Origin of the sequence: Alteribacillus sp. JSM 102045, assembly GCF_041949975.1 — a bacterium.
Classification (GTDB): domain Bacteria; phylum Bacillota; class Bacilli; order Bacillales; family Marinococcaceae; genus Alteribacillus.
The window spans coordinates 1-54,480 of the sequence record NZ_JBHFQG010000025.1; the positions used below are offsets into that span (position 1 = coordinate 1).

At 39.5% G+C, this 54,480-nt stretch carries 54 protein-coding genes, 12 tRNA genes, 2 pseudogenes and 3 riboswitches; of the genes and pseudogenes, 49 read left to right on the forward strand and 19 right to left on the reverse strand.

What is annotated here, in order from left to right:
* Positions 1–367: 367 nt before the first annotated feature.
* On the reverse strand, positions 368–937 hold the full coding sequence (thiT, locus tag ACE1TI_RS15230; RefSeq protein WP_375008428.1) for an energy-coupled thiamine transporter ThiT: 570 nt from the start codon (positions 935–937) through the stop codon (positions 368–370).
* An 87-nt stretch (positions 938–1,024) separates the two neighbouring features.
* Positions 1,025–1,125: riboswitch (TPP riboswitch) on the reverse strand.
* Positions 1,126–1,355: 230 nt separating this feature from the next.
* On the opposite strand from thiT, the gene ACE1TI_RS15235 reads away from it, so the two are divergent.
* The 4 genes from ACE1TI_RS15235 (at position 1,356) to ACE1TI_RS15250 (ending at position 5,078) form a co-directional block, all read left to right on the forward strand.
* Positions 1,356–3,101, forward strand: coding sequence for a carbon starvation CstA family protein (locus ACE1TI_RS15235; protein ID WP_375008429.1), 1,746 nt, complete (start codon positions 1,356–1,358; stop codon positions 3,099–3,101).
* A 106-nt stretch (positions 3,102–3,207) separates the two neighbouring features.
* Positions 3,208–3,474, forward strand: a complete 267-nt coding sequence (locus tag ACE1TI_RS15240) for a cory-CC-star protein (RefSeq protein WP_375008430.1) — start codon at positions 3,208–3,210, stop codon at positions 3,472–3,474.
* Between the two features lie 68 nt (positions 3,475–3,542).
* The gene (locus ACE1TI_RS15245; protein ID WP_375008431.1) at positions 3,543–4,496 is read left to right on the forward strand and encodes an ArsA family ATPase; all 954 of its coding nucleotides are present in this window, start codon (positions 3,543–3,545) and stop codon (positions 4,494–4,496) included.
* A gap of 24 nt (positions 4,497–4,520) precedes the next feature.
* Positions 4,521–5,078 carry a GNAT family N-acetyltransferase gene (locus ACE1TI_RS15250; RefSeq protein WP_375008432.1) on the forward strand — a complete coding sequence of 186 codons (558 nt, stop codon included), beginning with the start codon at positions 4,521–4,523 and terminating at the stop codon, positions 5,076–5,078.
* Here the strand turns inward: ACE1TI_RS15250 and ACE1TI_RS15255 are convergent.
* On the reverse strand, positions 5,073–6,386 hold the full coding sequence (locus ACE1TI_RS15255; protein ID WP_375008433.1) for a hemolysin family protein: 1,314 nt from the start codon (positions 6,384–6,386) through the stop codon (positions 5,073–5,075). The genes ACE1TI_RS15250 and ACE1TI_RS15255 overlap by 6 nt on opposite strands.
* A 215-nt stretch (positions 6,387–6,601) precedes the next feature.
* On the opposite strand from ACE1TI_RS15255, the gene ACE1TI_RS15260 reads away from it, so the two are divergent.
* The gene (locus tag ACE1TI_RS15260; protein WP_375008434.1) at positions 6,602–7,327 is read left to right on the forward strand and encodes a hypothetical protein; all 726 of its coding nucleotides are present in this window, start codon (positions 6,602–6,604) and stop codon (positions 7,325–7,327) included.
* A 255-nt stretch (positions 7,328–7,582) separates the two neighbouring features.
* On the opposite strand, the gene ACE1TI_RS15265 is transcribed toward ACE1TI_RS15260, so the two are convergent.
* Entirely contained in the window at positions 7,583–10,834 is a 3,252-nt protein-coding gene (locus ACE1TI_RS15265) for a DEAD/DEAH box helicase (protein ID WP_375008435.1), read from the reverse strand.
* Positions 10,835–11,030: 196 nt separating this feature from the next.
* Here ACE1TI_RS15265 and ACE1TI_RS15270 point away from each other — a divergent pair, with 196 nt between their 5' ends.
* Entirely contained in the window at positions 11,031–11,654 is a 624-nt protein-coding gene (locus ACE1TI_RS15270; RefSeq protein WP_375008436.1) for an HD domain-containing protein, read from the forward strand.
* Positions 11,655–11,853: 199 nt separating this feature from the next.
* Here the strand turns inward: ACE1TI_RS15270 and ACE1TI_RS15275 are convergent, their stop codons facing one another.
* Both ACE1TI_RS15275 and ACE1TI_RS15280 read right to left on the reverse strand, forming a co-directional pair.
* Entirely contained in the window at positions 11,854–12,273 is a 420-nt protein-coding gene (locus ACE1TI_RS15275; RefSeq protein WP_375008437.1) for an HAD family hydrolase, read from the reverse strand.
* Between the two features lie 76 nt (positions 12,274–12,349).
* Positions 12,350–12,472, reverse strand: a complete 123-nt coding sequence (locus ACE1TI_RS15280; protein ID WP_375008438.1) for an HAD hydrolase-like protein — start codon at positions 12,470–12,472, stop codon at positions 12,350–12,352.
* A gap of 387 nt (positions 12,473–12,859) precedes the next feature.
* On the opposite strand from ACE1TI_RS15280, the pseudogene ACE1TI_RS15285 reads away from it, so the two are divergent.
* Positions 12,860–13,585 (forward strand): annotated as a pseudogene (locus ACE1TI_RS15285) (SulP family inorganic anion transporter); the annotation flags it as partial.
* Positions 13,586–13,887: 302 nt separating this feature from the next.
* Entirely contained in the window at positions 13,888–14,307 is a 420-nt protein-coding gene (locus ACE1TI_RS15295) for a universal stress protein (protein ID WP_375008439.1), read from the forward strand.
* 57 nt (positions 14,308–14,364) lie between these two features.
* Here ACE1TI_RS15295 and ACE1TI_RS15300 read toward each other — a convergent pair whose 3' ends face one another.
* Complete coding sequence (locus tag ACE1TI_RS15300; protein WP_375008440.1) at positions 14,365–15,996, reverse strand: high affinity choline transporter 1; 1,632 nt, start codon at positions 15,994–15,996, stop codon at positions 14,365–14,367.
* A 126-nt stretch (positions 15,997–16,122) separates the two neighbouring features.
* The gene (cudC, locus tag ACE1TI_RS15305; protein ID WP_375008441.1) at positions 16,123–16,701 is read right to left on the reverse strand and encodes a choline uptake/conversion transcriptional regulator CudC; all 579 of its coding nucleotides are present in this window, start codon (positions 16,699–16,701) and stop codon (positions 16,123–16,125) included.
* Between the two features lie 284 nt (positions 16,702–16,985).
* Between cudC and betB the strand changes: the two genes are divergently transcribed.
* Together betB and gbsB are read left to right on the forward strand one after the other, a co-directional pair.
* Complete coding sequence (gene betB / locus ACE1TI_RS15310; RefSeq protein WP_375008480.1) at positions 16,986–18,443, forward strand: betaine-aldehyde dehydrogenase; 1,458 nt, start codon at positions 16,986–16,988, stop codon at positions 18,441–18,443.
* Between the two features lie 69 nt (positions 18,444–18,512).
* On the forward strand, positions 18,513–19,721 hold the full coding sequence (gene gbsB, locus ACE1TI_RS15315; protein ID WP_375008442.1) for a choline dehydrogenase: 1,209 nt from the start codon (positions 18,513–18,515) through the stop codon (positions 19,719–19,721).
* A 68-nt stretch (positions 19,722–19,789) separates the two neighbouring features.
* Here the strand turns inward: gbsB and ACE1TI_RS15320 are convergent.
* From ACE1TI_RS15320 to ACE1TI_RS15345, 6 genes and pseudogenes are all read right to left on the reverse strand, one after another.
* Positions 19,790–21,040 (reverse strand): annotated as a pseudogene (locus ACE1TI_RS15320) (transposase).
* Positions 21,041–21,232: 192 nt separating this feature from the next.
* Positions 21,233–21,493 carry a hypothetical protein gene (locus ACE1TI_RS15325; RefSeq protein ID WP_375008443.1) on the reverse strand — a complete coding sequence of 87 codons (261 nt, stop codon included), beginning with the start codon at positions 21,491–21,493 and terminating at the stop codon, positions 21,233–21,235.
* 148 nt (positions 21,494–21,641) lie between these two features.
* Complete coding sequence (locus ACE1TI_RS15330; RefSeq protein ID WP_375008444.1) at positions 21,642–23,201, reverse strand: Na+/H+ antiporter NhaC family protein; 1,560 nt, start codon at positions 23,199–23,201, stop codon at positions 21,642–21,644.
* Between the two features lie 96 nt (positions 23,202–23,297).
* A riboswitch (Lysine riboswitch) is annotated at positions 23,298–23,473 on the reverse strand.
* 114 nt (positions 23,474–23,587) lie between these two features.
* Positions 23,588–24,466, reverse strand: a complete 879-nt coding sequence (locus ACE1TI_RS15335) for a Cof-type HAD-IIB family hydrolase (protein WP_375008445.1) — start codon at positions 24,464–24,466, stop codon at positions 23,588–23,590.
* A 205-nt stretch (positions 24,467–24,671) separates the two neighbouring features.
* Positions 24,672–24,770, forward strand: a riboswitch (purine riboswitch).
* A gap of 366 nt (positions 24,771–25,136) precedes the next feature.
* Positions 25,137–26,720 (reverse strand): peptide chain release factor 3, encoded by a 1,584-nt coding sequence (locus tag ACE1TI_RS15340; RefSeq protein ID WP_375008446.1) that lies wholly within the window; start codon positions 26,718–26,720, stop codon positions 25,137–25,139.
* A 115-nt stretch (positions 26,721–26,835) separates the two neighbouring features.
* Positions 26,836–27,681, reverse strand: coding sequence for an STAS domain-containing protein (locus tag ACE1TI_RS15345; RefSeq protein ID WP_375008447.1), 846 nt, complete (start codon positions 27,679–27,681; stop codon positions 26,836–26,838).
* A gap of 264 nt (positions 27,682–27,945) precedes the next feature.
* Here ACE1TI_RS15345 and ACE1TI_RS15350 point away from each other — a divergent pair, with 264 nt between their 5' ends.
* From ACE1TI_RS15350 to ACE1TI_RS15360, 3 genes are all read left to right on the forward strand, one after another.
* Positions 27,946–28,086 (forward strand): hypothetical protein, encoded by a 141-nt coding sequence (locus tag ACE1TI_RS15350; RefSeq protein ID WP_375008448.1) that lies wholly within the window; start codon positions 27,946–27,948, stop codon positions 28,084–28,086.
* Between the two features lie 327 nt (positions 28,087–28,413).
* A complete protein-coding gene (locus ACE1TI_RS15355; protein ID WP_375008449.1) occupies positions 28,414–29,259 on the forward strand; it encodes a CAP domain-containing protein in 846 nt (281 codons plus the stop codon).
* Between the two features lie 153 nt (positions 29,260–29,412).
* The gene (locus tag ACE1TI_RS15360; protein ID WP_375008450.1) at positions 29,413–30,021 is read left to right on the forward strand and encodes a nitroreductase family protein; all 609 of its coding nucleotides are present in this window, start codon (positions 29,413–29,415) and stop codon (positions 30,019–30,021) included.
* 47 nt (positions 30,022–30,068) lie between these two features.
* On the opposite strand, the gene trhA is transcribed toward ACE1TI_RS15360, so the two are convergent.
* Positions 30,069–30,713 (reverse strand): PAQR family membrane homeostasis protein TrhA, encoded by a 645-nt coding sequence (gene trhA, locus ACE1TI_RS15365; protein ID WP_375008451.1) that lies wholly within the window; start codon positions 30,711–30,713, stop codon positions 30,069–30,071.
* Positions 30,714–30,901: 188 nt separating this feature from the next.
* Positions 30,902–31,210 carry a winged helix-turn-helix transcriptional regulator gene (locus ACE1TI_RS15370; protein ID WP_375008452.1) on the reverse strand — a complete coding sequence of 103 codons (309 nt, stop codon included), beginning with the start codon at positions 31,208–31,210 and terminating at the stop codon, positions 30,902–30,904.
* A gap of 157 nt (positions 31,211–31,367) precedes the next feature.
* Here ACE1TI_RS15370 and wrbA point away from each other — a divergent pair, with 157 nt between their 5' ends.
* Complete coding sequence (wrbA, locus tag ACE1TI_RS15375; RefSeq protein ID WP_375008453.1) at positions 31,368–31,982, forward strand: NAD(P)H:quinone oxidoreductase; 615 nt, start codon at positions 31,368–31,370, stop codon at positions 31,980–31,982.
* Positions 31,983–32,084: 102 nt separating this feature from the next.
* On the opposite strand, the gene ACE1TI_RS15380 is transcribed toward wrbA, so the two are convergent.
* Entirely contained in the window at positions 32,085–32,672 is a 588-nt protein-coding gene (locus ACE1TI_RS15380; protein WP_375008454.1) for a cell wall hydrolase, read from the reverse strand.
* 319 nt (positions 32,673–32,991) lie between these two features.
* Between ACE1TI_RS15380 and ACE1TI_RS15385 the strand changes: the two genes are divergently transcribed.
* Positions 32,992–33,408: an ATP-binding protein gene (locus tag ACE1TI_RS15385; RefSeq protein WP_375008455.1), complete on the forward strand. Its 417-nt coding sequence runs from the start codon at positions 32,992–32,994 to the stop codon at positions 33,406–33,408.
* Between the two features lie 217 nt (positions 33,409–33,625).
* Here ACE1TI_RS15385 and ACE1TI_RS15390 read toward each other — a convergent pair whose 3' ends face one another.
* On the reverse strand, positions 33,626–34,318 hold the full coding sequence (locus tag ACE1TI_RS15390; protein WP_375008456.1) for a GerMN domain-containing protein: 693 nt from the start codon (positions 34,316–34,318) through the stop codon (positions 33,626–33,628).
* A gap of 246 nt (positions 34,319–34,564) precedes the next feature.
* Between ACE1TI_RS15390 and ACE1TI_RS15395 the strand changes: the two genes are divergently transcribed.
* The 7 genes from ACE1TI_RS15395 (at position 34,565) to ACE1TI_RS15425 (ending at position 38,425) form a co-directional block, all read left to right on the forward strand.
* Positions 34,565–34,708, forward strand: a complete 144-nt coding sequence (locus ACE1TI_RS15395; RefSeq protein ID WP_375008457.1) for a BH0509 family protein — start codon at positions 34,565–34,567, stop codon at positions 34,706–34,708.
* 215 nt (positions 34,709–34,923) lie between these two features.
* A complete protein-coding gene (locus ACE1TI_RS15400) occupies positions 34,924–35,358 on the forward strand; it encodes a hypothetical protein (protein WP_375008458.1) in 435 nt (144 codons plus the stop codon).
* 307 nt (positions 35,359–35,665) lie between these two features.
* Positions 35,666–36,205, forward strand: a complete 540-nt coding sequence (locus tag ACE1TI_RS15405) for an RNA polymerase sigma factor SigX (protein WP_375008459.1) — start codon at positions 35,666–35,668, stop codon at positions 36,203–36,205.
* Positions 36,202–37,512, forward strand: a complete 1,311-nt coding sequence (locus ACE1TI_RS15410; RefSeq protein ID WP_375008460.1) for a hypothetical protein — start codon at positions 36,202–36,204, stop codon at positions 37,510–37,512. The genes ACE1TI_RS15405 and ACE1TI_RS15410 overlap by 4 nt, the downstream gene beginning before the upstream one ends.
* Positions 37,513–37,624: 112 nt before the next feature.
* The gene (locus tag ACE1TI_RS15415) at positions 37,625–37,885 is read left to right on the forward strand and encodes a metal-sensitive transcriptional regulator (RefSeq protein ID WP_375008461.1); all 261 of its coding nucleotides are present in this window, start codon (positions 37,625–37,627) and stop codon (positions 37,883–37,885) included.
* Positions 37,886–37,906: 21 nt separating this feature from the next.
* Positions 37,907–38,095: a hypothetical protein gene (locus tag ACE1TI_RS15420; RefSeq protein WP_375008462.1), complete on the forward strand. Its 189-nt coding sequence runs from the start codon at positions 37,907–37,909 to the stop codon at positions 38,093–38,095.
* 24 nt (positions 38,096–38,119) lie between these two features.
* Entirely contained in the window at positions 38,120–38,425 is a 306-nt protein-coding gene (locus ACE1TI_RS15425) for a hypothetical protein (RefSeq protein ID WP_375008463.1), read from the forward strand.
* Between the two features lie 24 nt (positions 38,426–38,449).
* On the opposite strand, the gene ACE1TI_RS15430 is transcribed toward ACE1TI_RS15425, so the two are convergent.
* Positions 38,450–39,220, reverse strand: coding sequence for a rhomboid family intramembrane serine protease (locus ACE1TI_RS15430; protein ID WP_375008464.1), 771 nt, complete (start codon positions 39,218–39,220; stop codon positions 38,450–38,452).
* A gap of 131 nt (positions 39,221–39,351) precedes the next feature.
* Here ACE1TI_RS15430 and acpS point away from each other — a divergent pair, with 131 nt between their 5' ends.
* From acpS to ACE1TI_RS15500, 14 genes are all read left to right on the forward strand, one after another.
* Positions 39,352–39,711 carry a holo-ACP synthase gene (acpS, locus tag ACE1TI_RS15435; RefSeq protein WP_375008481.1) on the forward strand — a complete coding sequence of 120 codons (360 nt, stop codon included), beginning with the start codon at positions 39,352–39,354 and terminating at the stop codon, positions 39,709–39,711.
* A gap of 65 nt (positions 39,712–39,776) precedes the next feature.
* Entirely contained in the window at positions 39,777–41,315 is a 1,539-nt protein-coding gene (locus tag ACE1TI_RS15440) for an NAD(P)H-hydrate dehydratase (RefSeq protein WP_375008465.1), read from the forward strand.
* 48 nt (positions 41,316–41,363) lie between these two features.
* Complete coding sequence (locus ACE1TI_RS15445) at positions 41,364–42,431, forward strand: LolA family protein (RefSeq protein ID WP_375008466.1); 1,068 nt, start codon at positions 41,364–41,366, stop codon at positions 42,429–42,431.
* A gap of 106 nt (positions 42,432–42,537) precedes the next feature.
* Entirely contained in the window at positions 42,538–43,677 is a 1,140-nt protein-coding gene (gene alr, locus ACE1TI_RS15450; protein WP_375008467.1) for an alanine racemase, read from the forward strand.
* 158 nt (positions 43,678–43,835) lie between these two features.
* Positions 43,836–44,117, forward strand: coding sequence for a CopG family ribbon-helix-helix protein (locus ACE1TI_RS15455; protein ID WP_375008468.1), 282 nt, complete (start codon positions 43,836–43,838; stop codon positions 44,115–44,117).
* Between the two features lie 330 nt (positions 44,118–44,447).
* Positions 44,448–45,269: an RsbT co-antagonist protein RsbRA gene (locus ACE1TI_RS15460; RefSeq protein ID WP_375008469.1), complete on the forward strand. Its 822-nt coding sequence runs from the start codon at positions 44,448–44,450 to the stop codon at positions 45,267–45,269.
* Positions 45,270–45,305: 36 nt separating this feature from the next.
* Positions 45,306–45,662, forward strand: coding sequence for an STAS domain-containing protein (locus ACE1TI_RS15465; RefSeq protein ID WP_375008470.1), 357 nt, complete (start codon positions 45,306–45,308; stop codon positions 45,660–45,662).
* A gap of 2 nt (positions 45,663–45,664) precedes the next feature.
* Positions 45,665–46,078 (forward strand): anti-sigma regulatory factor, encoded by a 414-nt coding sequence (locus tag ACE1TI_RS15470; RefSeq protein ID WP_375008471.1) that lies wholly within the window; start codon positions 45,665–45,667, stop codon positions 46,076–46,078.
* A 34-nt stretch (positions 46,079–46,112) separates the two neighbouring features.
* The gene (locus ACE1TI_RS15475) at positions 46,113–47,105 is read left to right on the forward strand and encodes a PP2C family protein-serine/threonine phosphatase (RefSeq protein ID WP_375008482.1); all 993 of its coding nucleotides are present in this window, start codon (positions 46,113–46,115) and stop codon (positions 47,103–47,105) included.
* Positions 47,106–47,271: 166 nt separating this feature from the next.
* Entirely contained in the window at positions 47,272–47,601 is a 330-nt protein-coding gene (locus ACE1TI_RS15480) for an STAS domain-containing protein (protein WP_375008472.1), read from the forward strand.
* The gene (rsbW, locus tag ACE1TI_RS15485) at positions 47,601–48,092 is read left to right on the forward strand and encodes an anti-sigma B factor RsbW (protein WP_375008473.1); all 492 of its coding nucleotides are present in this window, start codon (positions 47,601–47,603) and stop codon (positions 48,090–48,092) included. The genes ACE1TI_RS15480 and rsbW overlap by 1 nt, the downstream gene beginning before the upstream one ends.
* Positions 48,049–48,849: an RNA polymerase sigma factor SigB gene (sigB, locus tag ACE1TI_RS15490; protein WP_375008474.1), complete on the forward strand. Its 801-nt coding sequence runs from the start codon at positions 48,049–48,051 to the stop codon at positions 48,847–48,849. The genes rsbW and sigB overlap by 44 nt, the downstream gene beginning before the upstream one ends.
* Position 48,850: 1 nt before the next feature.
* Positions 48,851–49,453 carry a PP2C family serine/threonine-protein phosphatase gene (locus ACE1TI_RS15495; protein WP_375008475.1) on the forward strand — a complete coding sequence of 201 codons (603 nt, stop codon included), beginning with the start codon at positions 48,851–48,853 and terminating at the stop codon, positions 49,451–49,453.
* A 247-nt stretch (positions 49,454–49,700) separates the two neighbouring features.
* The gene (locus ACE1TI_RS15500; protein ID WP_375008476.1) at positions 49,701–51,887 is read left to right on the forward strand and encodes a Tex family protein; all 2,187 of its coding nucleotides are present in this window, start codon (positions 49,701–49,703) and stop codon (positions 51,885–51,887) included.
* A gap of 191 nt (positions 51,888–52,078) precedes the next feature.
* On the opposite strand, the gene cmpA is transcribed toward ACE1TI_RS15500, so the two are convergent.
* Complete coding sequence (gene cmpA / locus ACE1TI_RS15505; protein WP_375008477.1) at positions 52,079–52,201, reverse strand: cortex morphogenetic protein CmpA; 123 nt, start codon at positions 52,199–52,201, stop codon at positions 52,079–52,081.
* Positions 52,202–52,318: 117 nt separating this feature from the next.
* On the opposite strand from cmpA, the gene ACE1TI_RS15510 reads away from it, so the two are divergent.
* The 13 genes from ACE1TI_RS15510 to ACE1TI_RS15570 all read left to right on the forward strand — a co-directional run bounded on the left by ACE1TI_RS15510 (position 52,319) and on the right by ACE1TI_RS15570 (position 54,283).
* Positions 52,319–52,765 (forward strand): SprT family protein, encoded by a 447-nt coding sequence (locus ACE1TI_RS15510; RefSeq protein WP_375008478.1) that lies wholly within the window; start codon positions 52,319–52,321, stop codon positions 52,763–52,765.
* 177 nt (positions 52,766–52,942) lie between these two features.
* Positions 52,943–53,017, forward strand: a tRNA-Asn gene (locus ACE1TI_RS15515).
* A gap of 3 nt (positions 53,018–53,020) precedes the next feature.
* Positions 53,021–53,111, forward strand: a tRNA-Ser gene (locus ACE1TI_RS15520).
* 10 nt (positions 53,112–53,121) lie between these two features.
* Positions 53,122–53,196, forward strand: a tRNA-Glu gene (locus tag ACE1TI_RS15525).
* 4 nt (positions 53,197–53,200) lie between these two features.
* Positions 53,201–53,276, forward strand: a tRNA-Val gene (locus ACE1TI_RS15530).
* A gap of 106 nt (positions 53,277–53,382) precedes the next feature.
* Positions 53,383–53,458 (forward strand) — tRNA-Asp (locus ACE1TI_RS15535).
* Between the two features lie 32 nt (positions 53,459–53,490).
* Positions 53,491–53,565, forward strand: a tRNA-Gln gene (locus ACE1TI_RS15540).
* Positions 53,566–53,572: 7 nt separating this feature from the next.
* A tRNA-Leu gene (locus ACE1TI_RS15545) sits at positions 53,573–53,656 on the forward strand.
* 26 nt (positions 53,657–53,682) lie between these two features.
* Positions 53,683–53,769 (forward strand) — tRNA-Leu (locus ACE1TI_RS15550).
* Between the two features lie 7 nt (positions 53,770–53,776).
* Positions 53,777–53,853: transfer RNA gene (locus ACE1TI_RS15555), tRNA-Arg, on the forward strand.
* A gap of 121 nt (positions 53,854–53,974) precedes the next feature.
* Positions 53,975–54,051: transfer RNA gene (locus tag ACE1TI_RS15560), tRNA-Pro, on the forward strand.
* Between the two features lie 6 nt (positions 54,052–54,057).
* Positions 54,058–54,131 (forward strand) — tRNA-Gly (locus ACE1TI_RS15565).
* Positions 54,132–54,206: 75 nt separating this feature from the next.
* Positions 54,207–54,283, forward strand: a tRNA-Ile gene (locus ACE1TI_RS15570).
* The last annotated feature ends 197 nt before the right edge of the window (positions 54,284–54,480 follow it).

Genomic DNA, 54,480 nt, shown 5'->3' on the forward strand with positions numbered 1-54,480 from the left:
ACCCTTATTACCACTTCCTGCATTCAACGGAAGGATTTGGTGGTCTTTGATAACAAAAAATTTTTTAAAGAAACTTTATTACCTTTTAACCACTGGTATATCAACCTTTCCGGAGGGAGTCTACGTGATTTCAACTGTTAACTTGCGGTTTTTTCCTCTAGTTCATCCCAATTGATTACTGATCTAGTTTTTAAGGTCATTTTTCATAACAAAGAATTTTTGACTGCTTCAATTTTCCTCAAATCTTTTGTTACCATATCACCGCAGGTCTGTTTACAATTTTGATAGCGCTTCCATATTAGTATATAAAAAAACCCCCGTCCCATGCACGGTAACGCGCTGAAGGAACGGAGGAACGATAAATATATTAAGCTGCTATTTGAGCTTTACGGCCCTCATAGAAAAATTGAGGACGGTATTTAGAAATAAGGATAACAACAAAGATAGTTATCAGCATTTCAGGTACAAGATAGGAAGCATTATACAATGCTGAATACGTTACAACAGGCATACCATCTGGAGCATATTCACTAAACCATATTAATCCAGCGTTGAAATGGTCCAGAAATCGAAGTAGTGTGCCAAAACCAACACCAATAATTATCATCGCTGCCGGTACTTGATTTTTAAATTGTTCTCTGTTCACAAATAATCCTGCAAAACCAAGGACCGCATATGCTATCGGATACTCCAGTACAAATTGAATAGGATGCACGATAACAGCGCCGAATAAAATCTGAAGAATTCCTGTAATGAATCCAGTCACGACACCGGCTTTCCATCCTCGGCGGAAAGAAATAATAAAAATCGGGACCATAACGAGCGAAATGGAACCGCCCATAGCCCACAGAGCACTAAATTCGATATAGCTTAATATAATAGCAAGTCCCGACATTAATGCAATTTCTAACAGAACTATCAGACGAGTGTTTTGCATAATAAAAAAATCCCCTTTCATTTCCACTGGGGAAGAGGGGATGGTGGTTGTAGTAAACAGCATAAAATTCCTGTCTGTGAGACAAGGTTGCTTGTCACACCACTTCCCTACGCTGGTCTTAGCCAGATCAGGTTCTAAGAGTTGAGACTTATGCCTCTCTCAGTCATTTGACACCCCTAGTGGAACTATTGTAATTTCTTTTAACTGTAGCACAGATTTCATTACTTGCAAACAATTAAAACGTATCCTATATGTTCCAATTTACTAATAAAATAAATTATTCGCAAAATTGCTCCTTTTCTTTTATAATCGAAGTGATACAGCATAAAATAGTACTAAGAAAGGAGGCGGAACGATCTTTTTTTGTAAGCGGTAACAGAAAAGCTTTTTAAAGACGGATGAAAGGGAGTGAACTGTTATGCCAGCTATTGTTTTAGCAATTATTGGATTAATTATATTTGCTCTTGGCTACCGTTATTATTCTAAATTTATAGCAGAGCGTATATATAGGCTTGATCCTAATTATCAAACACCAGCCCATCAATTCCGCGATGGAGTGGATTTCGTACCGACGAATAAATGGGTGCTCTGGGGGCACCATTTTACTTCGGTTGCGGGTGCAGCTCCTATTGTAGGTCCTGCAATAGCCGTTTATTGGGGTTGGCTACCTGCCTTTTTGTGGGTTGTATTAGGCACAGTATTTGCAGCCGGGGTTCATGATTTCGGGACACTTGTTCTATCTATCCGCAATAAAGGACAATCGATTGGAACGCTAGCAGAAAGAATTATCGGAAGACGTGCAAAGCTGTTATTTTTATTTATTATTCTAATATTAGTTCTTATGGTTAACGCAGTCTTTGCCTGGGTTATTTCTAATTTATTCATAACATTTCCTTCAAGCGTTTTAGCGGTGTTTATACAAATTCCGCTTGCCATTTGGATTGGTTACACGGTCAATAAAAAAGGTAAAAGCATGCTGTTACCTTCATTGACAGCACTGGCTGTAATGTATGCTGCAGCTGTTATAGCAAGCAGTATTCCAGCATTGCAAATCGATTTGGTAACATACTTTGGTGGAGAAGAAGCAACAGGTTTATTCGGGTTAGATGCGGTTTCATCTGCCTTTTTAATCTGGATCGCCATACTCATGGTTTATGTGTACATTGCTTCTATACTTCCGGTTTGGAAGCTACTCCAGCCTCGTGATTATATTAATTCTCATCAGCTGGTTGTAGGGCTCGCTATTCTGTATCTGGGCCTCTTTTTTACATGGCCGACACCTGAGGTTACTGCTCCAGCTACAAGAGAAGTGACTGACGTTTCTTGGTTCCCGCTTCTGTTTATAACTATTGCATGCGGTGCTATTTCAGGATTTCATGGTTTAGTTTCTTCAGGGACCTCATCCAAACAATTAAATAAAGAGACAGATGCGCGTTTTGTTGGGTATTTGGGAGCAGTTGGGGAAGGAACGCTTGCTCTTGTTACCATTCTTGCGGTGACCACATTCTTTGCTTCGTCAAGCGATTTTTTGTCCAGCTATGAAAGCTTTGATACAGCAAATGCTGATGGTTTGACTCACTTTGTTGGAGGTGCAGGTCAGCTTGCAACCGGACTTGGGCTGCCGGCAGGAGTAGCTGAAACCATTGTTGCAGTTATCGTTGTAAGTTTTGCTGCGACAACTCTGGACACATCGGTACGTTTAATGCGCTATATTATCTCAGAACTCGGACAGGAGTATAAAGCACCAGCTCTTACTAAAAAACATGTAGCAACCACTATAGCTGTGGGAGCAAGCGCATTCCTTGTATTGCTGCCGGGAGACCGTGGTTTTGGTTCAGGAGGATATTTACTGTGGCCATTATTTGGTACCTCGAACCAGCTCCTTGCAGGTATCAGCTTGCTTCTCATATCGATTTGGCTGCGAAGAAAAGGAAGAAACTTCTTGTTTACCTTTATACCAATGGTCTTCTTGCTCTTTATGACCCTGTGGGCTATGACAACTCAGGTAGTCTTCCAGTGGTCTGGTTTAGGAGATGGAGATACACAGATCCTACTGTTTGTTTTAGGAGCAATTATATTAGGATTCTCCGTATGGATTCTGCTTGAAGCTGTAGCGTTGTTCCGAAAAGAACCGCCAAATACTGAACCGGATAATGATAAATAGTATTTTAATGGTAAAATATTATTAACAATAGGGGCTTATCGAGTGGGCATTTCTGTTCGCCGGCAAGCCCTTTTTATCTAACGAGAATTAGATCGGAGGGAGCGAAATGGCGGATAAGAAAATGAACTTAAAAAAATTAATAGAATTTTATGATGAAGTGCTCCGCCTTCCTCATCGAGCAGAAATTAAACGGGAAATACGAGATGAAGACGATCTGTTTCTACTTTTATGTTTTTCTGAATTACTCGGCCTCCCAAACCCGGTTTCCTACTATACACTTGAACTGTATCCTGAAATGGTGGAAAGGTTTCACGAGTGGCACCTGCGTATGGGAATGGACAAGTCACCTCTAACCGGAATACGCTGCTGCTAACAAGAAAAACGGAGTATTCGGTATAACGGATAAACGTGGTTGCTCCGTTTTTGGAAAGGGATGAAACGATGGATAATCTGTTTAACTATAGTATTTTATTTTTTGGTGGTAAAGGCGGGGTAGGGAAATCGACATCATCTTCTGCTTTTGCGCTCACTGCTGCAGAAAAAGGGAAGCGCACCTTATTAGTTTCAACAGACCCTGCTCATAACCTGAGTGATCTGTTTGACTCAACAATCGGTGATGAACGAAAGCAGCTGACTGAAAATTTATGGGGAATGGAAATCAGTTCAGAAAAACAATCAAAAAGGTATATTAATCAAGTTAAAGACAACTTAAAAGGCCTGATTAAGTCTCATATGGCTGAAGAAGTTAATAGACAGATTGATATGGCAGCTGTGTCTCCTGGGTCGGAAGAAGCGGCACTTTTTGACAGGCTGGTTCAGATAGTGTTAGAAGAAAAAGAACATTTTGATATTATTGTATTTGATACTGCTCCAACCGGGCATACGGTGCGGCTGCTGTCTCTGCCTGAAATGATGGAAGCATGGATAGAAGGGATGCTTCAGCGAAGGCAGTCCATCAACGAAAATTACTCGCAATGGTTAAATGACGGAGAACCCGTTGATGATCCGATTTACAGGGTGCTTATGAATAGAAAAGACCGATTTTCGCAGGCAAGAAAAGTGCTGATGGACAATAAACGCACTGCTTATATTTATGTGCTTATGCCGGAAAAACTGCCTGTTGCAGAAACGAAGCGGGCTTTACAGATGCTAGAGAAGGCTAATTTAAAAGTTAATGCGCTGATAGTAAATAAATGTTTGCCAGAGCATGCAGGAGATAGTATATTTATTGAAAAGCGGAGAAAACAGGAAAAAGCCTACATTCAACAAATAAAAGAAGAATTTTCCGGCCGGCAGAAAATATTTTTGCCTTTATTGGAAGAAGATATCTCTTCCAGAAAGGCTCTTGAAAACATAAAAAATGAGTTTCATTACCCTACGATGAAAATAATGTAATGCAAGATCTAGTGTGATAAAGAAATGGGTGAAGAAAAGGTGTCGATAAGGTTCTTGCCTTTTGAGAGGGCAGATTTTGATCAATTAATTCAGTGGATTCCAGATGCAAGATTTTTGCTGCAATGGGGCGGGCCTCATTTTACATTTCCACTAAATGAATCACAATTAGAAGAATATATTAAAAATACCAATAAAACAGGAGCAAGCCGTTTTATTAATAAGGTTGTAGACAGTTCCGGGGTAACAGTAGGACATATTTCTCTCGGATCAGTCGACCGTCACAATAGGTCTGCAAGGATTGGCAAAGTATTGGTAGGCGAACAGAAAAATAGAGGACAGGGCATAGGAAGAAAAATGATCAAAGAAATATGCCATATTTCCTTTGATGAGTTGAACATGCACCGCGTTAGTCTTGGCGTTTGGGATTTCAATAAACCCGCTATTCGCTGCTATGAGAAGGCAGGGTTTGTTCATGAAGGCATTAAACGTGATTTGCGTCGTTTTGGTGATGAGTACTGGTCTTTATGTGAAATGAGCATACTTGAAGATGAATGGAAACTACAGAAGAAGACAACGTTATGAAGGGGACAAAGCTGCCTCTTCTTTTTTTATAGCTTCAATCATTCTAATTTGCTGTCCTTCCATTTCTCTTGGAATGAAACTCCATTCGCCGAATGTAATACTCTCTCCTTCTTTTACTTCCGGCTTTTCGGAAAGCACAAGCCCACCAATGGTGTCTATTGCTCCATCTTCAATATCAATTTCTAATAGTTCATTTACTTCCTCAATAAGTACTTTTCCATCAAGCATAAAGTTGGTCCCCGCATCGTTCAATTTTTGTACAAGGGGGTGTTCGTCTGAATCAAATTCATCACGAATTTCTCCTACAATCTCTTCAATAATATCTTCCACTGTGACAAGGCCGGCTGTTCCGCCATACTCATCAAGCAATATCGCTAAATGAATTTGTTCCTGCTGCATTTTTATCAAAAGTTTGGAAATGGGTGTAGAATCTAAAACTTGAATGACAGGCCGTGTATAAGTTGATATATCTACTTGATTCATTTTAACAAGGTCTCCAAAAACTTCTTTTGCATGCACCATGCCAGTGATATGATCCTTGTCACCATTTACAATTGGGTAGCGCGAATACCGTTCTGTTGTCATAATATTTAAGTTATCTTCTAAAGAAGCATTAAGAGAAAGTGTTACCATTTCCGTGCGAGGAATCATTATTTCTTTTGCCACACGATTATCAAACTCAAAAATCCGATTGACAAATTTATATTCAGACTGGTTAATTTCCCCTCTTTCATAGCTTTCCGATAGAATGATGCGAAGTTCTTCTTCTGAATGAGCCACTTCATGCTCCGATGCAGGTCTTACCCCAAAAAGCCGTGTAAAGGCTTGGGCAGAACCGTTCAATAACCAAATAAAAGGATACATAATGGTATAAAACCAAATAATAGGTTTTGAAAATAACAATGTAATCTGCTCTGCTTTTTGAATCGCAAAGGTTTTGGGGGCAAGTTCTCCAAGTACCACATGTAAGTAGGTCACCAAAAAAAATGCAATTGAAAAACTCAATATAGTTGTAACAGTACCGGGAAGATTAAAAGGCTCTAAGATAGGATGGAGCAGTCGTTCTATGGTTGGTTCACCTAACCACCCCAAACCGAGCGCGGTTATCGTAATACCCAGCTGACAAGCAGATAAGTATTCGTCAAGATTGGAGATTACTTTTTTAGCGGCCACTGCTTTCTTGCTGCCTTCTTCAAGTAATTGATCAATTTTTGATGTTCGTACCTTCACAATAGCAAACTCTGTTGCTACAAAGAATGCTGTTAATAGTATTAGGATTACAAGTAAAAACAAGTTAAGTGTTAACACAGCGCCACCCCCTTCTTAGACCTTTTCTTATCATTACACGTAAAAAGTATTTTACTCATAAGAAGTTTGGCACCAGGTGCAGGTGGTGAGTAGGAGCTGGAATGGAGGGGAGGAAGAGCTGAAAGTTGGGAGCGAAGCGCTGAAAAAAAAGAGGAGAATGCGGATGAATGAAGAAAAAGTATACGTACTTTTTTATGAAAGGAGTATTTTACTAAGTGATAATTAAAAAAAGAGAAATGCCTCTATCGTTAAAGAAACTAGAAGCTTTGGAACGAAGGCTTCCAAAAAAACGCCCTACGGTGGAGGTATTGGCCAGGCAAATGGCAGGGTTTAAAGGAGAATTAGCTATCGACTTTTCTCTTAGCTTCTTACCTTCCGAACATTATTGGTTTATTCATCATAAACGTAAACCCTTACCTATCGAAGCGTTAGTTGTGATGGCAAATGAACGTACAATCGTTCGACATGCCAGCGCCGCCTCTGCATCCTTTTCTGAAAAGATTATCCCCTGTGGCCGTATACCTAAATATATAATAAATATAGAACAAACCTATATTAAAGCCCATTATTCTGAGCGTGAACTTGAATCACTTTCTGAATTACTGTTAAAACAGCATCAAGAGCTGGATAATGATATCTTAAAGCAATTTCAAATTGATCGATCAGAAATTATCTCTGGAGTTCAGTGCCAAGTTTGCTCTCGTTATGCGATGGAATGGGATCGACGTAGATGGCAGTGCCCGTATTGTCGTTTTCGTATGTTGAATGCTCATGCAAAAGCTTTGGAAGACTATTCCCTTCTATTTTCCCCAACCCTCTCCAACCGTGATGCCCGGAAGTTTTTGCATCTCACTTCTCCCAATTATACTAAACACATTCTCCAAAGATGTTCGAAGAGTTTTATCGGCAAAACAAGAGAAAAAAAGTATTTACTTAGGTAATTATTGAAAGTGTTGGGGCTGTGGATTGGAGAGCTGAACCGAAAGCGAAGAGCTGAACCATAGGGAGGAAAAGCTGAAGACTGGAAGCGAAGAGTTGAAATAAAAGGGAGAAGAGCTGAAACAGGGCCGGAGAGAGCTGAATCTACAGCGAGCTGAGAACCGAACCGGAGACACAAAGAGCTGAACCTCGCAAAAAGAGTACTGAATATAAAAAAGAACGCCTCTCCTGTCTTAATAGAGAGACGATCATTGTTTCTACAGCTCCAAAATTTCCTTGATATCCTCTTCAGAAAGAGAAGACAAGCTGGTTTCTCCGGATTGAATCACCTGGTCGAACAAGGCTTTTTTCTTGTCTTGCAAAGACTGAATTTTTTCTTCGATAGTACCTTGAGAAATCATTTTAACAACTTGAACTACACGTTTTTGCCCGATGCGGTGAGCGCGGTCTGCAGCTTGGTTCTCTACTGCCGGGTTCCACCATAAATCAAAGAGAACGACGGTGTCTGCCCCTGTTAAATTAAGTCCCGTGCCGCCTGCTTTTAATGAAATAAGGAAAGCTTCTTTTTCGCCTTCATTAAACCGATCTGCCATTTGTACTCTTTCTTGGCTTGGTGTTTTTCCATCGAGATAAAAATACGTTAATCCTTCTTTTTCGAAAGCTTCACAAATAAATGAGAGCATGCTGGTGAATTGTGAGAACACCAGCACCCGCTGTCCGTTTTCCCGAGCGTCTTTCATAAAATTCATTAATTCTTCCAATTTTCCAGACCCGTCTCCGTAATCTTCAAGAAACATGCCGGGATGGCAGCACAATTGACGAAGCCTGGTTAAATTAGAAAGGATATTCATACGGTTTTGCTGAAATGTTCCTGATTGTAACTGAGATGCGGTCTCTTCTTTTATGCGGTTTAAGTAAGCAACATAGGTTTCTCGCTGTTTTTTAGTAAGGTCACAGTGTATAGTAGTTTCAATTTTATCTGGAAGCTCCGTCAGTACTTCTTTTTTTGTGCGGCGGAGAATAAAGGGTGAAACACGATGTCTAACACTGTCGGCAGGTAACGTTTTAAAAGTCTGAACATCTGGGAATAATCCCGGCATCAATATTGCAAATAATGACCACAATTCATCAATTTTATTTTCAATGGGGGTTCCGCTTAGCGCGAAGGCTTTTTCTGTTTGCAGTTTTCTTACAGCTCTAAATGTTTTAGAAGTATAATTTTTTAAAGCCTGAGCTTCATCTAAAATTAACCCATGAAAGAGAATATCTTCATAAAGCTCGATATCTCTTCGCACTAATGGATAAGAAGTTATAAAGACATCAGTGTTTTCTATATTTTTTATTTGCTGTTTTCGTTGTGCTTTTGTTCCATAGATAATTTGAACGTTAAGGTTCGGGGCAAACGTTTTTGCTTCCTTTTCCCAATTGTAGACGAGAGAAGAAGGTGCAACCACTAAAAAGGGAGGGGCATCCGGTCGTTGTTGTCTTTCTGATAAGATATAGGTTAAGGTCTGCAGTGTTTTGCCGAGCCCCATATCATCTGCCAAGATACCGCCAAAGCCGTATGCCGTTAATGCTTTCAGCCAATAAAAACCTTTTTCCTGATAATCCCGGAGTATATCCTGTAATTTTTCAGGCACAGAAGCTTCAAATTTTTCCGGGAACCGTATGTCTGTTAATAATTTTTGCACACTTTCATCTTTATGCCATTGTCTGCCCGTATTTAAATATTTATCGACTTGAAATGCCTTATAAGCAGGTAGTCGGAGGGTGTTTTGCTCTAAATCTTCTGGAGATGCTTCGGTTTCCTGTAACATCTCCTTAATTCCATTTAATACCTTATCGTCCAGGGAAACAAATCGACCATCAGCTGTTTTATGATACCGCTTCTTTTCTTTTAAAGAAGTCATCAATCTAAATAAATCATCTTCATTTAAATCATCGGTTTGAAAGGATATATCGAGCCAGCCTAATGACTCGTCCAAAGAGGAATCAATAGAAAAAGAAGAAGCAGGAACAAGTAATTTTTCTACGTCTCTGCTCATAAACACATCTGCTATTTCTTTCAGTTCTGGCAGAATGCTGGTGAGAAAATAAAAAATTGAATCTTCATCTGTTAGGGACAACGCTTCGCCATTCCAGTGAAACCCAGCAGATTCAATTAACTGAAGCAGCTCTTCTTCTTTTTTTGTTTCCCGAACAATTAAAACATCATCTTCAGAGGTGTTTCTCTCTTCTGTAACAGCGTGAAGAGAGTGAGATCCATAAGAAAATAGAGGTTCTGCTAATAGTGCATTCCCTTTTTTATCTAAATATATTTTCTTTTGAAGCGGATGCTCTTCCACATGCTGTTTTACATCGGCTTCCATCGTCAGCCTTCCTTGTTCTTTAAGCGAGCGTACCACATTAGAATATACTTGCTCTAACTCTGTTTTCTCTAATGGCAGGCGGCCTTTTGGTGTGTCCATTAGCATGTGGAACAACAGCTTCGTAGAATGATCCTTGTCATCTGATGTTTCATACAACCTGTCATTCCAAACGTAATATGGTGTTAGGCTTACTTTTCGCGGCGGGTATTGGAAAGAAGAGTAGGATAAAAAATAATTATCCCCTTCGCTGTTCAATTCAAATTTACCCGGCCACTGCTGTTTAATTACTAAGGGAACCGGACTCCCCACCGCAGGATTTATATATACATTCATGCAATGGGTCAGCGCATGGATCATTTGTTCTGCAGCAACAGGGGGGATGGTAATCACAGACTGTGATTTTTTTTCTGGATAAAAAAAGCTTGTTTGCCGCCCGGCCCATTTTTGATTTCGGATGATTTCTTCTAGCTGCCTCAGAGCGTTAAGATCTTCTTCTTCAAAATAATGATAAGTAGGATCAAACGTAAACTTTTTTGTGAAAGGCAGCAATGATCGTTGCCTCATTGCAGATAACAAACCCTCAATATCTTTGACTACATATAATTTATCTGTCCCTATTTTGAGTTCAATGGAAAAAAATTGTTCTTGCGGCTGGTAATAATCTGTGTGAAAAGTAAGCATATATTCTGCTTGTAATGCTTCTCCTACAGACTCAACAGTCTGCATGCGACCGGCGAAATAATCAACGAACAATTTTCGTAACGGAGCTGTTTTCTCCGTTTCGCTTTCCTGCTGTTTATGAATGGTCCTGGTTACTCGCTGTTCTCTTTTATTCTTTTGAGGAGAATCAGCAGCAGGAGATAATGAAATCAGTACAGCAGCAATATGTTTACATATATCCATACCGCCTGTGTGGGCAGGGCAGGTACATGAATATTCCTGTAATTCTCCATCTTCATGAAATAATAGCTGAACTTTGTATGGAAAGGAACCTGATACATTAGCCTTTATTTTTGTAAAAGATCCGGCTGTGTTATGAGAGATATCCTCTACCCTATCATCTTCCCAGTAAGATAATCCTCGTGAGTAGATGGTTCTGCCTGCTAAAGCACGAATCTCAGATTTTGTTAAATAGCGCAATGTTGGTCCTCCTTCGCATTTTATGCATAACTATTATTTTATCATAATTAACCTTTATTTATCGTTGGAAAGTTTTTTTAACCTGATAGTGTTTGTCGCGTGGATATTTGTACATAGGAGGTGGAAGGAAAACAGAGATCTAAAGTAGAAAAATTTATACAAAGCTGTTGATATATAAAGTAAGGTGGGTTTAACCATGACAGATAAAAACTACATCATTGAACAAGCGAAACAAAAAGCATGGGAGTTTTTTAAAGGAACAGACCCTGCCCATGATTACTGGCACACTCACCGCGTAGCGGCATGGGCTGTAAAACTTGCAGAAAAAGAGGGAGCGGATGTGTTTATTTGTGAACTCACAGCCTGGCTTCATGATCTTCCAGATAAAAAATTAAACCATTCGGAAGAAGAAGCCATTAATCATGTAGAGGATTGGCTGCAAAAATATCTTGAGAACGAAAAAGACATTGAACAAATTATAGAAATTATCGAAACGATGTCTTATAGAAATGGAGAGAACTCTTCTATAAGTTCTCTCGAAGGTCAGGTTGTCCAAGATGCGGACAGACTTGATGCCATAGGAGCCATAGGGATTGCTCGGGCCTTCGCTTTTGCAGGAGCTATAGGAGAACAACTGCATATACCAGCATCTCCAGATAAAGAAAAGCGTCAGACAGCGATTGAACACTTTTATGATAAACTGCTTCGATTAAAAGCTTTAATGAATACAGGAACTGCCATTGATATTGCTAACAAAAGACAACGTTTTATGGTCAGTTACCTCGAACAATTTTATAGTGAGTGGGAAGGAAAGCTTTAAAAACATGCGGGGCTGTCCCATAAGAAGGGTCGGCTAAATTTTTTAATTAACTCCAGCTGAAATACACGTAGTCTCCAGCGGGAAAAGCAACAGCTGAAGATCCCGGAGTGAGCGGTCTTTGCTCACGAGGAAGTTGAAGCGTTGCCTGCGGAAAGCGAAGTGTATTTCAGCTGTAAAAAACCTTTTGGGACAGCTCCTTTTATTTTTTAAGCTGCAAAAGATCGTTAGGAGTTTTCAGCATATGATCGGGATTTGATTTTTCCGGCTGAACGGCTCCCCATCCGGCTAGAGCAAATGCAACCCCAGCAGAATGGGCGCATTTTTCATCATGCAGCGTATCTCCTATATATACTGCTCTTTCAGCGGTTTCCCCGCTTTTTTGTAAATACGCCAGCAATGGACCGGGTGTCGGTTTATGTTTATCGGTATCATTCGCACAGGCAATATAATCGGCAAAAAGATGAAGCTTAAAACGTTCTACTTCGTCTGTGAATTCCTGTTTCGTTTCAGAAGTGACAATTCCAATACGGTACTTTTCTTTTTTCAGCTGTTTTAATGTATCGTAAATGCCGGGAAAACTTTCACAAGCTTCCGATGAGATTCCATTTAATGAAGCCATTCTTCACGGACTTTTCGTTTTTCACTCACTCAAAGGGCCTCTAATGCGTCATGTCCAGGAATCCCCAGAACAGGTTTCAGCTCGTCAAGAGTATAGTCAGCTCCAATTGCTTTTTAAGTGCTTGTTGAAGAGATTTAAAAATTGCTTTTTCCGTGTCTAAAAGCGTACCGTCTACATCAAAAATGAAAGATTGAAACATAATAACTTCCCTTCTACTAAAACGACTGTTCTTTATTATCTTCCCATAAAAAGTAAGAGCTAACCAACAGAGGTTAAGATAATTTTCATTTATGAAAGAAAAATGAAATAAAGAATATAGGTGAGAAAATAACATGAATGAAAGAGAATATGACTAATGACTTACGCTTACATACTAGTTGGTGCTATGGAAAATGTATGGTAAACTCCGTTTGTTCACAACGCCGGCTTTTGTAAAGGGCAAAAGCCAACATGCATTAATTAAAGGTGCGGATAAAAGAAACAGAACGGAGCGAATTCCCGCACAAAAAAAGTAGAAATAAGGGGAAAAGAAAAAGTGAATGCAGCAAAATAAAAAAATGAATGGTTTGGAAATGTCCGCGGAGACGTGCATGCGGGTATGGTTGTTGCTTTGGCATTAATTCCTGAAGCGATTGCCTTTTCCATTATTGCCGGATTAGATCCTATGGTTGGTTTGTATGCCTCGTTTTGTAATGCTGTCGTGAATGCATTTGTCGGAGGCCGTACTGGGATGATTTCGGGAGCAACAGGGGCAATGGCTTTATTGATGGTGACCCTGGTTGCAAATCACGGGCTTGAATACTTGTTAGCGGCAACTATTTTAACTGGTATTATTCAAATCGTTTTTGGGTTTAGTAATTTTATTCCAAGGTCAGTGATCGTTGGTTTTGTAAATGCTCTTGCGATCCTCATTTCATGTCTAAACTCGAACATTTTGAGGGCGAAGGCTGGATAATGTATAGTTTAGTCGGTATAACCCTGTTTATTATTTATGTGTTTCCTAAGCTGACAAAAGCTGTACCATCTACACTGGTAGCTATCATTATCGTAAGTACATTAGCTATTTTCATTGGTGCAGATGTACGCACAGTAGATTATAGGGAGCACTTCCTGATACACTTCCAGTTTTCTGCTGCCGGAAATTCCATTAACCTTTGAAACACTGATGATCGTATTTCCTTATGCTTTGGCGTTATCTGTTGTCGGTTTGCTTGAGTTTTTATTAACAGCAACTATTGTGGATGACAAGACAGACACGGAAAGTAATAAAGATAAAGAATGCCGCGGTCAAGCTGCCATTGGTATCTGTACTACTAAATTACCTAAAACAAGAATCAGAAACATTAAAAACACTCCGGCTACCAATGACGATAACCGGCCATTGCCGCCTGATTTCGCGTTAATAACGGATTGTCCAATTATCGCGCAGCCGGCCATACCGTCAAAGAAGCCTGTAACTACATTGGCGTACCCAGCTAATGAACAAATTAGAAGGTCTCTCATCAGGCCATTAAAGAGTATAAAAGTGCGCCAACCAGGCGCACTTTTTCCTTAATAAAAAAGACGATATAATAAGTTTAAGTTCTTAAGAGACCTAGAAGGGGAGAGAGGAATATGTATCAAAAAGTATTGCTTGCGGCAGATGGTTCAGAGCATTCGCTTCGTTCGGCAGATCATGCTATTGCTTTAGTAAAAGGAGAAAAAGAAGCCCACATTGATGTCATATATGTGGTCGATGGAGATAAATCTAAGTCTGATGTCCTTCACTATGGAAATACAGAGCTCATTCAATCGAAACGAAAAGAAAAGCTGGAACCGATAGAGCAAAAGCTTAAAGAAAATAACGTTCCACACGACATTCATTTAAAACATGGAGAACCGGGTCCAGCGATTGTGAAATTTGCGAATGACGGAGATTATGACTGCGTTGTTTTAGGAAGCCGCGGTTTAAATCAGCTGCAAACGATGGTTCTTGGTAGTGTCAGTCATAAGGTAGCAAAACGTGTCCAGTGTCCAGTTATGATCATTAAATAAAAGCTGCTCTGCATATAATAAGAGGGTGTCCTTTTTAGGGCACCCTCTTTTTTCCATTTATTCTTTTATTGGTTCATTATTTACGCGTTCATGAGGCATTAGTAACCGTTTCGGGGGGCATTTTTTCTTCGTGAATTCTGAAACGATAAAGATGGTAAGAAACGCAGCGACCATGGCCAGCGTACGGAATGGAAAGAGCACCAAACCGTCTTCTACCATTGGATATGGGAGAAAATAAGGAAGGTTTATCGCTGGTTCCCCGCCTCCGAGACGAAGGAAGGCCGCCATAGCAAACCCGGCAAGAGAACCATAAAAGTTAGCGTTTTTGTAAAACAGAGCCATTGTTAATTGAGGAAACAGCACACAATAAACAAGATCTGACGCCAGATACCATAGAGTATATACACTTCCTACATTCAAAGCAATAATCATGGCTGCTACTCCAATGAGGATAATAGTACGTTTAATAACTTTTTTAAGTTCATTCTGGCTTGCTTTTGGTTTGATTAAAGGACGATATATATTCCAGGAAGCCATAGAAGAAGCGGACAGGATGGAAGAGTCCATCGATGACATAACTGCCGCAGCCAATGCGCCTAAACCGAGAGCCGCTATAATTTCAGGCGTCAAAAAGCGCAGCACCTGCGGAAGTACCATCGCAGCTGTTTCTGGTGCTTCTGTTCCAAAAGCTGCCCAGTCCGCATTATGACCAATAATACCGATTAACACAGCAGGAAACGCTGCAATTAAACAAATAATACCAGCCAAAATAGATAGCCACATTGCCGTGTTTTCATTTTTAGCAGATAGAACCCGTTGAAAGTAAACCTGCCAGGCAATACCGCCAAATATAAGAAGCAGTGCATAATCCCACCAGTTCCAGAACCAATTTCCCCAATCGGGATGGTTCCAGCCGTCAAGTGGAGGAAAGAGATTGGCATACGTGTCAAAGTCAGCTTGGTAATTCGCCCAGTTCACACTTAAACTTCCGACATTTCCAAAGGCAAATGGAAGTACTAAAAATAAACCTATTAAAAGAATAGCCATTTGAAAAACATCTGTGTATGCAACGGCCCACATACCGCCAAATACGGTATAAGCGATCGCAATAATAGCTGAAATAATAATAGAGGTAGTGAAATCTAATCCTAAAATGGTACCAAAAGTCGTACCGAGTGCTGTCAATATCGCACCGCTCCAAAATAATTCACCGAGAAGAGCAGGAATATAAAGGATGCCAGCCATCTTGCTGCCAAAACGCTGTTCAAGCGGATCGATAATTGTCATAAATTCATAACGGCGCATTTTTCGAGCATAAAAAATACCACCTATAATTAAACTGAGAGCATAACCCCATGGAGCCTGAGCCCATACAATGCCGTCAGAGTAGGTGAATTCGGCTGTTCCATTAATATAACCGCCGCCAACCCAAGTTGCAGCCATGGTAAACATGGCAACTCCAAGAGGTATCCTCCGTTTGGCTACCATCATATCGCATAGTGATTCTGATTTTTTCGCGGCAAAAAAGGCACCTACATAATAAATAAGGGCGTAAAAGAACAACATAGAAATAAAGCCGCCCCAGACAATATCGCTGTCTGTTATGCCAACGTAGATGACAACTCCTAATATTAATAATGCAAACACAACGGTTTTTAACCATTTAGTACTTTTTTCTGTCACGAGCATCACTCCTACAGTCATATATTTCCTGAATTTTACCAATATTATGAAATTTATATCGTGCACATGTATCCTCAATTCTACATAAAGATTGCCGCTGCATCTTTGTTGATTTGGATACATGTTATTTTTCTATTTAAAATCTTTGTTGCTATTTTTTTCTTCCTCATCTACTGGAATTAAGTCAAATATTTCACCTGACTCTATCGTTTCAGTTAATTTTTCAAGCCAATTATAGTAAGCTTTCGATTTTTCAAGTGTTTGGTATGTCTCTTCTGCCTCTTCTTTTATTTCGTCTGAGATATTGTTGTCTACTAAGAGTTGAGAAAGCTGTGCTTGTGCTTCTCTAATGGAATTAAGATTTAATTTTACTTCTCGTTCCCATTTTTGAGTGAAAAAATTAGTGAAAAAACGAAAAAAGTCTTTTTCCGCTACATACGTTTGTTTTCTTTTTCCTCTTCGAAATGTTTTTTTTACAACATTAAATTCTTGAAGCTTTTTAACACCGGTACTCATACTTGGTTTACTCATCCCCAATTTTTCCCGCATTTCATCTAATGTCATATCGCCTTCGAGATACATGGTTCCATAAAGCGTTCCGACACTTCTTGTTACTCCGTACAGGTCCATGGTTTCGGCGATAGAGTCCACAACGAGATCTTTCGCATTATTAATGGACTTTTGTGCGTCTTTATTATAGGAATCTGACATTCAAATCCTCCTTTTATTTAAAAAATTAAATTCATTAAGTTTTTTCTTTACAATTGTCTATCATAACGTAATAAAAAATCTTGTCAAAGAAAAAATTTCTTTTAAATTTATTATTTCCCCAATACGACAGGGTTAGAGCTTATTTTAAAAAATTAAATTTATATTTTTCTTTGACAATACAAAATCCAGTTGTTAGATTAAAGTTATTCGAAACGTTAAATTTTTTTTTAACAAATTAAACAAAATTAATCATATGAGGAGGGGTACATTTGACTCTTAAAAGGATGTACATTGACGGAGCCTGGACGGAGGCCAAGTCAAAAGCTGTAAGAACCATTATTAATCCTTATAATCAAGAAAAAGTGGCGGAAGCTGCCGAAGGAAGTCGTGAAGATGCTAAAGCAGCTATTCAAGCAGCTCGTACTGCTTTTGATGAAGGCAGCTGGCCGGAAACTCTAGCTAATGAAAGAGGAGAGCTGGTTCAAAAAATTGCAGATTTCATCCGCCGAGATAAAGAAGAGCTTGCAGAACTAGAAACATTAGATACGGGCAAGACAATGGAAGAAAGCCGGGCTGATATGGATGATATTGCGAATGTATTCCAATATTTTGCCGGGCTTGCTGACAAAAACGGCGGGGAAGTGATTGCTTCGCCCATACCGGATTCAGAAAGTAAAGTAGTTCGTGAACCAGTTGGTGTTTGTGGACAAATTACGCCTTGGAATTATCCATTGCTTCAAGCAGCTTGGAAAATCGCTCCTGCTTTAGCTGCTGGAAATACAATTGTTGTAAAACCAAGTGAAATCACGCCTCTTACAACAGTAAAAGTTTTTGAACTTATGGAAGAAGCGGGACTTCCCAAAGGTGTGGCAAACCTGGTACTCGGAAAAGGAGCAGACGCTGGGGCAGAGCTCTCCAAAAATGTAAATGTGGATCTGGTTTCCTTTACGGGAGGAATCGAAACAGGAAAGAAGATCATGCAGGCTGCAAGTATTAATATGAAAAAAATTGCACTAGAGCTTGGCGGGAAAAACCCTAACATCGTGTTTGCAGATGCTGACTTTGAAACAGCTGTAGACCAAGCAATGAACGCAATCTTCTTCCATGCAGGTCAAGTATGTTCTGCCGGTGCGCGCTTAATTATAGAAGAAAGCATTCATGATGAATTTGTAGAAGAACTTGTCAAGCGTACTAAGAATATTAAACTTGGAAATGGCTTCGATGAGAGCATTCATTCTGGACCGCTAATTTCTGCAGAACATCGGGAGAAAGTAGAGAAATATGTAGAAGTTGGACAGCAGGAAGGAGCTAAACTCGAAATCGGCGGTAAACGCCCGGATGATCCTGAACTGCAAGACGGTTTCTTCTATCTTCCGACAATATTCACTAACTGCAAGTCAGACATGAGAATCGTTCAGGAAGAAATCTTCGGTCCTGTTTTAACGATTGAAACCTTTAACAGTAAAGAAGTAGCAGTTGAAATTGCTAATGATTCTATTTATGGACTTGCTGGAGCCGTATTTACGACCGATATTGATAAAGCCGAAGAAGTTGCTTCTAAACTCCGCATGGGCACAGTATGGATTAATGATTTTCACCCATATTTTGCACAAGCGCCATGGGGAGGATATAAGCAGTCAGGAATAGGCAGAGAATTGGGGCATATCGGTTTAGAAGAATATACAGAAGTAAAACATGTATTCCGCAACAAAAAACCAGAACCTATTCACTGGTTTAAATAAATAATCACTTGCATATAGTCACAATCATACAAATCACAAATTAACATTTATAAATAGGAGGATGTCATTATGAGTCTTAATATGAAAGTAGAACACATGTTAAATTATCATACATTTGAAATTCCAACAGCTATCAAGCATGGAATTGGTTCGATCAAATACATTGGAGAAGAAGTGAAGTCACTGGGAGCAAACAAAGTACTTCTTGTTACAGACCCAGGAATTTACAAGGCAGGAGTTATAAACCCAGTTGTTGAAAATCTTGAAAAAGCTGGTGTTGAAGTAGTTGTCTTTAATAAAGTAGAGCCCAACCCTCCAGTGCGTTTGATTGGGGAAGGTTCTAAAGTATATAAAGAAGAAGGTTGTAATGGTCTTGTTGCTGTCGGCGGCGGAAGCTCTATGGATACCGCAAAAGCTATTGGTGTAGAAGCAACACACGAAGGCACTGTCCTTGATTATGAAGCAGCTGAAGGCAAAAAGCCGCTTGAAAACCGTATTCCACCGCTTACTACTATTCCTACTACTGCAGGTACTGGTTCTGAAGTAACGCAGTGGGCGGTTATTACAGATGAAGAGCGTGAATTTAAATTTAACACAGGCGGACCGCTAATTGCAGCTCATCTTACGATTATTGATCCTGAGCTTCATGTATCCATGCCGCCACATGTAACAGCAATGACAGGTATTGATGCGATTGCTCACGCTGTAGAATGCTATACAATGAAGTTTGCACAGCCTGTTACGGATGCGGTAGCTCTGATGGCTATGGAATATGCTGCAAAATATATCCGTCGCGCATATGCTGATGGCACAGACCTTGAAGCACGCTACGGAATGGCTCAAGTAGCTATGCTTGCCGGTCTTTCTTACGGAAGTGAATCCGCAGGTGCTGCACACGCAATGAGCCAAACATTAGGTGGAATCATTCCAGTAGCCCATGGTCAGTGCGTAGCTGCTATGATAGGGCCTGTAATGGAATATAATTGGAAAGGTGCACCAGATCGTTTTGCACGCATTGCACAGGCGTTTGGTATCGACACTTTCCACATGACTACTGAAGAAGCTGCGAAAGCTGCAGTAAACTGGATGTATGATCTGGTTGAAGACCTTGACATTCCTAATTTAGAAGAGCAAGGAGTAAGCAGTGACATGGTAGAGCGTCTTGCAAAAGAAGCTCAAAATGATCCGCAAACAGTAGGAAATCCTCGTGATATGACTGTGAAAGATTATGAGTGGATCTACAAGCGCTGCTTTAACCTTATTCCAAAAACTGTTTAATGAAAGGCTAATGGGGCTGGGACATAACTAGTCCGAAATAGTAAAAAAAGATTCCGATTATCGTTTTTTTATAATCGGAATCTTTTTTGGTTATTATTCAGGGGTCCATGATGTATGGAGGCGGTATACTTTCTCAAGTTCACCGCCATAAATGCAAACCCTAACTCATTTTCTACTTTTTCCTTGCCTCTCACCGACATTCGAGTGAAACGCAAATTAGCCTTCAAAAATCCGAAGACTGGCTCGACATCTATCTTACGCTTACCATAGATTTCACCCGTTTTCGTTTCCGAAAGCTTTTCTCTCATATATGCTTTTTGGCTTTTTGGTTTTCCCATTTTTCATTGTAATAAACTTTTCGATTCTTTCCTTCCTTTGCCTTCGTACATTGGGCTCGTAATGGACAACCGGAACAGTCTTCACATTCATAGACCTTAAATGTTCGTTGAAATCCTGCTTTATCCGTTCGGTTTGACATATAGCGAAAGCAGTGTTTTCCCATTTGGACAGGTCAATGAATCGTCTTCTTGATCATAGTTGGCCACGTTAAAAGGATCTTTCTTATATTTCTTTTTCTTCTCTTTACGATACAAGTTGTACGTGATGAGTGGCGTACGTTTTCGATGGTTTAGAATATCTTCATAATTCTGTTCACTGCCATAACCGGCGTCAGCGACAATGTACGTTGGCAACTGAAAAAAGCCTTTCTCAATCTTATTTAGAAATGGGATGAACGTTCGTGGAACCGGCTTTGAGTTGACCATTTCTCATATAGTCATCTTTCATTCGCATAAAAGTGGCATCATGATCCGTTTTAGAATAACTATTGCGATCCCCAAATATAGCCATGTCTTTTTGGTATTTTTGTTTACGCACTGCCAAACAAACGTAAACTTATTGGCATTCGCTTCAATGTTGGTACCATCAATAAAAATCGCTTCTTCCTCAATCAATTTTTCCTGTACAAGCTGACAACGAAATTGGACAAAGCACTGACGCAGGAGCTCTTTAACCTGTGGATGGACACGAAAACGATTAATCGTACGGTAACTTGGTTCATACCCTTGAGCTAACCACATCATACGTACACTATCTTTCAATAATCCTTCAATCTTTCTACCAGAGAAAACGGATTGCGTATAAGCGCATAAAATTACCTTCATCATCATTCGCGGATGATAAGCCGGACAGCCTGTTTTACGCAAAAATCCAGTGAATGCTTCATCCGGAATACTCTCTACGACATCGTTGACGGCATAGCCTATATCATTTTCTTGAAGTTTTATTTCTAAATCTAACGGCAAAATGACTTGATTCAATGTTTAAACATAAGGATACCTCCGATACTGTTTTTGTGTGGTTGCTTTAACTTTATCAGAAGGTATCCTTTTTGCGTACTTCATTTTAGAATTTTATTAAAAAAAAGAGTGGTACTCACCAACGTATTGGCGAGTACCACTCTTTTTAATTACTGGGTTTTGTCCCGGTCCCATTTTTATTCTAAAAGAGAACTAGGGAGATCGTGTTTCCTGCCCACCGCGTAGAAGGAAATCAATCAGACTCCCTGCAATCATCCCAAAAAAGATATCTGTGATATCCAAGATCTCTCCAGCAATTCCATATAATAAACCGATGCCGCCAAAAATAATAGTATAACGGACTCTCATTAAAGTATTGAAATAAGGAAAGGATGCTTGCAAACTTTCTAAAAAAAATGGAGAAAAATAGACGGCTACAATTATAATAACAACGATAATAAATAAGACTTCCATAATTCATGCCCCCCACAAAATGTAAATGACGTGTCACATACCTTACTTTCTCTTTTTCCGTTCTATCCCTTTCTTAAACAGTATAAAAATAAAAAAACGCCCAAAGCATTAATGAGCTTTGGGCTATTATATGACAATTGAATATATATTATCCTTTATTTTCGGCGGCTATCGGTTTGTTGTTTATTTTAAAGAAAAGAGCAATAATTACAGTTATGAGAACGGCTGCGGCCAGGCCTGCAAGAGTACTTCCGGTTGCTCCGAGGATAAGATAACCAGCAAATGCTCCAACTGCAGAGAATACAGCGTAAGGAAGCTGAGTAATAACGTGATCGATATGATGACTTCCGGCCCCTGTAGAGGACAAAATAGTCGTGTCAGAAATAGGGGAGCAGTGATCACCCAAAATGGAACCTGCTAATACTGCTGCAAGCATTGGCAGAATTAAAGAAATATCCAAAGCCGCTGCTATTTCACCAGCAATAGGAAGTAAAATGGAAAATGTACCCCACGATGTGCCGGTAGAAAATGCCATAAATCCTGCTAGTAAAAACAGAAGGGCAGGAAGCAGGAATAAGGGAATAGTTCCATCGATGAAGTCCGCTAAATATTGGCCAGTGCCTAATTCATCAATAATACTTACAATAATCCAAGCGAGAATTAAAATATATATCGCAGGGAGCATCGATTGAATCCCAGCAAAAATAGTTTTCATAAAGCTATTAGCAGCGGGACGCTTTGTGAAAGTGAGCAGCACAGTGACACCAAGGCCAATTAACCCACCGTAAACGAGAGAGCTTGCTACGTCGGTTTCTGCAAAGACCGATAAAGCTGTCACTTTATCAGCTGTTTGAGCGCCTGTTACAATCATAAAGACAATAGTACTGACAATAAGTACTAGTATGGGTATGATTAAATCACGTACTTTTCCTTTGTGTTCATCGAGCTGTTGGGATTGTTCACCAGGGACACCCGAACGATCTGGGTCAAGTACTTGACTATGCAGGATCGCACGTTTTTCATGAGTACGCATCGGCCCAAAATCTAGTTTCCAAACAATAACGAGAAAGACGAATAATAGGGCAGTCATAGCATAAAAGTTCATAGGTACCATATAAAGGAAAGCTTGAAGGCCACCATATTGTGTCTGTCCGTGACTTCTGAGAATATCGGCAATGATTGTAATAATATAGGCTCCCCAGCTGGACAGCGGAGCAATGACACAAACTGGAGCGGCAACAGAATCGACGATATAAGCAAGCTTGGCTCGTGAGATTTGATGCCTGTCTGTTAGCGGTCGGCTTACCTGACCGACTGTTAAACTGTTAAAATAATCATCAATAAAAACAAGGATACCAAATAGCAAGGTTACAAGCTGAGCTCCAATCCTCGTTTTCACACGTTTTAATGCCCACTCTCCAAAAGCTCGGCTTCCACCTGAAAAACTTATTAGAGCTGCCATTACGCCGAGAATCAATAAAAAGAAAATAATGTATAATTCCCAGTCATTAATAGCTCCTTCTACTACAAAAATGCCGGCAAATATTTCCAAAATAAGGGCAGCTCCTTCGGTGACGGACCAATCGCTGAGAATTAGCGCACCGATAATAATCCCAACGCCTAGAGAAGGAAGAACCTTTCTTGTCGCAATAATCATTAATAAAGCGATAATGGGAGGAAGCAGCGACAGAATCGACGGCTCATTCATAATAGCTAATCTCCTTTCTATTTCATTATTTATTCTAAAGCTTATGCAAAAAACCTGCCTGGATTCCATCGCCAGGCAGGTTATAACGGTATCCCGTTTCATAGTAGTCCTCCACGACGAATGCATCGTGACAGTCTTGCACTTGTTTAATGCAAGCCCAGCCGGTAAGATATGACGACCTTTTCCGGCTTCGGCAAATGAACCTTTCCATCTCTGATCGTCGAAGTCATCTCCCAGATCGTACTCATTTCATTCGCGCCTCTACCTCATCAAGCGGGATGAGGTTATATTTACTTTTTGATAATAGCAGCTAAGCTTTTCTAATAACCACGGGAAATTATATCAGCAGTAAGCACAGAAGGCAACTTGTTTTTTAATGCCATTTATTAGGTTCGTGCAGAGGACTTTAATATAAATTTTTCAATAGCCTGGGCAACTCCGTCATTATCATGGTGGGTCGTTTCATGGGTTGCTACTCTTTTTACATCTACTTCGGCATTACCCATAGCAATACTTGTCGCCGCAGCATTAAATAGCGGGAGGTCATTATAATTATCCCCTATTGCAAAAGTTGAACCTATATTTAAACCTGCGTGCTCTACGATGTGCAGAAGTCCTTTGCCTTTTTGGGTATCAGGATGCATAATTTCCAGATTATCACGGCCTGAAGAGGTGATAAGTATATTATGTTTATCTCCCCAGGCCTTCCGGCAAGTCTCAAGTTTCTGTTCAAGCATAGAGACAATTAGAAATTTGTAAACGGTAAGATCCTGCTTAACAATCATAATTGGAGAGCTTAGCTCTTTCATATTTGCTTGTCTGTGGTGTCCGTCTGCCCTGCGGCGGATTGCTTCTTTCATTTCTTCTCCGCCTTCTTTATCCTGTGTATATATTTCCAAGTCATTCATAAAAAACTCTCGAGATCGTGAAGGGGAGAATAATCCTTTATCGGTATAAATGTGAAAGTAATATTCGTTTTCATTCAGCCATTCTATCAAATTGGCCGATTCCTCCTGTCCCATATAGGATTCTTGAATAGCTTCTCCTTCCCAAAATACTCTGGCTCCATTTAAAGAAACGACTCCATCTGGCGTTATATTGACGTCTCCTAGTAAACGATTTACGTCCGGCAGCCCCCGTCCAGTTGCAATGATAACTTTATGTCCTTGTGCTTGAAGTGCTCGGAGTGCTTGTGCATTTTTTTCTGATATAAACCCTTCTGAGTTTAAAAGGGTCCCGTCCATGTCGATTGCTACTACATTCATGGTTGTCACCTCAGTTTAAGTCTGTATTAAATTAAGTTCTTTTGCTAGTACCTCAGCTTTTAAGAAAGAGTTTTTTCTACCAAAAACGAGAATATTATGTACTTTTTTTCTCATTTACATTAGGGTAACACGAATTGAACTAGAAGAGGTAGTTTACTTTTCTTTTGTATGGACGTTATTTCTCTTCTTATATAATAACGTTAGGTGAAAAAGGAAAATGTTTGCTCGTATATCCTGAACAAGAGGGTTCAGGGTTTTTACAGGAGCAGATACTACCCCTGCTACGAGTCTCTTTTGAATATGGAAGTAATTTGGAAATGATTTGTGGCTGTTTTACTTGTGACTGGTAAGTTGAAGGTGCAATAGTGGAAATTTATCGCATTAATTGGTGATATAAGAAGAATTCTTCTGAAAATGCAGAAACCGAATGGCAGATTTTTTTAAGAAAACGAAGACATGACTATTGATAATATTATGGAAGCTATTAAGAAACGGTTAGAATAAAGAAGAAAGGAAGATGCGAAATCGCTAAAGAAGAATGTATTCCATTTGGATGGCATTACATTTAACAATGCATTACTTAGTATTTTGGTATATTTGGAAGATTTTTAGAAGGAGTCCTGAAAGTCCATAAAAAAACACTGCAGCCATTAGGCCGCAGTTCAATATCTTATTTCATATAAGAATTTTCATAAAAAGTCAATTTTGGATATTTGTCTTTTGTCATATTCATTTGAAATTCGTTATCGAACAAAGCGACAATTCTTCCATCTCTGTCTAACGCCAAGTTTTTCTGGCGCTTTTTAAAAGTTTCTAATTCCTCTGGCTCTCCATTTACCCATCGTGCAATGGAAAAAGGAAGCTTTTCTAGACGAATATCCGCATTATATTCATTTTTTAAACGATATTCCATAACTTCAAATTGTAAAACCCCTACAACGCCAATAATCTGCTGTTCTGGGTATTTGTTGTATGTTTGAAATAATTGCACAGCACCTTCTTCAGTCAGTTGCTGTAAGCCTTTTTCAAACGATTTGTGTTTCATGGCATCTTTCACCGATATAGCTGCAAAATGTTCTGGAGAGAAGTGGGGCATTTCATCGAATTGAAAATCGCTGCCATCAGCAAGTGTATCTCCGATTCGAAAGGTCCCCGGGTCGTACAAGCCAATAATATCTCCAGCATAGGCTTCTTTTACAATATTACGATCCTGGGCTAAAAATTGAGTAGGCTGTGCCAAACGCATTGTTTTGTTAAGACGGACATGGTTTACTTGCATACCTTGTGTGTATTTCCCGGAAGTGATACGTAAAAAAGCTATACGATCACGATGTTTCGGGTTCATGTTTGCTTGAATTTTAAACACAAAACCAGAAAACGTTTTTTGTACCGGTTCAATAAAACCTTGGTCACTGTCTCGGCCTACAGGTGTTGGGGCCAAATTTAAAAAGTGTTCTAAAAAATTCTGGACCCCGAAATTAGAGATCGCACTTCCAAAAAACACAGGAGTTAATTCGCCGTTTTTAATTTTAGGTTCATCGTAGGGATCACCAGCTACGTCCAAGAGCTCCATTTCTTCTCTAAATTGGGAAAGTAAAGACGGATCAATTATTTCATCAAGCATTGGATCATCCGGACCAATCGTTTGCTTAATCTCAACATGAGATGGGTTATCTGCGTTATATAATTCTACTTTTTTTGAGTGACGGTCATAAATACCATAAAAGTCCATTCCCATCCCGATTGGCCAATTCATAGGGTAGGAACGGATCCCAAGTAAGTTTTCCATTTCTTCCATTAATTCAAATGGATCTCTTCCTTGCCGGTCTAATTTATTAATAAATGTAAATATAGGAATACCCCGCATGCTGCAAACCTTAAATAGTTTTTTTGTCTGAGCCTCTACCCCTTTTGCTGCATCAATAAGCATCGTAGCAGAGTCAGCAGCTGTTAGAGTACGATAGGTGTCTTCACTAAAATCCTCGTGCCCAGGAGTGTCTAGTATATTGATTTGATGATCTTTATAATGGAACTCCATTACAGAGCTGGTAACTGAAATACCGCGCTGTTTTTCAATTTCCATCCAGTCACTCGTGGCGTGCTTCGTGTTTTTCTTACCCTTTACTGTTCCAGCCTCGTGTATGGCCCCTCCAAAATAAAGAAGCTTTTCAGTTAAAGTGGTTTTCCCGGCGTCAGGGTGAGATATAATGGCAAACGTTTTTCGAGATTGTATTTCTTCCTCAAGCTTACTCATCTATAGATTCCTTTCTCTTACATAATCAATCACTTTCAACCCTTTCATCATAAACGATTCACCGCTTATACACAAATAAATCTGTCAGCTGGAGCCGACAGATTTAAATGGGTTTTTATGCATACGCTGAATGCTGCAGAAGAGCTTGTTCTAATGTTAAAAACTTAGCAACATGTTTAAAGGATATTCCTAGTTGAACAATCGTTTGGGAAAGTTCCGGTCTCATACCGGAAATGCTTGCATCGATTCCTAACAGCTGCAGCGCATCAATTAGTTGATTTAAGTGCTGAGCAAACCATGTGTTAATTGTATTAATGCCAGATAAATCAATAATAATATAAGATAACTCTAATTCAGTGGCTCTCTCTAACGTTCTCTTTTGTAAGAACTCCGAACGATCATCATCCATGTCCCCAATAAGCGGCAGAACGGCTGTACCTTGTTTTATTGGCACAACTGGAACAGAAATTTCTTGCATTTGTGACTTTGCATGTTCTAACTCAACAATATGCTGATGTAAAAAAGTATGGCTGAATGCATAAGTTGCTTGATCAAGCAGTGTTTCAAATTTACTGTAAATAAAAAAAGAGTTATGAAGAGGAAGCTCATCTTCTAGACAATGTTGTTCAATTACTTCGGTTAGTATTTCTCTATAAAAAGGGAGTATAAGTAAAGCAGTCGAGAGATTAACATTGTTTTTAATACAATAGTCTGCTACTTTTTCTCCCCATGATTTGATTTCAGCTTTTAAACTTTCAGATTCCGCCAGGGAGTTTATTACTCCTTCACCAATAGTTGCGAAAAGTTCTTCTCTTAAGCTGATAACATAATCGTTATTCTTTGCAAACCGTAAGCGAGAATCGTTATTTTGAAGTTGATCCATTCTCTCACTCAATATCGCTTTGTTTTTTAAAAGATACTCTCCGATATTTAGAATTGTTTGTGGTTTGCGGTGGTCCATTAATATTCAACCCCTCATTCTTTTAAATGGTATGTAAGAGATAGAGATGGAAATCTAAAAAATAATACCCTATTTTGATATTTATAAAACATTTTATACCTCTTTTCTTTTAAAAAAATTTATTACAATATGTGAAGGTTATAAAAAATTCTATAAATTGGAAAAATTAGCTTTTGAATAGAAATTCTTGTGGTAAAGTTACACTAAAGCAAGAGATGGACACAAAATGTTCATGCTCTTCCACTTAAAAAGGAGGAATTTTAAATGAGTAAAAAATTGCTTTATTCTTTGTTGACTGGAGTATTAGCTACGAGTGTGCTAGCAGCTTGCGGTGATGTGGAAGAGGATCCCGCTATGGAAGAAGACGGCGGCATGGAAGAAGATGCTGGTATCGGCGAAGGTTAATATTAATGATTTTAAAAGCGCTTCCTGTATTCAGAGAGGGAGCGCTTTTTTGTTGTTTTGGTGATTTATAATATTGCGCATGGATTCCGTTTTTATTACGTTTTTATTACAATAACAGAGAAAAAAGTTGGTGTTTGACTAAGGTTAGAAAGGTTTTAGACAGAATGCTATTCAAATATTCATATTTTACGTTCCAGCATCTAACAATAAACTAGCAATATACAGGTCCAAAGTATGAAAGAAAAGTTTATCAGGTAATTCCAACATATTCCCTGCCCCTTTCGCAGATTCATAGATATGTCATAATGAATAGCGGAGGTGTTGAATATGAAAAAAATCATTCTATCACTTGCCGTACTTATTGCATTTCCAGCGGCAGTGTACGGTCAAGAAAGTCAACCCGTGGAGTCAGGAGACGCTTTCGCAAAAATAGCTGAAAAGTGTAACTTGACTGAGAACGAATTATTTAATGCTATTCCGGAATTAGAAGAATCAGATATTTTTAATATAATTGAAGAATTTGAAGTTCCGGGAGAGGTAACAGAACAACCGGATGCTGGTGAAGCGGCATCGGAAGAAGAAGCTCCAGCTTCTGAAGAGGAAGCAGGACAAGAAGAGGCTCCGGCTGCTGAAGAGCAAGCAGGAGAGGAAGAAGCTCCGGCTGCTGAAGAAGAGGCAGTACAGGAAGAAGCTCCAGCTGCTGAAGAGCAAGCAGCAGAGGAACAAGCTCCTGCAAATGAAGAAGCAGCAGAGCAGGAAACAGCAAATGATGAAGAAGCTGCTAGTGAAAGTGAATTCGAACAAGAAGTTATCCGTTTAACAAATGAGGAAAGAGAAAAGCAGGGTCTAGAACCGCTTGAGTCTTACAGTGAGCTTTCTGATGTGGCTAGAGACAAGTCTGAAGATATGAGAGACGCTGGATACTTTTCTCATAACAGCCCGAATTACGGCAGTCCATTTGATATGATGGACACATATGGAATTGAGTACCAAGGTGCTGGAGAAAACATTGCTGCAGGACAGCAATCTCCTGAACAGGTAGTAGAAGGATGGATGAATTCTGAAGGGCACCGTGAAAATATTCTAAACGCCGACTTCACTCACATTGGTGTAGGCCATGCGGAAGGCGGAAGCTACGGTAACTACTGGACACAAATGTTTGTTACAAAGTAAATGAGTGCACAGTTAGTTATGAGCCTAATGAGAGCAGCAAGCGAATCAAACGTTTGCTGCTCTTCTCTTTGGATTTAAAGCAGATCAATTGAAACAATGGAGGATTCGTGAGAGTATAGATTGCGGATAATAAGGACAAGGAGTGATAACACCATGACTACTATTGAATTAATGAAAGAACGTCATTCTGTTCGTAAATATGACGAATATATAATGCCGGAAGAAGATTTACATGAAATCATAGAAGCTGCAACCCAAGCACCTTCGTCCTGGAACCTTCAGCATTGGAGGTTTTTAGCTGTGCAATCGGATGAGAAAAAGCAACAACTGCTGCCGATTGCCTACAATCAGCAGCAAGTTCAAGACAGCTCGGTTACCATCGCAGTTTTAGGGGATAAGGAAGCAAATCAAGCTGCCGATGCTGTGTTTGAAGAGTCAGTGAAAAATGAAACGATGACAGAAGAAATTAAGAATCAAATTGTAGCGAACATTCATGGAGCTTACGAGCAAGTAGGATTTGCTCATAATGAAGCTTTAATTAATGCTTCATTAGCTGCTATGCAGCTAATGCTTGCTGCAAAAGAGAAAGGCTATGACTCCGTACCAATGGGCGGCTTTGATAGAGAAAAATTTAAGGAAGCATTCAATATTCCAGACCGCTACATTCCTGTAATGTTAATATCCATTGGTAAAGGAAATGGGAAAGTTCGAAAATCATTCCGCTTTCCAGTAGAGGATGTTCTTATTAATGAATCCTTTTAATATCAAAACCCTCCCGCTGTAAAATTCGGGAGGGTTTTCTATTGGAATCATAATGGCAGCACATAAAGAAATATAGCAAAGAAATGCATAATGGAACCGCCCAGCACAAATACATGCCAAACTGCGTGATGATAAGGAAAATGCCTCCATACATAAAATATAGTACCAATGGTGTAAAGCAAGCCTCCTCCTACAAGAAAGGCAACACCGCCGGTAGGTAAAACCGATGTCAATGGCTGCCAGGCAAAGATTATAATCCAACCCATCAGAATGTAGAAAAGAGTAGATAAAAACATGAACTTTTTAACAAAAAAAGCCTTGAACCCAATTCCTAAGAAAGCAATTCCCCAAACAACTCCAAATAGTGTCCAGCTTAATGCCCCTTCTAAAACGTGAAATAAAAAAGGAGTGTACGTGCCGGCAATAAATAAATAAATGGAGGCGTGATCAAAAATTTCGAACAGATCTTTCACTTTTCCTTTTTTAAAACTGTGCAGCAGGGTTGAGGAAACATAAAGCAATAACATTGTAGCACCATAAATAGATACACTAACTATGTGAAATGGAGTGGCATGAAGGCTTGCAAATATGACGAGAAGGATGATAGCTGCAATGCTTAATATGATGCCGACAGCATGAGTAGCCGCGTTTGCTATTTCTTCTCGGCGGGAAAACGTGTGTACAACAGCCATAAAATTATTCTTCCTTTCTTCAAGTGGTCAGAAAGTATATAACTTCCAAGCCCTGCTTTGGTCTTTGGTGAGTATCAGAGAAAAAATGCAAGCTTAACTCTGCACACAATAAGTGTATCAGCAGGTCTCTTTAACAGTTCTTACTTTGTATTTTGAATGGAACCAGGTTTGGTAAACCCAGATCCCGTTTACATCCATTTTTCACCCCATCCTTGAATAGATTCAATTACTGGAGCCAGATCTTTTCCCTTTTTGGTCAGGCTGTACTCAATGCGTACCGGTTTTTCAGGAAATACACTGCGTTCAACAACGTCGTTTTCCTCTAATTCTTTCATGCGTTCTGTTAAAATTCTATCGCTCATTTCTGGAATTTGTGCTTTTATATCTTTAAATCTTTTTGGTCCGCCTAATAGTACGCGAATGATGAGGCCAGTCCATTTCTTACCAAGCAGTTCTATAGCCGCTTCGTATTTGGGACACATCTTTGTATAATCCATTATCCTCACCTCTTCTATAGATTTATTCTAACACATTCTTAATGTTTATCGGAACAGGGAGAAGGGAACCATACTTTATAATACTTGACAAAAGTAAGTGAAAAAATTATTATTTATTTATAGTTACTTTAAAAAAATAAGTATACGAGGTGATATTGTGGCAAAAATTTTAATTCCGTACTATAGTGCATATGGTCATATCTTTGAAATGGCAAAAGAAGTAGCAAAAGGTGCAGAGCAAGCAGGAGCAGAAGTGAAAATAGTGAAAATCCCTGAATTTGAAGCTGCGCGCCAAGCTATGTCCGGCCAGGAGCCTTACGTTCAAGCCCAGGACGCCCAAAAAGATATTCCAGAAGCTACCCATGATGATTTGAAATGGGCAGATGGTATTATTTGGGGAGTACCGACACGTTACGGGAATATGCCTGCTCAAATGAAACAATTTCTTGATACAGCTGGTGCATTATGGATGAATGGTGAACTGGAAGGTAAAGCAACAGCTATCTTTACAAGCACAGGTTCCATTCATGGCGGACAGGAAACTACCGCTATTACTACACTGGTGCCACTCTTGCACTTTGGGCTTATTTATGTTGGTCTGCCTTATGGTGAAAATCAAGAAATGCTTACAACAGATGGTATTGGGGGATCTCCATACGCTGCTTCTACGGTTGCTGGCCCAGACGGCTCCAATCAGCCAGATGAGAGAGAATTTACAATGGCAGGACGTCTCGGAGCTCGGGTAGCAAACGTTGCTGGAAAACTCAGTTAGTAAATTAAGAAAAAACCTGCTTCAGGTATGATAGATAAATACCATGAAGCAGGTTTTGCTTTTGTGAGATAAGAAAGCATATATTTTGCGCTTGATGTCTAGCTATTTAGCAAAAACATGGTTCCCGATGACAGAAGTGGTTTCTCTCGTGGAAATCCAATGATTTGAAGCGATAGAAGGATTGTAGAAGAAAAGGGAACCACTGCCCTGTCCTTCGAAAGCAAGCGCTTCTTTAACAGCCTTTTTAGATTCTTCATCTGCAGGCTGATTAATAGATCCGTCTGAAACCGGGCTGAATGTAGGATTTCCGGTTGGAGAGACCTCATAAATAACTTCTTTAATGCTGTCTGGAAATTCATCGCTTTTTACTCTATTTAATACAACGGTAGCTACTGCTACTTTTCCTGCATAAGACTCGCCTTCAGCTTCTGCGCTTACAATTCTCTCTAGTAAATCCCTTTCTTGAGTAGAAATACTTTCTGGAATCTTAAGCTGTTCTCCTTCGTTAACATGTAGAGAATCTTTTTGATTTATTTCTTTTAACTCTAATACAGACACTCCATGTTCCATTCCAATAGACCAAAGCGTTTCACCGCTTTTTACTGTATATGCTTCGGAAGCCTCTGCTGTAGCAGTAAAAGTAAATAAAGCAGCAAGAGCAGCACCGATAAATTTAAACTTCTTAAACAATGTCAATAACCTCCTAAATGAAAATTTTCACAAAGTAAGAATACCAATAGGGAGTTAGTATTTCTGCAGGAAATAGAAACCAATAAACATAAACCACACGAGAGCCCTTATTAAATAAGGGGTTAACAGTTTTATTAAAATAAAGTAACAAATATTAAAATGATGTAATATACCCTAATACTTTGGTATTATTGAAGTATTATGTATTTTGTTCACTTATTTTCCAATATATCGTTAGATTGTTTTTGGTAAAATCATCACGAATATTGAACTATAATACAAAGGATAAATCCCAAAGTGAAGAAAGGAAGATTGAAGCTTGGGAATACACTATGACAGCTATATTGTTCAGAAGGTAAATGAATACCATTCAGCGCGGGAAAAAATAAAACAATGGCTTCAACTTCTGCAAACGGATGAACAATTTTTCTTTGAGGTTGCTGTAAATGAAGCTTTAAATAACGCTCTTTACCATGGAAATGAGGAAGAAGAGGTACATGTTAGAATACTTTTTCAAGCTGATAAAGAGAAACTAACAGTGTCTATAGAGGATAACGGAATAGGCATTACAGAAGAAGGAGAAATATTATATGAACAAAAATCTGATAATGTCTTTAAAGAAGCTGCTGACACTCTGAGGGAATCAGGACGTGGTATAGCTATTATGAAGGAATGCAGTGATCAATTAATTTTAGAGGAAGGCGGACGTTGTGTGACGCTGGTGAAAAATATTTAAAAGACAGCTGTTTACAGAGAACAGCTGTCTTTTTGATTGTTTAGGAAATTATATTTTTAAGAATTCTGGCTAACTATCTCTATTTTATTTGATCCGCGTTTAGCTTCAGCGCCCAGCCTCTCGGAGGCCCACACGAAATGGGTTAGTTCGGCGTTGTCACAGGAATTGACGAACTTAGCCGAACGTCATTTAAAACAGGGACTTCCGCTTTTGTTATTTATTCAATCGATTCATAATCAGCAGGGTTCTCAGAAGAGATTGGTTCGGTAGCATCCATATGTCCAAATAAAGAGGATTCCTCTTCTCCTTCGATCAGGATTTTGGTTTGATCATAACCAAACTGTTCCATGATTAAAGCGATTTGTTCTGTTATTGCCATTTCAGCACTAGAACCCGCATTAGCATCTAAAAACGATTCAGAGAAAGATACTTCTGCTGTTCCGTCTTTCCCTTCCACGGATTGCACTTCTACATCATCTCCTTCAAAAGGAGATGCAAGTTCCTCATGCTCCGGTCCATTTAACCAGGCTTGAAGAGCAGCGGCAGGAATCTCGTCTTCAGAATCGGCTTCTACTTCTTGCACTTCTTTATATGTTTCAAGGAGTTGTTCATCGGAAAAGTACAGCGTTACATTTTCTGTAACGGTTTCTTCTTCCACAGAATTTGCTTCCGTATTTTTTTCTTCCTCTTCTGCTGCTGTATCATTTTCTTCTTGGTTTTCTTCTGGATTTTCGTCTTCTTCTGTACTTTCTTTATTGTCCTCTGTCTCTTCTTCTGTTTCATTCGTTTCTTCTTCTTCCACATCTCCACCAGTTTCTAATTCTTCATCGGTCTCTTCTCCTTGTCCGCAAGCTGCGAGGACCCCAAGGCTTAATAAAACTGTAAGTAAAAAATTCAGTGTGCGTTTCATGATTTTCCCCTTTCTATATGTGTAAATCCATCTGCTTCATAGACGTTATGTATAAAGAAACAGTTACAAAAATTGTATAAAAAGTAGAAAAAGTTGTCAAAGGTCTTTCCTCCTCTGTCTTTCTTATTGGCTCTGCTTCACAAAAAAATAAATTTTTCTGAAAATAAAGTTGACGAGGATCGTACTCTGTTATACAATACATTTAAATAAATTAACTGTATTAATACAGAAAGGGTGCGAGGAGTTATGAAAAGAAGAGAAAGGAAAAACATGGTTGCATTTATTTCGAAAGTAAAAGGGACGGAGGAAAAGCATTTATCTACAATGACAGATGAGGATATCGAACATATCTACGAACAAACATATCTAGCTCATGAGAATACCGAATAAAGTTTTAATGAACGGTAGGAGCTGTCTCAAAATCTCTTACATGGTAAACAGCCGGTTTGAAAATAACGACCGGCTGTTTTTCTTGTTGTTTAGGAAATTATGTTTTTACAAGTTGTGGATAACTATCTCCATATTGTTTGATCCGCGTCTAGCTTCAGCCCCCAGCCTCTCGGGGTTAAATAACCTCCAGTCATGAAAGGCAAAGAGCGCCTTTAGTGACTGGAGAACATTTACCTGTCGAGGCTGATCAGGGCGATTGCGCTTTTGTTCGTTTTCTCTTTTCCGCAGGCGGTGCGATTACGCTTAATCAGAAAGTTGGCAGTGGCGATCGAAGTGCACCTTCCTTAAGCATAATCTGCCGCAACATCACTAAAAAACAAGTAACTGGGACTTCAACATCTTTTCAAGATCCTTGCTTGATTACTTTGTTTCCTCGCTTTCTCCAACTTTGGTCTTCAAGGCTCTTCCTTGGTAATTGCTTTAACTTTCAATCTCCTGCCTCGGGTTTTAAGATTCTTGCTTTGGCAAAGGAGTCACAGGAGGTACTAATCACGCGAATGCTTCGGAAAAAGAAGATGGGGCTGTCTCTTACTTTCGAGACAACCCTATTTTTATGGTGCAAGGAGAACTTCTCGGAAACATTCATATAATTTCATATATTTTTTCACAGAAGTTCTATCCAAAAATGATATAATACGGTTGTAATGTTATGGCAGGTGATAGGATGAAAAAATTATCAAATAAAGGGCTGCTTGCCTTTATAGTAGCTCTGGTTGTATTATACGGAGTATTGTACTGGGTGTATGCGTTATTTTTGTAAAGGGAGGAAAAAGCTCAACGGTTTAACCGTAAGGGCTTTTCTTTTTGCCTTACATATTTTTCGCATAATAAAATTACATCGGGTGATTTTGTAACACTTTGGAAAGAACTAACGACTAAAGTATGGGAGTGTTAATCGTGCAAGATGAATTTGAACGGTTGTATGAAACCTATCACCACTCTCTTTTTCAATATTTATTTTACATGGTAAGAGACAAAGAAGCAGCTGAAGAACTTGTTCAGGAAGTTTATATTAAAGTTTTTCACTCCTTTCAGTCGTTTGAAGGGAAAAGCAGTGAAAAAACATGGTTGTATTCTATAGCAAGGCACGTAGGCATTGATTGGATTCGAAAACAGAACAGAAAAAAGCGAAAATGGCTTGGGTTAATTGGTCCGCTTTCGAAAGAAGATATAAGGGACCCATCACCTTTGCCCGAAGAAATCGTTTCAGCTAGAGATGAAGTAAGAGAAATTTATGCTGGAATGGAGAACTGCACACCAGATCAGCGCCAAGTTTTAGTGCTGCGCTACGTTGAATCTCTTTCTATAAAAGAAACGGCAGAAATATTAGGCTGGTCTGAAAGCAAGGTGAAAACTACTCAGCATCGTGCGGTGAAAAAACTCAAAGATATACTTGAACAGAAAAAAGGGTTGACAGAAAGGAGGGCAGAACAGTGAAAAAACGTTATTCATCGGATGAGCGGTTAAAGCAAAAGCTACAGCAATTACCTCAGGTACATGACAGCAGATCAAAAGACGAGATATACCAAAATGTTATGAAACATAAGGAAAAAACACCTCGCAAGCCTCAGGCAGGAAAATGGGTTTTTCCTACTCTTTCAGCAGCAGCAGCTGTATTATTGTTGTTAGTGCTTCTTCCAAATATGTCTTCCACTCTGGAGCAATTCTCTTCGAATGAAGAAAGCGTCCCTCAAGAACAGCAGCAAGCTGGAGAAAGCAGTGCAGAAGACACGCAAGAAACGGAAGAAAACGAATCAAATAATAATGAATCCGATTCTTCAGAAGTAATAGAGCGGGAGGAAAATGACGTAAAGATATCAGAAGAGGAAGAAGAACCGGCTGAAGAAACGGAAACAAACGAAGAACCCCCTGTAGAAGTGGGGGAGAAGACTCCCGTATATGAAAATTATGTAACGGCATTAACAAAGGATGATATAGAGCAGGGCGAGAAGGCTGTGACTATTCCTCTGCAGGATTTAGAGACTTCGGTTATTGTACCTATTACCTTTTTAATTAAAGAAAGTCAGGAATCTCTGGAAGCATTCGAAGAATTGACTGAAGTATATACAGGTGAAGACGTTGGATTAGATCCATCTGCCCTCCAAGATATTGACTGGAAGTCTGGAGAAGAAGAGGAAACACCGCTTGAAGCAGAGTTTGAAGAGGAAATGCCTGAAGCAAGCAGCAGTGAAAGCGAAATGATCGTAAAAAGTCTAGAAGAAAGTATGCGTTATTTAGGTGAAAATGAAGTTGTGCTTGAGCATAATGGAGCAGAAGGTGTGGAATTAGGCAATTATGGTGTTTTAGATCATTATACAATCGAACAGGAAAACCGTGGGTATTATGTATACACTACAAATGAAGATATGTCTTTTCTCGTCAGCGGCAATGCAGCGAATATTTCCACCAAGAATGAAGATGGTGAATTATTTACTTTTTTTGAGACGTTGGAACAAATGAAGACTGCTGGAGAAAATAGCAGTGTTGAGGCATCCATCCCACAAGACATGACTATTGAAGATGTAAAGGAAGAAAACGACTTGGCCAGAGTGGTATTTTCTGGAGATAGTCATATCCCTGAAAATGAAAATGGAAGGTTAATGATTGAAGCCGTCCTTTTTGCAGCGGCAGATTTCGGTTTTGAACGTGTGTCGTTTGAAGGAGAGAATCTTGGAGAAGCAGAAGGATACAGTTTAAATGATCCTATAGATGTCCCGGTTGCTCCTAATCAAATCGAACAATAAAAAATCTTTAATGCATTGGTCTTACCTTATGTCGTAAGAAGAGTATTCTTAATGAATAATAAACTGTGTTATTGTATAATACACCAAAAGGTATGTTGGAGGGTGAATCAACTTGGATTACAATGATCAAGTTAAAAATAGATTAAAGCGGATTGAAGGACAAGTTCGCGGAGTTCTCAAAATGATGGAAGAAGGAAAAGAATGTCAGGATATCGTCAGTCAGATGTCTGCTGTAAGAAGTGCATTAGATCGTACAATTGGTGTTGTGGTTAGTGAAAACCTCGAAAAATGTGTAAGAGAGCAGATTGAACGTGGTGAAGATACAGAGGACACTATAAAAGAAGCAGTTAGCTTATTAGTGAAAAGCAGGTAAATATAAAAAGGATGCTCAAAAATGGAGTCTGCTCCGGCTGGAATACCGCTGTTAATGGGACAGGGCGGAAGCCTCACACCTAAAACAGAACTTCTCCAAGTTGTTCTATGGGGAAGTTCTATTTTTGTCGATATATTTTTCTTTATGGCCCCCTTTATTCAACAACATTCGATAGAATATTCTGATATATTAATAATGAATGCTTGTTAAGATTAACGATAATAGGGTGATGTTATGAAGCGAGTGATAAAAAGAAAAACAGATGTTGAGGAAATGATGAATTCCTTTATTTCCTTTGCAGATTATGATGAAAACGGCCAGAAATACTATTTCGTGTTTCAGGATAAGAAACGAGGAGGGCAATGGACTTTAATGAAAACAAAAAATAAATGGTCCATTCATGGAAAAGGAGAAAATTATTGCGATCCGCAAGAAATTTTTTTGACCACGGAGAAAGTTATTCGATTTGCCTGGGAAAACCGAGCAGCTATCAATAACAGAAGAAGAACGCTTTATAACCAGGAGCCTGTCAAAATGTGAAAGGGCTCCTGTTTTTTTACATTGTTAAAAAAGTCTCGAAATAATACCAACAATAACAAGAATCAGAAAGGCCCATCCAACAAAACGGAAAATCGTCCTTGGAGGAAGAAATCGTCGTCTTTTCCACCGGTTTGGGTTAAATGTGATTTCACCCTCGCCAACAGAGGCTCGTGGGTACATATAAAATGGCCGTGCATTTTTTAGAAATAATGGAGCCATGACAGCGCCTGCGATTAAGCCAAATAAGTGAGCTATAATGTTAATTCCTGGATTGATAAAAGTCATTATGACACCAATAACAAGAATAACAGTAATAATTTGGGCGTTTGCTGCATCAATTAAATCTTTGCGGTTAATGACCATATAAAGATAAACACCGAATAGACCAAAGATGGCACCGGAAGCACCAAGATGAGTGTAAAAAGGGCCTGTCAGTAAAAAAGTGGCTATATTCGCTAATATTCCCGTAGTTAAATATACAGTAATAAATTTTGGTTTTCCTAGCATTTTTTCTAAAGCCGGCCCAAATAGAATGAGAGAAAAAGAATTAAATAGGACGTGTCCCATATCCCGGTGAAGAAAAATAGGTGAGATCAGCCGCCAATATTCTCCAGCTGCAACCGATGCGTTATTCCCCACTCCTAGTTGAAACACAGCTATTCCAAATGGTATTAGTCCGTTTGTCCAATAGGATAGGTTCATCCATAAAAACAGGAGAAAATGTATAATAATCAAGCCGGTAATAATAGGATAATTTTTTCTGAAAGAATAAAAGGTTTCATTTCTAATAAACATGTTTACTCTCCTTTTCTCAACAAGCCATGCGGATTGAAGTTGTGGCGAACAGCGTGATACTTTATAATTTTACCATATGGAAAAAGAGAGAGACTAATGACAGCCTGCAGAAGAAGGGTGAAGTAAAAATTATGATTTGCGGCATTGGGTTGGACATTGTTGAATTGGAGAGAATTAAACGTCTTTTAGATAAAAACAGCCGTTTTGAAACAAGAGTTTTGACCCCTAAGGAGAGGGAGCGTTTAAATGATTATGATGGACAAAGAAAGGTAGAATTTGCAGGTGGCCGCTATGCTGCAAAAGAAGCATTTGCTAAAGCAGTAGGCACCGGAATATCCGGGAGGTTTGGATTTCAGGACATAGAAGTAGACTCTGATCATTCGGGAAAACCAGTCATCACAGCTAGAGGAAATAATATGGTTGTTCATGTTGCTATTACTCATAGTAAAGACTATGCCGCAGCCCAGGTGATTTTGGAGGAGAGGTTATGATGGCTTGTTTGCATATCTTTGAAGTTTGTCTCATAGAAATATATTGCGGTTAGGAGGGACCTGCCATGCAAGTGGTCACCGGTGATGAAATCAGGCAGGTAGATCGCTGTGCCATTGAACAAATAGGGATGAAAGAAGAGGTGTTGATGGAAAACGCCGGCAGAGCTGCTGCTCAAGAAGTGGAAAGGTTGTACAAAAATTTAGATCAAAAGAAAATAGCAGTTTTAATCGGGAAAGGCAATAATGGCGGAGATGGATTTGTAATAGCTAGAACTCTTTTAGAAAAAGGACGAGATGTAGATGTATGGCTCTTAGCAGAGGAGAATCAATGGGAAGGAGCTGCCCTATCCCATAAACGCTTGTTTGAAGCAACTGGATATGAGGGAAGCAGCTGGTCATCTGCAGAACATTTTTTGGCAAAGGATTACGACATATTCATTGATGCTATGCTGGGAACGGGTATTTCCGGGGAACTGCGTTCTCCTTATAAAGAAGCGGCCACCTGTTTAAATGAAGCAGCTGGTGAAATCATTGCAATTGATATTCCAAGCGGAATACCGGCCGGGGAAGAGGAAGTCCCAAAAAGTGCTGTGAAAGCGGATATTACCATTACGCTTCATGTCCCTAAATGCAGTGCTTTTCTCTACCCAGCCAGAGCATATTACGGTGAAATAAAAATAGTGGATATAGGACTGCCAAATGCCGCATGGAAATCAGTTGAGGTGTCGAAACGAATATGGACAGAATCGGATGTTCGTATAACTTTGCCAAAACGGAAATCTTCTGCTCATAAAGGCGATCATGGAAAAGGGCTTCTTGTTGGAGGATCATTATCTATGCCAGGAGCTCTCAGCATGACAGCATCTGCTTGTATATACAGCGGGGCTGGACTGTTAACGACTGCTCTTCCATCTAGTATTCTTTCTACAATTTCAAGTAATGTACCAGAAACGATGTTTTTGCCTCTTCCGGAAAAAGACGGGGGGATCGCAGGGGAACTTATTGGAACAGATTTTACATTTGAAACTTATGATGCGGTAGCAGCTGGTCCGGGGCTGGGTAGAGAAAAAGGTATAAAAAACCTCGTGCGAAAATTGATCTTGGATGTGAAAGCACCACTTTTGTTAGATGCAGATGCCCTTTATTATTTGCCGGAATTAGCGCAGGAGATAAAACAGCGCAAGGAACCAATTATTTTAACCCCTCATCCAGGAGAAATGGCTCGGCTTACTGGGGTCTCAACAAGTGAAGTAAATAAAAAAAGATTCGACATCTCCCGCCGCTATGCACAAGAATATGGGTGTTACTTGGTTTTAAAAGGCCCGTTCACGATTATCACTACTCCTTATGGAGAACAGTATATAAACACCACGGGCAATGAAGCCTTAGCTCGAGGCGGGACAGGCGATATTTTAACTGGAGTCACACTAGGGCTTTTACTCCAACAAGAAACCATTCTTTCATCTCTTGGTAATGCTGTCTATATGCATGGGCTGACTGCCGATTTAGCTGTAGAGCAAAAGCATACTTCTATTTCAATGGCGTCGTCTGATTTGATTTATCACCTGCCGCTTGCATTTCGTACCATAGTTTCTTCTTTGTAAAGGTTCCCTCCTTTGTCGTTATCTTAAGGACAAAGGAGAAATGATAACGTGCGCAGAATATTTCTGTTAATTATGATGTGTATCGCATTGGTTGGATTACTTTCAGCGTGCGGTGAAAAGTCGCAAGAAGAAGTTGTACAGGATCTTGATAAAAAACTTCAAGATATGACGGGGTATAAAGGAAAGGCATCGATGACTCTAGAAACTGGTGAGGAAGCTAGAACGTATGACGTAGATATTTGGCATATGCAAAATGAAAAAAATAAATATTACAAAGTGCATTTAAAAAACGATAACGAAGAACAAAATCAAATGATAATAAGAAATGATGACGGAGTTTTTGTATTGACGCCAGCTCTTAATAAAAGCTTTCGTTTCCAAAGTGACTGGCCTAATAACAATAGTCAAGTTTACCTTTACGAATCTTTAATCTCAGATATTTTAATGGATGCTGAACGCACTTTTGCTATTCATGAAGGAACCTATGTATTTGAAACAAAAACGAACTATCAAAATAAAAACCTTCATCACCAGGAAATTGTTTTAGATGCCAAATCTCTCGAACCGCGTACGGTAAAAATATATGATGCTGATTATAAATTACTGGTTTCAGTAGAATTTACAGAGTTTAATGAAAGTGCTTCTTTTGATGACAATGACTTTGATACAGAGAAAAATATGACTGCTGCTAAATTAGAAGATGAAGTCCCTGCTTCAGCAGAAGAAGAGGAAAACGAAGACACAGAGGGCGAAGAAAATAAAGAAAATGCTTCGTTTGATGTTGTATATCCTTCTTATGAACCACAAGGATCCTCTTTAGAAGATTCAGAAGAAACAATAACGGAGAACGGACAAAAAGTGGTACTATCCTATAGTGGAGAACAGTCCTTTACCATTGTTGAAAGTTCAGAGCAAGCATTACAAGCATCCGCCAATGTAGATGTAGGCGCAGGTCAACCTGTTGATTTAGGGTTTACGGTTGGAGCTCAAACGGAAGATTCTTTGACATGGCATCACAATGGTGTAGAATTTTTCCTTGCTTCTAACGATCTAAGCCAAGAGGAAATGATGGCTATCGCACGGTCTATGGATTATTCAGGGGAAAATCTTAAATAAAAAAATCAACGTGCCTCAAAAGAATCAGCTCTCTTTTGAGGTTTTCTTTTGTGCTACAATGATTGATAGATATAAATATGGCACGGAGAGCTTAGGAGAAGATAGCATGGCTTTTAAACAAACATCTTTTAGAGATACTTGGGTAGAGGTTAACCTCGATCATATTAAGTATAATGTAGAAAATGCGAAAGCACAATTTAAGCAGAAGATTCATGTTATGGCCGTTGTGAAAGCAGATGGCTATGGGCATGGAGCGGTACAAACAGCTCAAGCTGCTGTCCAAGCAGGAGCAGAGTTTTTAGGGGTAGCTTTATTAGAAGAAGCAATGGAGCTTAGAGAAGCAGGAATACAAACACCAATACTCGTTTTAGGTCGAACCAACCCTAAAGATGCGGAGGTTGCTGCAAAACATAACATTAGATTAACTGTTTATCAGAAAGAGTGGCTGGCTGAAGCGGAAAAAACTGTCTCCCAAACAAGTACATTGAAGGTTCATGTCAAAGTGGATACTGGAATGGGGCGGATTGGTATAGTAGAAAAAGAAGAACTCTCCGAATTTATAAAGGTGTTAAAACAATGTAAGAGGATAAAATCGGAGGGCCTTTTTACTCACTTTGCCACTGCGGATGAAAAAGATGCTTCCTATTATCAGAAGCAATATCAGCGATTTCTGAAGATCCTGAATGAAGTCTCTTCTGATTTAGGGGAACTCACCTATGTCCATTGCGGAAACAGTGCAGCAGGACTTCGTTTTCCTGATGATTGTTTTAATATGTTTCGTTTTGGAATTTCGATGTATGGATTAACTCCTTCAGAAGAAATATTAGATGTACTTCCTTTTTCTTTAAAGCAGGCTTTTTCACTGCATAGTCGTATTGTTCAAATAAAAAAGCTTCCTCCTGGGGAAAGCGTTAGTTATGGAGCAACCTATACTACAACAAAGGAAGAATGGATAGGGACCGTTCCAATCGGTTACGCCGATGGCTGGTATAGATACCACTCTACTCATGGAGGAGAAGTTTTAGTTAATGGTCAAAGAGTTCCTATAGTAGGAAGAATATGCATGGATCAAATGATGATTAAACTTCCGGAATATACACCGGCCGGTACTAAAGTTACACTAATCGGCAATCAAGAAGATAAGTCTATTACCGTTTTAGAAGCCGCTAAACGGCTAAATACAATCACTTATGAAATACCATGTATGATAAGTAAGAGAGTACCGCGTATTTATGTAAAATCATAATTTTATGTCATGCCTCTTCTCAGCAAACAATATGTGGAAGGTTAACAGAGGCTTGATAAAAATTTACATGTAAAACCTACTTTGCAAAATCCATTACTAAATGCTATGATTAAATAAAGTGAACAGAGACAGTAAGGCGTATGCTGGAGGTGTGTGGAGTGTCTCACAAGAGCACAAAGCAAATTAATGTCAGTCTCCCTGAGTATCTGTTGCGTGAACTAGACGGCATTATTGAAAATGATAATGTAAATCGCAACGACTTTATCCATCAGGCTACAGAGTTTTATCTCAAGGAGCGCCAAAAGAAGAAAGTCCGGGAATCTATGCAGCAGGGTTATATGGAAATGGCAAGCATCAATTTGCATATAGCCGCTGAATCTTTTCTTGCAGAAGAAGAAGCAGAACATTCACTTGATAACAGGCTCGTAAGCGGAGTGTGAATGAACTTAATTTATAAGTTGAATACGGGTTTATTTTATTTACTTCCATTTATTTATGCAATTATTTCTATTTTTACGGTTTGAACGAAAGAAAATACAGGCTGAAAAGTTGCTGCATACATGTAGCAACTTTTTTTATCTAAATAACAGAAGGTGTAATATAAGAAAGAGTCGAAAATAGTAAAAAAACATCTATAATTCTTCGATTTGTTTGCGCCTGAACGAAAGTCATGAAATAATACAAATTAAGTGTGTTTATGTATATATACCAATTTAAAGTCTTTTAAACTACATGTTTTAAAAACATAATAGTTCTTGGAGGAATTGTATATGCAGCCATCCATTGTAGAAATGATTTACAGCCAGCGCCAGGAAATAATAGATCGCTGGAAAGAAGAGATTCAAAGTGTCAATGAGAATGAGTTTAGTCGTAGTTTACCCACCGACATGTATAATGAAACGAATCTAGAGTTTGTGCACTTAATTATAGATACATTGGAATTAGAACAGAGCGAGGCAAAAGAGAAACTTCGCCAATTTGCCGAACGATTAATTCATACCGGTTGGCCGCTCAGTTATTTTACACAGGGGATGCAGGCGTTTCGCCGAGTGCTGCTTCAAACAATGACCTCAAAAGACACTGTTAACTCCAAAAAAGTTTTCCACACCTTTTATGAGGTGGAAAGCTGGATTGATGGTATTATTAACCAGCTCGTGGATGAGTATTCCGGCTCTTGGGAAAATACATTATACCTCCAAAAATTGGCACTAAAAGAATTATCCGCTCCTTTAATCCCTGTATTTGAGAAGATAAGTGTGATGCCATTGATTGGCACAATAGATACGGAAAGAGCGAAACTAATTATGGAAAATCTACTTGAAGGTATTATAGAACACCGTTCTCAAGTAGTTTTAATAGATATTACCGGTGTACCAGTGGTGGATACGATGGTTGCTCATCATATTATACAAGCTTCAGAAGCAGTCAGGCTCGTCGGTGCCGAATGTATACTTGTTGGAATTCGTCCTGAAATTGCACAAACAATAGTTAATCTGGGCATTGACCTCGGTAAGTTCCCAACGAGAAGCACCCTTCGAAAAGGGATAGAAACTGGACTCGAGCTGACTCAGCGGAAAATTGTAGACCTTTAAAGTACAGTTTAGTTAAATAGATTGGAGGGGAACGGAATGCGCATTCCAATTCTAAAGCTTCATGATTATCTGCTAATATCGGTTCAAGTAGAGTTAGATGATCAAACAGCACTTCAGTTTCAAGAGGATCTTTTAAATAAAATTCATCAAGAGGGATCTTCCGGAGTGGTTATTGATCTGACTTCAGTGGAGATGATCGATTCCTTTATTGCTAAGGTTCTAGGAGACGTTGTGGAGATGTCTAACTTAATGGGTGCTAGAGTAGTGTTAACTGGTATTCAGCCTGCTGTGGCTATTACTTTAATTGATATGGGGATTATGCTTGATGATGTGCCGACTGCTCTGGATCTTGAACAAGGTCTAGATAAACTTCAACAGGAATTGGAGGGATGAGCATGAGTGTCCAATCCAATGTTGAAGTGCACACAGAATGGGGAATTGTATCGGCTCGTCAAGCTGGGCGGAATTTAGCTAAAGAAATAGGCTTCAGCACTGTAGATCAAGCTAGAATAACGACTGCAATCTCTGAATTAGCACGAAACATTTACTTATATGCCGAAAAAGGTGAAATTATTATAGAGTCAGTAGAAGCAATGCAAAGCACGGGCGTAAAACGCGGAATAAAAATTACTGCGAAAGATAAAGGGCCGGGAATTAAAAATATTCGCCAGGTGATGGAAGACGGTTTTACAACTTCTGGCGGGTTAGGTGCTGGTCTGCCAGGGGTAAAAAGGCTGATGGATGAATTTGATATTGATTCTATTGCGGGTGAAGGTACAGAAATTACTACGATAAAATGGCTCAGCTAAAGGAGGATGAAGGTTGGCGGATTCTTTTAGCTTAATGCAGGAACAATATACAAAAATATTACAAACTTATTTAGAAGAAAAAAATGAAACAGGATTATATCATGCACAGCAATTCAGCAAAAAAGTCCTTGAGAACCAAATTTCTCCAGAAGAAGTAGTGAGTCTTCATGTGGATGCAATAGAAAGATTCTTTCCTGACCTTCCTCAAGGAGCGCTGGATTCGTTTGAATTTCTTCTCGAAGTAATGATGGGTTATGGAATGGCTTATAGAGAACACCAAAGCTTGCGAGATAAACAGAAAGAACTTGAGACGGAGATTAATGTTGCTGCGAATATGCAGCAAACCTTTATGCCTAAAGAAATTCCGAGCGTAAACTCGTTGGATGTCGGCGTGATCAGTGTGCCGGCGTCAAAAATGAGCGGAGATTATTACCATTTTGTTAAAGATGAAAATGACTGCATAGGCGTGGCGATTGCGGATATTATAGGAAAAGGAGTTCCGGCTGCACTGTGTATGTCTATGATTAAATACGCAATGGACAGTCTGCCCGAGCAAAGGCTTCAGCCAGGCGCTCTATTAGAAAATTTAAATCGAGTTGTAGAACAAAATGTAGCGTCTAATATGTTTATAACAATGATGTATGGCTCGTATGATCCGCGTGTCCATCATTTTTATTATTCGGGAGCAGGTCACGAGCCGGGCTTTTATTATAGTCATGAAACAGACAGCTTTGAAGAATTATATGCGAAAGGGTTAGTACTGGGTATTACAAGGGATACATCCTTTCGTGAATATCACAAAAAAGTAGAGCCTGGGGATTTTATTGTTTTGTTATCTGATGGCGTGACAGAATGCAGGACAGATGAAGGCTTTATAGAGAGAGAAGAGCTTACTCGCTTAATTCATCAATACAAACATTTGCCGGCCCAAGAAATAGTTAATAATGTCTTTTATCAACTTGAAAAGCTGCAAGGTTTTCAGCTTCGAGATGATTTTTCCTTAATTATTTTGAGAAGAAAGGTTTAAGTTTTTAATAAACAGGGAAAGAACGGACAGAGAACATAAAGAAAAAATGAAGCGGCCATAGGCCGTCTTCTTTTTTACAGCGTCAAAAGGCAATAAGTCTGGTTTTAAAAGGCTAAAACAAATAGATTTAACTTAAGAGACAAAGAAATAATGGGAGGCATTTAAGATGAATTTAGATATTCGTACCGAGGAAAAAAACGGCCTCAATCTCCTTTACGTAGGCGGGGAGGTAGATGCCTATACAGCTCCACAATTAAGAGATGCCCTTCTCCCTTTAACAGAAAATGAAGGAGCGAAAGTTATAGTTGATCTTTCAGAAGTTGATTATATAGACAGCACAGGCTTAGGAATTTTTATTGGGGCATTAAAATCTTCAAACAGCAATAACAGTACACTCAAACTGACCGGTTTAAACCCTCGGGTAAAACGGTTGTTCTCCATAACAGGTTTGGATGAAGTGATGGACATCGATGAAGAAAGAGAGGAGGCCAAGTGATGAGTGACAAAGCTGTAGATTATATTGAAATGAAAATTCCAGCTAAAGCAGAATATGTAGGAGTTGTCAGGCTAACCGTCTCGGGGATTGCTAACCGGGTCGGTTATTCCTATGATGATATCGAAGATTTGAAAATTGCAGTAGCTGAAGCATGTACTAATGTAGTAGATCATGCCTATAAAGAGAATGGTTTGATGGCTTTAGGGTGCAGCGTCTATAAAGACAAAATAGAAATTGTTGTTTCAGATAACGGGCAAAGTTTCGATATGGATGATCTGAAAAAGGGACTTGGCCCTGTAGACGGTACAAAGCCAATAGGAGAGTTGGAAGAAGGGGGGCTAGGACTTTTTCTTATTGATTCTCTGATGGACAAAGTGGAAATCAACGGAGAAGCTGGTGTAGCAATTGTGATGACAAAGTTTCTTCAAAGAGATGAGGTGGAATCTAATGCCAATGGAGTCCAAGCACCAACAAAAGCACAAGAACAATAAGGAAAAGAACCAAGTCTATGAATGGATAAAGGAATTTCAACAGGATCCCTCAGAAGAAATTCAAACGAAATTAGTAAAACATTATGAGCCGTTGGTGCAGTCCTTGGCACGAAAGTTCTCTCGAGGCCAAGACCATGATGATGATTTGTATCAAGTAGGGATGATTGGTCTCTTAGCTGCTTTGAGAAGATTTGATGACTCTTTTAAACGCAGCTTTGAATCCTTTGCAGTCCCTACTATTGTAGGAGAAATAAAAAGGTTTATAAGGGATAAAACATGGAGTGTGCATGTGCCAAGGCGGATTAAGGAGTTAGGCCCTCGCATAAAAAAAGCAGTAGAAGAGTTGACAAATGAACTTCAGCGTTCTCCGCGGGTAGAAGAAATTGCTTCTTATTTAGAAGTCAGTGAAGAAGAAGTTTTAGAGACGATGGAAATGGGTAAAAGTTACCAAGCCCTTTCTGTTGATAGGTCTATTGAAGCGGACCAAGAAGGCAGTGCTGTTACACTTCTTGATCTTGTCGGGGATACCGAGGAAGGCTATGAGAAAACCGATCAGCACATGCTGTTAGAAAAAGCTTTCGGAATTTTAACCGACCGAGAAAAAGAAATATTACAATGCACTTATTTTGATAATTTAAGTCAGAAAGAGACTGGGGAGAAGCTGGGGATCTCTCAAATGCATGTATCCCGTCTTCAGCGCAGAGCCTTGCAAAAATTACGTGATTCTATACGAGTGGAGCCATCGGAGTGTCTTTAAAATGATTGAAAACAAAACACATTCCAAAGTTGATATTGCAGCTTTTCAGCAGGGTAAAAAAGGGAATTATTGTTGCGGGGATGCGTATGTTACAGTAGAAGCAGATAATTACTTTATCTGTGCCCTAGCAGATGGATTAGGAAGCGGAGAGGGTGCGTATCATTCCTCTAAAATAGCAATGGACGTCATTAGGGAGCATCATCAGGAAAATGTCCCTAATCTTTTAGAGAAGTGTAATCGTGCTTTAATACAAGAAAGAGGCGTTGTCATAACAATACTTAAAGTTTACTTTACTACTAATGAAATTGTTTACGGCAACATTGGCAACATAGGGACATTTCTATTTTCTGACAAAGGTGAGTCCACCCGGCCAATCCCAGCCCCTGGATATATGTCCGGTCGAAAATTCCAATACAGGCTGGCTCATTTTCCGTTTCGCAAAGGCTTCCAATTTTTATTGCACTCTGATGGAGTTACAGTCTCACAATCTGATCAGCAGTGGCTGAAAAACGCTCATTCACCTGAACTTTCTATCCAGCATTTATCAAAGAAAGCTAAAAATCAAAATGATGATGTAACAATTATCGCTGGATTTATTACTTAAGAGCCCGGGCAAGAGGCTCTTTTTTATTTTTCTTTTTTAATAACTATAAGTGCTTTTGGTAAACGTGTATAAGACAAATTGGGACTTTGGCTGTTCTTTAAGGACATGGCGTTATCAGGTTGTTTTTTCACGGATTATTGTTGAGGGTGTATGCCAAGTATGCTTATGATATAGTAAAAAGAAATATCAAACGTTCAATGAAACGTTGTGTCTAATACATAGAAACAGAGAAGGAGTTCGTGGTCTTATGGAGGTTAACGAGAAGAATGAAGAGGTTCTTATTGGGAATATCACAAAAGATCTCAGTTTAAAAAGAACTTCGGTTAAAAATATCATTCATTTACTTGAAGAAGGTAATACTGTTCCCTTTATTGCACGTTATCGAAAAGAACAAAGCGGTGGAGCAGATGAAGTGCAGATCCGTGCTGTCCAGGAGTCCTGGGAATATGGAAATCAATTAAATGAAAGAAAACAAGAGGTATTACGGCTGATTGATGAGCAGGGGAAATTATCTGACGAGCTGGGACAGTCCATTCAATCAGCCAATAAGTTACAAGAAGTAGAAGATTTATACCGGCCGTACCGCCAAAAGCGAAGAACGCGAGCCACTGCTGCAAAGGAAAAAGGGTTAGAACCGTTGGCGTCTTTTATTATTTCACAGCCTCGCGAAGGCGATATAGAAAAAGAAGCAGGCAATTATATTTCAGAGGAAAAAGAAGTCGAAACAAAGGATCAGGCGCTGCAGGGAGCTCTGGATATTATTGCGGAATGGGTTTCAGATGACCCGGAAGTAAGAAAACGTATCAGAACTATGACATTTCAACAAGGATATATATCATCTGCAAAGAAAAAGAATCAAGAAGACCCGCAAGGTATTTATGAAATGTATTATGAGTATGATGAACCCCTTAAAAATATTCCATCGCACCGAGTGCTAGCGATGAATCGAGGAGAAAAAGAAGGGATATTAAAGATATCGATAAAAACAAAAGAAGAGGCGGTTTATTCGTTTCTTGAAAAACATGTGATTAAACGATTTGGTTCCCCATCCGTTCCTTATTTAGAAAAAGCATATGAAGATGCTTATAAGCGCTTAGCTGCCCCTGCGATTGAGCGGGAAATTCGTAAGGAATTAACAGAAAAAGCAGAGGAGCAGGCCATTCATATTTTTTCAGAAAACCTGAAAAACCTGCTGCTTCAACCGCCTGTAAAAGGGAAAATAGTGCTTGGGGTTGACCCTGCCTATCGCACTGGCTGCAAACTTGCTGTAATTAATGAGACGGGGAAAGTGCTTGATATTGATGTCATGTACCCAGTGCCGCCGAAGAAGGAAGTAGAAAAATCAAAAACATTAATAAAAAAATTGATGGAAAAGTATCAAATAGAAGTTATAGTAATTGGAAATGGAACAGCTTCTAGAGAAACAGAAGAGTTTATCGCTGATATTATCCCTGAACTGAATGGAGACGTCTCGTATCTCATTATTAGTGAAGCGGGCGCAAGCGTGTATTCAGCTTCTACTTTAGGGCGCGAAGAATTTCCTGATTTAGAAGTTGAAGAAAGAAGTGCTGTGTCGATTGCACGGCGGCTTCAAGACCCGCTGGCCGAATTAGTGAAAATTGATCCAAAATCAGTTGGCGTAGGACAGTACCAGCATGATGTCTCGCAATCCCGGTTAAATGAATCATTGAAGTTTGTAGTAGAAACAGCGGTTAACCAGGTTGGTGTAAATATAAATAGTGCCTCATCCAGCTTGCTTCAATATGTAGCTGGCTTATCAAAATCTGTCGCGAAAAACATTATAAAAGCAAGAGATGAAAAGGGAAGGTTTTCTACACGAAAAGAACTTCAAAAAGTGCCAAGACTTGGAGCGAAAACGTATGAACAAGCAGCAGGATTTCTTCGTATCCCAGACGGCGTTGAGCCGTTAGATCGCACAGCGATTCATCCGGAAAGCTATGAAGCTGCCTTGAAGCTATTGGAAATGATTAATGCAGACACTGAAGAAGCTGGTACTTCCTCAATAAAAGAAAAATTAGATCGAGTAAACGTTGAACAAACTGCTGAAGAGCTAGGAGTGGGGATTCCGACACTTCGTGATATTATCGAAGACTTAAAAAGACCAAACAGAGACCCTCGTGATGAACTGCCTCTTCCTGTATTAAAAAAAGGAATTATGAAAATGGAGGATCTAGAGAAAGGGATGGAGCTGCAGGGAACCGTCAGAAATGTAGTGGATTTTGGGGCTTTTATTGATATAGGAGTTAAACAAGACGGCCTTGTCCATATTTCAAAAATTGCATCACGCTTTATTAAACATCCGATGGAAGAGGTTGCTGTTGGAGATGTAGTTAATGTGTGGGTCGAAGATGTAGAGGTGAAAAAAGGCAGGATTGCTTTAACGATGATCCAGCCAGAAAAACAAACAAATTAAAATAAGAAAAGCGCAAGTACCCATTTCAGCCTGGACAGGTAAATGTTCTCCAGGCAATAAAGACGCTTTCTGCCTTTAATGACTGAAGGTTATTAAACCCCGAGAGGCTGGGAGCTGAAGCTAGACATCAAAGCGCAAAAATGGATATACTTTCTTACCTTACATACATTGAAGAACTGGCCGAGCGAAGATTAACGGCCAGTCTTTTTTTGTTTTAATTGATAATCAAACCAGCATTGGTTGAGTACCCGGATCTCCTGACGGTTTTTTTCAAGAAATGCTTTTTCGAGCTGCCGCATGAACCAGCCAGGCATTCCGCATGACCTCCTGTATCATTTAGATAAATGAAGCGTAACAAATAAACATTTGCTAAAATTAGTATATGCTTTATAGTTTGTCAGAGTTTACAAAAAAGGAGTTTGTTTTAGAACATGGACAAGGATCTGACTCATCTTACAAAAGAAATTTCCGAAGCTTTTTTCGGTAAGCCTTTTAGACATACTGCAAAGTTTAATAACCGTTTAAGAACAACGGGGGGGAGGTATATGCTCTCATCTCATGATATAGAAATTAACCCAAAGCAATACGAATGGTTTGGAGAAGAAGAGCTAATTTCCATCATAAAGCATGAATTATGTCATTATCATTTACATCTAGAAGGAAAGGGGTTTAAACATAGAGATCACGATTTTAAAGTGCTGCTAAATAAAGTAGGAGGAGCAAGACATTGTCAGGAAGTCCCAGGGACTAAAAATAAAAAGAAACAAGTGCATTATTATCAGTGTTCAGCTTGTGGGTGTGAATATAAAAGATACCGAAGAATGGATACTTCTAAATTTGTATGCGGGAAATGTAAAGGGAAAATCAAAAAAATATAAAAAACCGCTTGACCAATATTGGCTCCCGTGTTACATTATAAAAGTCGCTTGAGACGAAACAGCATAAGAAGCAATTCGAAAGCACATAAAAAAATAAAAAACATGTTGACAGTACATAAGCGATTCGTTACAATATACATTGTCGCTGAAAAACAGCGAGTCACTTATTTAGAATATTCCACAGTAGCTCAGTGGTAGAGCTATCGGCTGTTAACCGATCGGTCGCAGGTTCGAATCCTGCCTGTGGAGCCATTAGGAGAAGTACCCAAGTGGCTGAAGGGGCTCCCCTGCTAAGGGAGTAGGTCGTGTAAGCGGCGCGAGGGTTCAAATCCCTCCTTCTCCGCCATGAATATAGCGGCCCGTTGGTCAAGTGGTTAAGACACCGCCCTTTCACGGCGGTAACAGGGGTTCGAATCCCCTACGGGTCACCACCGTGGAGGGTTAGCTCAGCTGGGAGAGCATCTGCCTTACAAGCAGGGGGTCGGCGGTTCGATCCCGTCACCCTCCACCACTTAAAATAAATCCAGTTTTATTTCTCGTCCCGGAGCGTACATCAGTACGTGACTGGCAGAACGACAGTAGCTGACGAAGAGATTCGCAGATTATTCTTCAAAAATGGGCCTGTGGTGTAGCGGTTAACATGCCTGCCTGTCACGCAGGAGATCGCGGGTTCGATTCCCGTCAGGCCCGCCACTTTAACAAATAACAAAAACATAACTAATTAATGGGCCATAGCCAAGCGGTAAGGCAACGGATTTTGATTCCGTGATGCGCTGGTTCGAATCCAGCTGGCCCAGCCAACAACATGCGGGTGTGGCGGAATTGGCAGACGCGCTAGACTTAGGATCTAGTGTCTCTGACGTGGGGGTTCAAGTCCCTCCACCCGCACCATTATTTTTTGAAGACAATTTGGTTGCGCGGTCGTGGCGGAATGGCAGACGCGCTAGGTTGAGGGCCTAGTGGGAGTTAATCCCGTGGAGGTTCAAGTCCTCTCGACCGCACCATATATAAGCGCCCGTAGCTCAACTGGATAGAGCGTCTGACTACGGATCAGAAGGTTAGGGGTTCGACTCCTCTCGGGCGCGCCATTTAAATACTTAACTCTCTAAAAATCACCATTGCTTTAGAGAACACTGGATAGTATAATAGATAATTAGTTTTCTTTAAAATTTTATAAAACCATTGCACATTAAAAAATGTTCACAAAAACGGGAAGTAGCTCAGCTTGGCAGAGCACTTGGTTTGGGACCAAGGGGTCGCAGGTTCGAATCCTGTCTTCCCGACCATTATTTGCGGGTGTAGTTTAGTGGTAAAACCTCAGCCTTCCAAGCTGATGTCGTGGGTTCGATTCCCATCACCCGCTCCATTTTAACCCTTTTATAACTAAATATGAAGCATTAGTTCTTTTTTTATGCTTTTATGAAGAGAAGTTATAAATGAAGGGCCTGTAGCTCAGTTGGTCAGAGCGCACGCCTGATAAGCGTGAGGTCGGTGGTTCAAGTCCACTCAGGCCCACCATTTAAAAAAGTTGTTGACAAGGTTTTAGAAACTTGTTATGATATTACTTGTCGCTTTGAAAAGAGCGAAGGAAGTTGTCCTTTGAAAATTGAATGAAAGTCAAGCGTCTGTTAATTTCTTTAACAAATTATTTTTAAGATACAGCTTGTATCAATCTCTTTTCATGGAGAGTTTGATCCTGGCTCAGGACGAACGCT

What these genes read in the sequence shown, in the direction of transcription:
- ACE1TI_RS15390 (WP_375008456.1), bottom strand. Translation starts at nt 34,318, where the DNA reads ATGAAACGCACACTGAATTTTTTACTTACAGTTTTATTAAGCCTTGGG.
- ACE1TI_RS15460 (WP_375008469.1), top strand. Translation starts at nt 44,448, where the DNA reads ATGCAGCCATCCATTGTAGAAATGATTTACAGCCAGCGCCAGGAAATA.
- ACE1TI_RS15420 (WP_375008462.1), top strand. Translation starts at nt 37,907, where the DNA reads ATGGAGTCTGCTCCGGCTGGAATACCGCTGTTAATGGGACAGGGCGGA.
- trhA (WP_375008451.1), bottom strand. Translation starts at nt 30,713, where the DNA reads ATGGCTGTTGTACACACGTTTTCCCGCCGAGAAGAAATAGCAAACGCG.
- ACE1TI_RS15245 (WP_375008431.1), top strand. Translation starts at nt 3,543, where the DNA reads ATGGATAATCTGTTTAACTATAGTATTTTATTTTTTGGTGGTAAAGGC.
- ACE1TI_RS15480 (WP_375008472.1), top strand. Translation starts at nt 47,272, where the DNA reads ATGAATTTAGATATTCGTACCGAGGAAAAAAACGGCCTCAATCTCCTT.
- betB (WP_375008480.1), top strand. Translation starts at nt 16,986, where the DNA reads ATGTACATTGACGGAGCCTGGACGGAGGCCAAGTCAAAAGCTGTAAGA.
- ACE1TI_RS15475 (WP_375008482.1), top strand. Translation starts at nt 46,113, where the DNA reads ATGCAGGAACAATATACAAAAATATTACAAACTTATTTAGAAGAAAAA.
- ACE1TI_RS15465 (WP_375008470.1), top strand. Translation starts at nt 45,306, where the DNA reads ATGCGCATTCCAATTCTAAAGCTTCATGATTATCTGCTAATATCGGTT.
- ACE1TI_RS15470 (WP_375008471.1), top strand. Translation starts at nt 45,665, where the DNA reads ATGAGTGTCCAATCCAATGTTGAAGTGCACACAGAATGGGGAATTGTA.
- ACE1TI_RS15440 (WP_375008465.1), top strand. Translation starts at nt 39,777, where the DNA reads ATGCAAGTGGTCACCGGTGATGAAATCAGGCAGGTAGATCGCTGTGCC.
- ACE1TI_RS15425 (WP_375008463.1), top strand. Translation starts at nt 38,120, where the DNA reads ATGAAGCGAGTGATAAAAAGAAAAACAGATGTTGAGGAAATGATGAAT.
- ACE1TI_RS15240 (WP_375008430.1), top strand. Translation starts at nt 3,208, where the DNA reads ATGGCGGATAAGAAAATGAACTTAAAAAAATTAATAGAATTTTATGAT.
- acpS (WP_375008481.1), top strand. Translation starts at nt 39,352, where the DNA reads ATGATTTGCGGCATTGGGTTGGACATTGTTGAATTGGAGAGAATTAAA.
- ACE1TI_RS15360 (WP_375008450.1), top strand. Translation starts at nt 29,413, where the DNA reads ATGACTACTATTGAATTAATGAAAGAACGTCATTCTGTTCGTAAATAT.
- ACE1TI_RS15495 (WP_375008475.1), top strand. Translation starts at nt 48,851, where the DNA reads ATGATTGAAAACAAAACACATTCCAAAGTTGATATTGCAGCTTTTCAG.
- ACE1TI_RS15340 (WP_375008446.1), bottom strand. Translation starts at nt 26,720, where the DNA reads ATGAGTAAGCTTGAGGAAGAAATACAATCTCGAAAAACGTTTGCCATT.
- ACE1TI_RS15355 (WP_375008449.1), top strand. Translation starts at nt 28,414, where the DNA reads ATGAAAAAAATCATTCTATCACTTGCCGTACTTATTGCATTTCCAGCG.
- alr (WP_375008467.1), top strand. Translation starts at nt 42,538, where the DNA reads ATGGCTTTTAAACAAACATCTTTTAGAGATACTTGGGTAGAGGTTAAC.
- ACE1TI_RS15300 (WP_375008440.1), bottom strand. Translation starts at nt 15,996, where the DNA reads ATGCTCGTGACAGAAAAAAGTACTAAATGGTTAAAAACCGTTGTGTTT.
- cmpA (WP_375008477.1), bottom strand. Translation starts at nt 52,201, where the DNA reads ATGCCTGGCTGGTTCATGCGGCAGCTCGAAAAAGCATTTCTTGAAAAA.
- ACE1TI_RS15270 (WP_375008436.1), top strand. Translation starts at nt 11,031, where the DNA reads ATGACAGATAAAAACTACATCATTGAACAAGCGAAACAAAAAGCATGG.
- ACE1TI_RS15280 (WP_375008438.1), bottom strand. Translation starts at nt 12,472, where the DNA reads ATGTTTCAATCTTTCATTTTTGATGTAGACGGTACGCTTTTAGACACG.
- ACE1TI_RS15430 (WP_375008464.1), bottom strand. Translation starts at nt 39,220, where the DNA reads ATGTTTATTAGAAATGAAACCTTTTATTCTTTCAGAAAAAATTATCCT.
- thiT (WP_375008428.1), bottom strand. Translation starts at nt 937, where the DNA reads ATGCAAAACACTCGTCTGATAGTTCTGTTAGAAATTGCATTAATGTCG.
- sigB (WP_375008474.1), top strand. Translation starts at nt 48,049, where the DNA reads ATGCCAATGGAGTCCAAGCACCAACAAAAGCACAAGAACAATAAGGAA.
- ACE1TI_RS15345 (WP_375008447.1), bottom strand. Translation starts at nt 27,681, where the DNA reads ATGGACCACCGCAAACCACAAACAATTCTAAATATCGGAGAGTATCTT.
- cudC (WP_375008441.1), bottom strand. Translation starts at nt 16,701, where the DNA reads ATGTCAGATTCCTATAATAAAGACGCACAAAAGTCCATTAATAATGCG.
- rsbW (WP_375008473.1), top strand. Translation starts at nt 47,601, where the DNA reads ATGAGTGACAAAGCTGTAGATTATATTGAAATGAAAATTCCAGCTAAA.
- ACE1TI_RS15325 (WP_375008443.1), bottom strand. Translation starts at nt 21,493, where the DNA reads ATGGAAGTCTTATTTATTATCGTTGTTATTATAATTGTAGCCGTCTAT.
- ACE1TI_RS15275 (WP_375008437.1), bottom strand. Translation starts at nt 12,273, where the DNA reads ATGGCTTCATTAAATGGAATCTCATCGGAAGCTTGTGAAAGTTTTCCC.
- ACE1TI_RS15250 (WP_375008432.1), top strand. Translation starts at nt 4,521, where the DNA reads ATGGGTGAAGAAAAGGTGTCGATAAGGTTCTTGCCTTTTGAGAGGGCA.
- ACE1TI_RS15395 (WP_375008457.1), top strand. Translation starts at nt 34,565, where the DNA reads ATGAAAAGAAGAGAAAGGAAAAACATGGTTGCATTTATTTCGAAAGTA.
- gbsB (WP_375008442.1), top strand. Translation starts at nt 18,513, where the DNA reads ATGAGTCTTAATATGAAAGTAGAACACATGTTAAATTATCATACATTT.
- ACE1TI_RS15510 (WP_375008478.1), top strand. Translation starts at nt 52,319, where the DNA reads ATGGACAAGGATCTGACTCATCTTACAAAAGAAATTTCCGAAGCTTTT.
- ACE1TI_RS15350 (WP_375008448.1), top strand. Translation starts at nt 27,946, where the DNA reads ATGAGTAAAAAATTGCTTTATTCTTTGTTGACTGGAGTATTAGCTACG.
- ACE1TI_RS15235 (WP_375008429.1), top strand. Translation starts at nt 1,356, where the DNA reads ATGCCAGCTATTGTTTTAGCAATTATTGGATTAATTATATTTGCTCTT.
- ACE1TI_RS15370 (WP_375008452.1), bottom strand. Translation starts at nt 31,210, where the DNA reads ATGGATTATACAAAGATGTGTCCCAAATACGAAGCGGCTATAGAACTG.
- ACE1TI_RS15335 (WP_375008445.1), bottom strand. Translation starts at nt 24,466, where the DNA reads ATGAATGTAGTAGCAATCGACATGGACGGGACCCTTTTAAACTCAGAA.
- ACE1TI_RS15500 (WP_375008476.1), top strand. Translation starts at nt 49,701, where the DNA reads ATGGAGGTTAACGAGAAGAATGAAGAGGTTCTTATTGGGAATATCACA.
- ACE1TI_RS15330 (WP_375008444.1), bottom strand. Translation starts at nt 23,201, where the DNA reads ATGAATGAGCCGTCGATTCTGTCGCTGCTTCCTCCCATTATCGCTTTA.
- ACE1TI_RS15295 (WP_375008439.1), top strand. Translation starts at nt 13,888, where the DNA reads ATGTATCAAAAAGTATTGCTTGCGGCAGATGGTTCAGAGCATTCGCTT.